Below are 46,918 nucleotides of genomic sequence, written 5' to 3' on the forward strand. Positions count from 1 at the left end.
AAACATAGCTTCGAATTTTTCTTTTCATTTAGGCAACACTTTTTTACACACACGCAAAAACCATATCTAAAACAAGAAGCTTAGATTTGAGGTTAAGTAAAAGTAGCAACAACCCAATAATATTGAGCAGCACTAATCAAAAAATTTAAAAGTGTTGTTTATGCATCGCTGTAAAAAGCTGTGTGTGGCTTTTTTATTAACAACATACATAGAGCCTCTAAAGTCTGATACACCAACAGATAGGGTGAAGACCAAAGGACCGAGATTTAACCGCCACGATGGGGGCTAAATATTGAAAGTAATAGTTCAACTCAAACCTTTATTTACTTAAATAATTAAATAAACTTGTTTGGCAAAACCATACCAAGAATTCGGCAAATGATATTTTGTAATGCTCTAATACTAGAAACATCACTAACACATGATTATAAAGATTAAAAATGACGTTAAGATTAACAAGCCTGTTTTATCTTCAATAAACTTCGTTAGATGACTAATTATTAGAACACGAAGTATAATACACCAAATACCCCTTTAAAATCAAGGTTAAAATTCGAACTAAGTTAATACGAAACACTCATATCCTTTATATTGTTATTAAAATTCAATAAATTAAACAATTAATACACTTCAAAATAAGGTGGCTAAGTTCTCGCTAAATAATTTAAGCCTACTAATCTTTTATAAGCAGCTAAAATTGATTAGTAATATTTCAGTTTCCGGTGTATACCCCTGTATTAATAATTAACAAAAGTTATACTTTCTAAACATATCGTCATAAATAAGGAATTCTTAATCTATGTCAGCAATTTACATAGCCGGTATCGCACTTTGCTCTGTGCTTGCCCAATGGGTCGCGTGGGCTTTTAGAGTACCCGCTATTCTTTTTTTATTGCTTACTGGTCTTTTACTTGGACCATTTAGTGGTGTTTTAGACCCTGATGCATTGTTAGGTGATTTACTGTTTCCAGTAGTATCACTAAGCGTTGCCATCATTTTATTTGAAGGTTCCTTAACTCTGCATTTCAGAGAATTAAAAGGGATAGGAAAAGTTGTAAGGAATCTCTGCTCAATCGGTATGCTTACTACCTGCATTATTATTAGCTTAAGCGCCTACTGGTTGCTTGAGCTCAATTGGCGTGTTGCTGCGGTACTAGGCGCAGTACTCGTTGTTACTGGCCCTACCGTTATAGCACCGCTATTAAACTCAATGCGTCCAACACAAGACATAGACCGCATACTTCGCTGGGAAGGTATTGTAATAGACCCAATTGGCGCATTATTTGCTGTATTGGTATTTGAAGCTGTAATGCTTGTAGGCCAAGGCGAAGTATTTAGTCATACTATTATTGCTTTAGTTAAAACCCTGGGTGTTGGTTTAAGTATTGGTGTTGCTGCAGGTTGGCTAACAACCCTATTAATGCGTCGCGAGTGGCTGCCATTTGAATTACATAAGTTTGGAATTTTAGCACTAGTCCTTATTAGTTTTTCTGTATCAAACTATTTAAGCCATGAATCAGGCTTATTAGCAGTAACTGTATTTGGTATTTGGCTTGCTAACCAAGACGATTTAGAAATAGATTCTGTACTTGAGTTTAAAGAAGACTTGTCGATGATATTAATATCAACGCTGTTTATTTTACTTGCAGCACGTTTACAGCTTTCTGATTTGATGATGCTCGACAGCGATGTATTTATATTTTTAGCTATTGTGCTTTTTGTTGCACGCCCACTGTGTATTGCTATTTCGACCTTTGGTACTGACTTACCAATGAAGTCTCGCTTGGTACTTGCCTGGATTGCTCCACGCGGTATAGTTGCCGCAGCCGTTGGGTCGGTATTTGCACTAAGTATGATGGAAGCTGGCGTTGCTGATGCTGAAAAAATGGTGCCACTTATATTTACGGTGATCATCATTACGGTTGTGCTGCAAAGCTTAACAGCCATCCCTGTTGCCAAGCTATTAGGTGTACGCCAACCATCGCCAAACACAATATTAATTATTGGTGCAAACCATGTATCGCGTGCAATTGGACGTGGCTTACAAGAGCAGAATATTCCGGTTCACCTTTCAGATCCTGCATGGGAAAACTGCAGAATGGCACGTATGGATGGCTTAGCTTGTTATTATGGTAACCCGCAATCAGAGCATGCTGAACGCTACTTACCTCTAACAACTATTCGCAGTGTCTTAGCGCTATCGCCAAACCGTCATCATAATGCGCTAGGCGTTCAATACTTTTCGCATTTACTTAATGAAAAAAATGTATTTTCGCTTCGCTCATCAACGTCGCATGCTAAAGCAAATAAAGACAGTGCAACGTTTTTATCTAGACAAATACTGTTTGGCGACGAAGGCTCATACGCACGTTTGAGCAGTATTATAGCTAAAGGCGGTAAGGTTAGTTCAACACGTATCTCGGATGAGTTTAGCTGGGAGCAATACCTAGAAATGAACCCTGAGGCTATCCCTTTGTTTATTCTTAAAGGTGATAAAGACAGCGACGACGATACGCCAATTAAGCTAAGACCATTTACAATTAACATGGAAAAACCGCCGCAAGAAGGCGAGCGTGTTGTTGCATTACAGCCGCCTAAAATGTCGGTCTTAAAAGACCCGCAAACAAAGGCTAAAGAAGAAAGTTAAACACTTTTACAGGTAGTAAAAACTCAAAAACCCTAACTTAAAAAGTTAGGGTTTTGTTTTTTAAGAGCCATTAAATAGGAAGACGAGCTCGCGCAACCACACTATCTGGCATTTTTTGCGCTAACTTAGTCAACGCTCGCTCAATTTTTTTATGAGTCGCTTTATCTGCCACCATAGAATTAAATAGCCAGCGGTATGCATCTTCAAAATCACGCGGGCTGCCATAGCCATCATTAAATAATTTAACCAAACGTAGTTGTGCTTTTAAATTGCCTTGCGACGACGCTTCACGCAAATACGTAATTGCCATTGCTTTATCTTGCTGAACTAAACGCCCGGTGTCGTAGTAACGCCCTAACTGCTCTAGCGCTGCCGCTAAGCCTTGCTCAGCCGCTTTTCGCATGTAATACACACCTAACTCTACATTACGATCCACGCACACGTTATAAGCCAGCATATCGCCGTATAAAAATTGATAAGACGGCAATGCCATTTTATTGGCTCGTGCTTCTATATCTTGCACTAACTGGCAATCATCTGCCTTCACCCGCGCTAAATGCGTATTTTTATTTATTAACGCAATTAGCTCAGATTCTGTATACAGCGGTACAGCAGCAGGGCTTTCTGTAGCTAAGCTGTTGGTTGCTATAAATAAAGACAGCGGAATTAATGAAAGCCTTAATACGCAATTACGGTAAAATAAACGCATGCTCACCACTTATAAAAATAAACTTATTAAAATATATACAAAGATCGTTCCAAGGTGAATTTTAGATACAAAAAAAGCTGCACTAGGCAGCTTTTTTTAATCTAATGGTAATTACGCAAACGGGTTGCGAAGTACCATAGTTTCCACGCGGTCTGGACCTGTAGAAATAATATCAATTGGAACACCCGTAATTTCTTCAATACGCTTGATGTAGTCAATCGCAGCTTTTGGTAAACCGTCAAGACTCGTTACACCAACAGTGTTTTCTGACCAACCTGGCATTTCTTCGTATACTGGCGTTACTTTATCGTAACCTTCAGCTGCTAATGGTGTTACGTTAGTAACTGTGCCATCTTCAAGCTTGTAACCAATACAGATTTTAAGCGTTTCTAAGCCATCTAAAACATCAAGCTTAGTTAAACAAAAACCTGAAATACTGTTGATTTGAACCGCACGGCGCATAGCCACTGCATCTAACCAACCAGTACGACGAAGTCGACCTGTTGTAGCGCCAAACTCATGGCCTTTATCACCTAAGTGCTTACCAACTGGATCTTGTTTCTCAAGACCGTCGTAAAGCTCTGTAGGGAAAGGACCTGAACCAACACGTGTAGTGTACGCTTTAATAATACCTAAAACGTAATCAAGGTTTAATGGACCAAAACCTGCACCAGTAGCAACGCCACCAGCTGTAGTATTTGAAGATGTTACATAAGGGTAAGTACCGTGATCGATATCAAGTAACGTACCTTGTGCACCTTCAAATAAAATGTTTTCGCCTGCTAAACGCGTTTGATCTAAAAGCTCAGTTACATCTACAACCATTGCTTTTAAGATATCTGCAACAGCCATTGCATCATCAAACGTTTTTTGAAAATCTACAGCATCTACTTTGTAGTAGTTAACTAAAGTGAAGTTATGGTACTCAAGAACTTCTTTTAATTTAGCTGCAAAAACTTCAGGATTAAATAAATCACCTACGCGTAAACCACGGCGCGCCACTTTATCTTCGTACGCAGGACCGATACCACGGCCAGTTGTACCAATTGGCTTATCGCCACGAGCAGTTTCGCGGGCTACATCTAATGCAACATGGAAAGGCAAGATTAGTGGACATGCTTCACTTATTAAAAGACGCTCGCGTACTGGTACGCCACGTTCTTCTAGCATGCCAATTTCTCTCATTAGCGCTTCTGGTGATAAAACTACACCATTACCAATCACACATTTAACATTGTCACGTAATACACCCGATGGAATAAGGTGTAGAACCGTCTTTTCACCTTCGATAACTAAAGTATGACCCGCATTGTGGCCACCTTGATAACGAACTACTAAAGATGCTTTGTCTGTAAGGAGATCAACTACCTTACCCTTTCCTTCGTCACCCCATTGGGTGCCTAATACAACAACGTTTTTACCCATCGTAAATTCACTTAGAGAAAATTAGGACGAGATTTTACCAGAAAACTAAAGTAAAGATCACCCCTGTTCAGCTTATTTTTTCTGCGCGTAACTGTTCTACCGAAATATCAGCTAATAACCACATAAATAACAGTGATTTATGATTACAAATAGCATTTAACAAAAAGCCCCGCAAATGCGAGGCTTTTTAACTTTTAAATAATTAACGTAAAGTCTATTGAGCTTTAGCGCCTTTCATATATTGGAAGAAGTCGCTATCTGGTGAAAGCACCATAACATCTTGCTTATCTTTAAAAGTCTTTTTGTAAGCTTCCAGCGAACGTACAAAACTAAAGAACTCAGGGTCTTTGTTGTACGCATTAGCATAAATGCCTGCAGCATCAGCATCGCCTTGACCACGTACAGAACGCGCATTACGCTCCGCGTCAGCAAGCATTACTGTTACACGACGGTCAACACCCGCACGAATGGTCTCAGCTTTTTCCTGACCTTCAGAACGGTGCTCTTTTGCAACAGCAGTACGCTCAGCGCGCATACGTTGGTAAATAGAGCTACTTACTTCTTGTGGTAGGTTAATTTGCTTAACACGTACGTCTAGTACTTCAATACCAAGCTCACGCGCACTTTCAGAAGCTTGTACTAACGCTTCTTCCATCAATTCGCTACGCTCACCCGATACAATTTCGCGAATTGTACGTGTACCAAAGTTTGTACGAAGACCATTATTTACTTTTTGTTTAAGTAGCGTTTCAGCATATTGCTTATCGCCACGGGCACGTAAGTAAAAAGCGCTAAAGTCATTAACACGCCATTTTACAAACGAATCAACAATTAAGTCTTTTTTCTCACTAGTAACAAAGCGGTCCGGCGCACCATCTAGCGTTTGAATACGTGCATCAATACGACGTACTTGGCTAAAAAATGGAACTTTAAATTGTAGGCCTGGGCCATATACAATCGCTTGATCGTCGCTGTCTTTTTGTACTTTACTGAATAACATTACAATTGCTTTTTGCCCTTCAGGTACAACAAATACCGATGAGAAAGACATAACAATGGCAGCTAATAGTATTACTAAACTAAAGTTTTTCATTATGATTATCTCCCATCATTGAAGCGGTCGTTGTTAAAGCGGTCATTGCCACTATTAACAGAGCTATTGCGCGACGTATTAACTTTATTACGTAAGTCTTGAATATCACTTGAACTTGGAAGTGCAACACGTGTTGCTGTCCCTTGCTTGTCCATGATTTTATCAAGAGGTAAATACATCATGTTATTGCCGCCTTTAACATCAACCAATATTTTAGAACTACTCCCTAACACTTCTTCCATTGCATCAATGTATAAGCGCTCACGAGTAACTTCTTTAGCTGCTTGATATTCAGGTAAAAGCTTTTCAAAGCGAGCTACCTCACCTTGTGCTTCTAATGTAATACGCTCTTGATAACCTTCCGCTTCTTGAGTCATACGCGTTACTTGACCACGAGCACGCGGTTCAATTTCACGAGCATATGCTTCTGCTTCACGGATGAAACGTTCTTCATCTTCTTGTGCAGCAATTGCATCATCAAATGCATCTTTAACTTCAGTTGGTGGACGAGAGTCTTTAAAGTTCACGTCAGTAACAATTAAACCTAAGTTATATGGTTCGATAATCTTATTAAGCTCATCCCATGTATTTTGACGAACAACCTCACGGCCATTAGTTAATACTTGGTCCATTTTTGCATGGCCCACAACATAACGCAGTGCACTGTCTAGCGCTTCTTCTAAGCTACTATCAGCGTTAGTTACGCTAAATTCATAAAGGTATGGGTCAATAACACGGTATTGCACCTGAAACTCAACGCTCACTACGTTTTCGTCTTCAGTAAGCATAAAACCAGAAGCCGATAATGAACGAACTGCTTCAATATCTACTGGGATTACCGTTTCGATGAAAGTCATTTTCCAACGCAAACCAGGATCAGCAATTCGGTCATATTTACCAAATTGTAGAACCACACCACGCTCGGCTTCTTTAACCGTATAAATACCACTTAACGCCCATACAATAACGGCGATAATAAGTATGAATGAAATACCGGCTCCGCCAAGTCCACCGCCGCTACCATTGCCGGATTTTTTCCCGCCAAATAAGCCGCTGAACTTGTTACTAAACTTGCGGAACACCTCGTCTAAATCAGGTGGGCCTTGATCACGTCCGCCTTTATTATTCCACGGATCTTTGTCATTGCCATTATTACCCGGTTCATTCCAGGCCATAGCTATACTCCATTGTTATCTAAATAAATTAGGAAATTGGGTTAAATCTAACAAATCTACCGCGTTTCTCATACAAAAACCGACATTAAAACGTCAATTTTTAATTACGGTTGATAAAACCAGCAATTTCAGGACCAAATTCTTTAATTAAACGATTCCACTCAACCATTGGCATTCTAACATCTAACAGCCAATTACCTTGCTCATCAAATTGCTCTTCATGCACTGCATTTAAGCTGAACAATGCAGCTCTTAAGCGACCATACAATGGCGTAAGAAATAATGTTTCGTTAAACATCTTCTTAGCTAGTAACTCACTGATAGCCTCGCTAAGTAATTCACACCCTTCACCAGTCTGAGCGCTAAGCCATACTCTTATAGGTTGGCCTTCGTCGTCTCGATCAATACGTGGGCTTACGTTATCCAGCGCATCAATTTTATTATAAATTAATAGCTGTGGTACTTCGTCGGCCTCAATTTCTTTAAGCACCGATTGTACTTGTTCAATATTTTCTTGCAGACGTGAGTCTGCTGCATCAATTACATGTAACTGCAAATCAGCTTCGCGAGTTTCAGTAAGCGTTGCTTTAAAAGCAGCAACTAAGTCATGTGGTAGGTGACGAATAAAGCCCACTGTATCAGCTAAGATAACAGGGCCAACATCACCTAACTCAAGCTTACGTAGAGTCGGGTCAAGCGTGGCAAACAACTGATCGGCCGCGTATACATCTGAATTTGTAATTCGATTAAATAATGTAGATTTACCCGCATTGGTATAACCAACTAATGAAACTGTAGGTATTTCGTTGCGAGTACGAGCTCGCCTACCTTGTTCACGTTGCACTGCAACTTTAGCTAAACGTGCACGAATATTTTGAATACGGGCACGAAGTAATCTTCTGTCAGTTTCAAGTTGAGTTTCACCAGGACCACGTAAACCAATCCCGCCTTTTTGACGTTCAAGGTGAGTCCAGCCTCGAATTAATCGAGTCGACATATGGCGAAGTTGAGCCAATTCAACTTGCAGCTTACCCTCGTGGGTACGTGCGCGTTGGGCAAAAATATCAAGAATTAGCGTCGTTCTATCAAGCACACGACATTGACAAACGCGCTCTAAATTACGCTCTTGTGATGGCCTGAGTTGATGATTAAAAATTACGACATCTGCTTTGTGGATTTTGACAATCTCAGCTATTTCTTCTGCTTTACCGGTACCGACGAATAGTTTCGGATGTGGTGCTTGACGGCTGCCTTGCACAACCGCCAAACTACTAACACCAGCAGAAGATACCAACATTTCTAATTCGTGAAGATCTTCACGATCTCCTTCTTTAGGCAAGTCGATATGAACTAAAATTGCCTGTTCGCCGGATTCATAGCGGTCAAACAAACATTATGCTCCTAATTAAAAGTTTCCAGCTTCTGCCTCTTCAGTGTCTTCACTCCCTTGAACTGCTTGGAAGTTAACTGCGCGAGCAGGGACAACTGTAGAAATTGCATGCTTATAAACCATTTGATTTACGGTGTTCTCTAGTAAAATAACAAATTGGTCAAATGACTGAATTTTGCCTTGTAATTTTATGCCATTTACCAAAAAGATTGATACTGGAATGCGCTCACGTCGTAGTGCATTCAAAAATGGGTCTTGTAACGATTGGCCTTTTGCCATGTTATTGTTCCTTCGTTCTAGGTGTTATTATAATTAAGTGGCTGAACTTATTTGATAAAAAACAATATTCAACTACTACTAGCTTAGCGAACTTACTACACGATGCAAGTTTTCTTCGTCGCCTGTTGTTAACCAAGTAACATCAGGCCAACTACGAAGCCACGTTAACTGCCGTTTTGCCAGCTGACGTGTTGCTGCGATGCCACGAAAAACCATTTCATCATGGTTTGTTTCACCCGCAAGGTAATCCCACATTTGTCTATAACCAACACAACGAATAGAAGGCATATTGGGGTGTAAATCCTTACGTAGATATAGGGTCGAAACTTCATTTTCAAACCCCTGATCAATCATTATTTTAAACCTTTCTTCAATTCGGCGGTGTAATTCACTGCGTTCTTGCGGTGCAATTGCAAATTGATGAAAAGTATAAGGTAAAGACGGCTGTTTTTGCATTTGCAACTCAGTCATGGTCTTACCAGTTAACCTGTAAACCTCTAAAGCTCGATTAATTCTTTGTGAATCATTTTCACTTATTTTTTCGGCTGCTTTTGGGTCAACTTTAACTAATTCTTTATATAAATGAGGCCAGCCAAATTCTTTAGCTTGCGCTTCTAGCTCTGCTCTTATCTCTGTATCTGCTTCAGGTAAAGGCGATAAACCATCAATTAAAGATTTGAAGTACAGCATTGTACCTCCAACCAATACAGGTACTTTACCTTGTCTGTGAAATTCGTCAATTTTTTGCACTGCATCGCGCCTAAAATCTGCAACTGAATACGTTTCACTCGGGTCAAGTAGATCAATTAAATGATGCGGAGCTTTGGCTAATTCTTCGGCATCAGGTTTTGCTGTACCAATGTCCATACCTTTATACACTAGCGCTGAATCTACGCTGATTATTTCTGTATTTAAATGCTCGCACAGCGAGATTGCCAATGCTGTTTTACCTGCTGCAGTTGGACCCATTAAAAATATAACTGGTAAATTACTCAACACTGATACCTTAATCTAATTGCGTTAAATAGTGATTTAGCTCTATTTTAACTGCTTTTTTACGCAAGCGTTCAATAGTTTGTGGATTATTTTGTAAGCGCATTTGTTGCGCTAAAAATACATTGCTTAAATAAAATCGGGTCGGCACGCATTTCATTTGCCATTCTAACCAATTCTCTATATTTTCAAGTTTTGCTTTACACGCATCAAGTAGCTCACCTACCGCTGCATTTACGTCAAGTAAATATAAACACGCTGGCAATTTTTTAACCATTACAAATTGTTTTTCTATTACAAGTTCAAAACCAAGTAAGGTAAACCACGATTGCTGGGATTCTATAAGTAAGCAATCTTCTTTTTCTAAGTTTACTCGCACTGGTAACAAAAGGGCTTTCCCTTCTAAACTTCCGAACTCTTTAATTTGATTATGCCAATCATCAACTAATGCATATTTAAAATGTGAGCAATACAATTGCTGCTCTTCACTAAAGACACACACTCCTTCACTAACACTTATAATAGAAACAGCTTTTAAGACATTATCCACAGATACGGACTGGTGTGGTGCAGCAGATATATTGGCTGCATTATCAAAATGCGCGGCGTGTTGCTCACTCACTCCTTGATAAAACGCATTTACGTCATGATGGCTCGTACTTGGTGCAGCACGGTATGCACCGCCAACACTTCTAGTACCTGAGGACGAACTTGAGCTACCAGCACTTCCAGAGGAAGAGGGCTGTAATTGCGATTTAGGGTAATCAAACACTCCTTCGCTTTCTATATTATTAGCACTGCTATGAGACGACTCAATGAACGCTGGCGTGAGTTCTGCTGCTGTGCTCGCTGATTCGTTAGTGAATTCGCCTTGCAATGGCACTACTACCTGCTTAATAGCTTGCAATATAAAATCATGAATTAACCGCCCTTGATGAAAACGCACTTCATGCTTAGCAGGGTGAACATTTACATCAACCTGCCGAGGGTCAATATCAATATAAATGACAAAACCGGGTAATTCTTGTGTTCCACTTACTTCTTCAAATGCCTGGCGTATAGCATGCAGAATAAGTTTATCGCGCATCATACGATTATTAACATAAGTATACTGAGTCGTATTAGCTGAACCTACAGGTAGCACCCAACCATGCAGCTGTAAGCCACCCTCTCCTGATTGAATATGCAAACCTTGCTCAGCAAAAGCCTTACCTGCAACTTGCGCTACACGTGTAATAGCCTGAGAGGGATCTGTCTTCGCACGATACTGCCTTACTACTTTTTCGTTGTGAGTTAGTGTAATAGAGACATCAAAGCGACTAAGCGCAATACGCTTTATCAACTCATCAATATGGCTAAATTCAGTTTTTTCGGTGCGTAAAAATTTACGACGTGCTGGAGTATTAAAAAATAAATCTTTTACTTCAATGGTTGTGCCATCGGGATGCGCTACAGGTTTTACTTGAACGGCCATGTCGCGGCCTTCTGCAAAAGCTTGCCAAGCTGCTTCTTGCTCTTTTGGTTTTGAGCTCAGCGTTAAACGCGACACAGAACTAATTGACGCAAGTGCTTCCCCTCTAAAGCCAAGTGAGCAAATGTTTTCAAGGTCATCAAGTGATTTTAATTTACTTGTCGCGTGGCGAGAAAGTGCGAGCGTTAGCTCATCTTTACTTATCCCTGCGCCATTATCACGAATACGAATAAGTTTGTGGCCGCCGCGCTCAATATCAATTTGAATACGCGTTGCGCCAGCATCTAAGCTATTTTCAACAAGCTCTTTTACTACCGACGCTGGGCGCTCAACCACTTCGCCTGCGGCAATTTGGTTGGCTAAACGCGCGGGTAATATTTCAATATTCATGAGACTTCCTAGCAAACATTGCGCTAATAATAATGACTAACTTTGAGGTATATCGAGCTCTTGCCCAATAAATAAGGTATTAGAACTAAGCTTATTAACTTGTTTTAATTTATTGACTGTAACGCCATAGCGACTCGCTAACATACTTAAAGATTCACCCGGGCGTACTTTATGCTTTGTTGGATATTGCGACTTTAATTTAGCAAATAAAGAATCATCCGGCGGATTTTTCAAATAATAATTTTTAATTGAAGTAAATATCGCTTTAGCTAAACGCTCTTGATGATTAGGGCTTTTAAGTAGCTTTTCTTCTCGCGGGTTAGATATAAACCCCGTTTCTACCAAAATAGATGGAATATCTGGTGATTTTAGTACTGCAAGGCTCGCATGCTGGGGATCTTTTTTATGCAGTTTGGCAACCTTACGAAGCTCTTTAACCACTTCGTCAGCTACATTTAAGCCAGTTTTCATAGAGTGGTCCATCGACATATCAAGCAACGCTTGTGCTAGATATTTTTCATTGGCGGCATCTTTCATTACATCAGCAGCGCCACCTAAAAGCTCGGAGTGTTTTTCTTTATCTTCTATCCATTTACCTATTTCTGAATTAGCACGTCTTAATGATAAAACCCACACAGAGGCACCATTTGGCCCAGGGCTTGTAAATGCATCAGCATGAATAGAAACAAAAAAATCTGCCTTTTTTTCACGGGCTCGATTAGTACGGGTATTTAATTTTACAAAATAGTCACCGCTTCGTACCATGCGCGAAATCATGCCACGTTCGCCATCAATCATGCGCTCTAAACGTTTCGCAATTTGCAGTGTAACTGTTTTTTCGTAGGTGCCTGATGGCCCTATTGAACCAGGATCTTCGCCGCCATGCCCCGCATCAATCGCAATAACAATGTCGCGCTCTTGGCTTAGTTGACGGTTTTTAGCGGCTGTTTGAGCAGGAGAAACAACTGTAGTAGCTTGGCTTTTATTATATAAATCAACAACGAGTCTATTTTTATAAGGGCCTGTAGGTGCGAGGGCAAATACCACTGGCTTTATTGGCGCGCTTAATTCAAATACTAAACGTACGCTTTGTTTATTTTTAGGTTTTGAGTAACGTAATTTGCTTACTATTTGATGTTTCGGGGGCACACCTGGCAATGTTTTTAACTCGCTAGTATTTTCTAAATCAATCACTAGGCGGCTAGGGTTTTTAAGCATGAAATAGCTAAAGTCGGGCTTATCATTTAAATCAAATACCACGCGCGTACTATCTGGAGACGGCCATACACGCACACTATTGATTGTGTTTTTAGCCCATAGCGGCAAGCTTATGGTGATAACCATAAGATAAATAAAAAGTTTAACTACACCTCGGCTCATTGGATAATTACTGCCTTAACTATATTATTATTGATTATTTAGTTTTTCGACAATTGCTATACCGCGCTCACTCGCACTATTTATAACAATTTTACGTTCGTTACCCACATAGCTTAGAGTAATATCTAAATCAGGCACAGGAATAAATTCACCACCCTTTTCAGGCCATTCAACAACACAAATTGCGTCTGCTGAGAAATAATCGCGTATTCCCATGTATTCGAGTTCTTCAGGATCACCTAAGCGGTATAAGTCAAAATGATAAACATTTGCACGCTCAAGCTCATAAGGTTCTACTAGTGTATAGGTCGGGCTTTTAACCTTACCTGTATGGCCAAAGCCTTGCACTACACCTCGTGTAAACGTTGTTTTACCAGCACCTAAATCACCATGTAAATAAATAACCGCACCTTGCTCTATAATATCAGCAACGCGATTACCCATTGCAACCGTGGCAATCTCATCAGTTAAATGAAATTCAAAACTACGCGTCATTATTACCTCAAAAATTCATTCAAAAGCGCATATTTGCTAATCATACCAGAATATTAATTTAAGGCGATAAATTGAGGTTTTAGACATAAAAAAACCAGATAAGCTGATAATGAAAGTTGTGTATGGATGTCTATTTTCGATACTTTGAAGCTGTATCATTGTAATAAAATAAGGTAAGTGAGTTCTCAGACTAAAAGATAGTAAAAGAAAAGTAACACCACGAATTAGATGACCCCATATTGGCATTAAATTAACTGAGATATGTAAGTTTATTATCTAACTTCTTCTGATTCAGCAGATGGTTCTGCTAGCAAAAAAGTAACTGGTAAATGAAACTCTCAACTACTCCCCAAGATAACTTTATATTTTTAGATAAAAGACTAATCCAGGTGACCCGCTCACCCTAGTTTACTGTTTACAGGTGCTTTAAATACAAAAAGCCCCAGCTAATGCCGGGGCTTTTTTACAAAACTAACTTAATTAAAAAATTAAGCTTGTTTTGGACTAGAAATAACGTCTACTAAAGTCCAAGATTTATTCTTAGAAATTGGTGCGCATTCACGGATAGTAACTACATCACCCGCTTTTGCTGTGTTATTTTCGTCATGTACGTGTAACTTAGTCGTACGTTTAATGAATTTCCCATAGATTGGGTGCTTCACATAACGTGCGATAGCGATAGTGAAAGATTTTTCCATCTTGTCGCTGATTACACGGCCTTGAAGAGTACGAATTTTATCGCTCATTATTGACCTGCCTTCTGGTTAATAACTGTTTTTACACGCGCGATATCGCGGCGTACTGTTCTTAGCGTGTGTGTCTGAGCTAACTGACCAGTGCTAGCTTGCATGCGCATATTAAATTGCTCACGAAGTAGTCCTAGAAGTTCAGCATTAAGCTCTTCTACGCTTTTATCTTTTAGTTCGCTAGCTTTCATCACATTACCGTCCGAGTTACGAAAGTTGTTTTGAATGGCAGTTTACGAGCAGCAAGGTCAAACGCTTCACGAGCAAGCTCTTCTGAAACACCTTCCATTTCGTAAAGTACTTTACCAGGCTGAATTTCAGCAACCCAATATTCAACAGAACCTTTACCTTTACCCATACGAACTTCAAGAGGTTTTTCTGTAATCGGTTTGTCAGGGAAGACACGAATCCAGATTTTACCTTGACGTTTCACGTGACGCGTCATAGCACGACGAGCTGCTTCGATTTGACGAGCAGTCATACGGCCACGGCCAGTTGCTTTCAATCCGAAAGTACCGAAGCTTACTTTGTTACCGTTTTGCGCTAAACCGCGGTTGCGGCCTTTGTGCATTTTACGGAATTTTGTACGTTTTGGCTGTAACATTACTCGCTACCTCTACTTAGCACTTTTCTTGGCTTTCTTTGGTGCGCGTTTAGCTGGCTTCTCTTGCTCTTGTACTAGTGGTAAACCACCAATAACTTCGCCTTTGAAGATCCAAACTTTAACACCAATGATACCATAAGTGGTTAAGGCTTCAGAAGTTGCGTAATCGATATCAGCACGAAGAGTATGTAGAGGTACACGACCTTCACGATACCATTCTGAACGTGCGATTTCAGCGCCGCCAAGACGACCGCTAACTTCAACTTTAATCCCTTTAGAACCGATGCGCATTGCATTTTGTACCGAACGCTTCATAGCGCGACGGAACATAACACGACGTTCTAGTTGAGAGGCAATGCCGTCTGCTACTAGTTGTGCATCTAGTTCTGGTTTACGTACTTCAGAGATATTAATCTGAGCAGGTACACCAGCGATTTTAGTTACCGCTTGACGTAATTTTTCTACGTCTTCGCCTTTTTTACCGATAACAACACCCGGACGAGCCGTGTGAATTGTTACTCGGATTGATTTTGCTGGACGCTCAATAACGATTTTAGACACAGAAGCCGTTTTTAATTCCTTAGTAAGGAATGTACGAACTTTGTGATCGCCAAAAAGCTGTGCAGAGAAATCTTTTGAACTCGCGTACCAGGTAGAAACCCAAGGTTTAGATATACCTAGGCGAATACCAGTAGGATGAACTTTTTGTCCCATTACTTATACTCCTAGCTATCTGAAACCATAACAGTGATATGGCTTGTACGCTTAAGGATACGATCTGCGCGTCCTTTAGCACGAGGCATAATACGTTTCATTGTAGGACCATCGTCCACAAAGATCGTTGTTATACGAAGCTCATCAATGTCAGCACCTTCGTTATGCTCTGCGTTAGCAATAGCAGACTCAAGTACTTTCTTAACTAATACAGCCGCTTTCTTCGGGCTGTACGCCAGGATTTCTAGTGCGCGATCTACAGGTAACCCGCGGATCTGATCTGCAACTAGACGTGCTTTTTGCGCCGAACCAGAGGCGAATTTATGTTTAGCTAATGCTTGCATTTATCTTCCCCTCTTATCGTTTCTTCGCTTTCTTATCCGCAGCATGGCCACGGTAAGTGCGAGTTGGTGCAAATTCACCTAGTTTGTGACCGATCATTTCGTCAGAAACGAAAACTGGTACGTGCTGGCGACCATTATGGACAGCAATGGTCAATCCGATCATGTTAGGTATGATCATTGAACGACGGCTCCAAGTTTTAATTGGCTTTTTCTCACCGCTTTCCAAAGCTTTCTCTACCTTCTTCAGCAAGTGTAGGTCTATAAAAGGACCCTTCTTGAGAGAGCGTGGCATGGCTATTCCTCAATATTACTTAGTACGACGACGTACTATAAATTTATCCGTACGCTTGTTCTTACGCGTCTTCGCACCTTTAGTCGGTTTACCCCATGGAGACACAGGATGACGACCACCAGATGTACGACCTTCACCACCACCGTGTGGGTGATCTACCGGGTTCATGGCAACACCACGAACTGTCGGACGAATACCACGCCAGCGATTTGCACCTGCTTTACCAAGTGAACGAAGCATATGCTCAGCATTGCCTACTTCACCTAGAGTCGCACGACAATCAGATTCAACTTTACGAACTTCGCCTGAACGAAGACGTAATGTTACATACTGACCATCACGAGCAAGGATTTGAACGTATGCACCAGCAGAACGTGCGATTTGAGCACCTTTACCTGGTTTTAATTCTACGTTGTGAACAGTCGAACCTACAGGCATATTACGCATTGGTAATGCATTACCAGGCTTGATTGGTGCATCAACACCAGACTGGATTGCATCGCCAGCTTTTAAGCCTTTAGGTGCGATAATGTAACGACGCTCACCGTCTGCATATAATACAAGAGCGATGTTTGCGCTACGATTTGGATCGTATTCTAAACGTTCAACAGTAGCTGGAATGCCATCTTTAGTACGTTTAAAATCGATTAAACGGTAGTGTTGTTTATGACCACCACCGATATGACGAACCGTAATACGACCATTGTTATTACGACCACCTGATTTAGAGTTTTTCTCTAAAAGTGGTGCGTATGGCTTACCCTTATGTAGATCAGAGTTAACCACTTTAACTAGGTGACGACGGCCCGCAGAAGTAGGCTTACACTTTTGAAGTGCCATAATTCTATCCCCTTATTACTCGGCGCCGCCGACAAAGTCTAGCTCGCTGCCTTCTTTAAGAGTAACGTAAGCTTTCTTCCAGTCGCTACGACGACCGAAACGTGCGCCAGTACGTTTTGTTTTACCCTTAACGTTAAGTGTGCGAACACCAGTTACTTCTACTTCAAAAAGCTTCTCAACTGCTACTTTAATTTCAGCTTTAGTTGCGTCATTTACTACTTTAAAAACAATAGTATTGTTTTCTTCAGCAGCAATTGTGCTTTTTTCAGAGATATGTGGAGCAAGGATCACTTTTAAAAGACGTTCTTCGCGAATCATGCTAGCGCCTCCTCAAGTTGCTTAACAGCAGCGGCTGTAATAAGTACCTTATCGAAAGCAATTAAGCTTACAGGATCGATACCAGCTACATCACGTGTGTCAACCTTATAAAGGTTACGTGCCGATAAGAAAAGATTTTCATCTACTTCTTCAGTCACGATAAGAACATCTTTAAGCTCAAGTTCTTTAAGCTTAGCAACTAGTTCTTTAGTTTTTGGTGCTGCTAGAGCAAAACTTTCAACAACGATTAAACGCTCTTGACGAACTAATTCAGATAAGATGCTTTTAATCGCACCACGGTACATTTTACGGTTTACTTTTTGGCTGTGGTCTTGTGGTTTAGCTGCAAAGCTAACGCCACCTGAACGCCAAATTGGGCTACGGATTGTACCGGCACGTGCACGGCCAGTACCTTTTTGAGCCCATGGTTTTTTACCACCACCGCTTACTTCAGAACGTGTCTTCTGAGCACGAGTACCTTGACGAGCACCTGCTGCGTATGCAACAACTACTTGATGTACTAATGCTTCGTTAAACTCACGTCCAAAAGTAGCTTCAGAAACTTCAAGACCGCCAGAAGCGTCTTTAATTGCTAATTCCATCACTAAATCTCCAGGACTTATGCTTTAACAGCTGGTTTAACGATAACGTCACCGCCAATAGCTCCAGGTACTGCACCCTTAACTAAAAGCAAATTACGCTCAGCGTCAACGCGAACTAGTTCTAAGTTTTGAGTCGTTACACGCTCAGCACCCATATGACCGGCCATTTTCTTACCTTTAAACACCTTACCAGGTGATTGGTTTTGACCGATTGAACCAGGAGCACGGTGAGATAGAGAGTTACCATGTGTAGCGTCTTGCATGCTGAAATTCCAGCGCTTAACACCACCTTGGAAACCTTTACCTTTAGAAGTACCGGTTACGTCAACCTTGTTGATTTCGTTGAATAATTCAACAGTAAGCTCAGCGCCTACTTCAAAATCGCCTTCACCACCGTTAAGGCGGAATTCCCACAGACCGCGACCCGCTTCAACACCAGCTTTAGCGAAATGACCCGCTTTAGCTTTGTTTACACGACTTGCTTTTTTAGTGCCTGCGGTTACTTGAAGCGCGTTATAACCGTCTGTTGCGTCAGATTTGATCTGAGCAATGCGGTTAGGTGTCGCTTCAATAACTGTCACAGGGATAGATACACCATCTTCAGTGAAGATTCGTGTCATACCCACTTTACGACCGACTAGACCTAATGCCATTTTCCTAAAACCTCTCTAATCTTTCGATTAACCCAGGCTGATTTGAACATCAACACCAGCAGCAAGATCTAAACGCATAAGCGCGTCTACAGTCTTGTCAGTTGGTTCTACGATGTCTATCAGACGTTTATGGGTGCGGATCTCGTACTGATCACGCGCATCTTTATTAACGTGCGGTGAAGTTAGTACAGTAAAACGTTCAAAGCGTGTAGGTAGTGGGATTGGACCACGTACTTGTGCGCCAGTGCGTTTCGCAGTTTCCACGATTTCTGCCGTTGATTGGTCAATCAAACGGTGGTCAAAAGCTTTTAGGCGAATACGAATGCGTTGATTTGACATTCTTAACCTCAATATAAAGAGCATATAAAAGAGCATAAAAAAACGACCGAAACAATCTTAAAACTTAAGATGTCGGCTGTTTGATTATATCTACGTTGAGTTCCAAATCGGAACTCCTGTTTATTAGCTTGAAATCCAAGCTTAATTTATCCTTTCAAGTTCCCAGAGGAATTTTGAAAGCCTGCGTATTATAGAGGTATTGGTGATAAATGCAACAACTATTTAGAAACAATACAATGCCTATAAATTTGATTAAATAAGCACCCATACATGCTTACTAGCTATACTTGAACTAATACCTCTACTGTTAGTCAATAAACAAGTTAACACCTTAATTACGCAAACTAAGGGATTTTTAGATATTATGGTATCCTACTGCGCTAATTTTGCCCTTAATACTCTCAATATGGTGAGTCGATGCGTATTTTTAATTATTGTTTAAATGTTATGTCTGCTGGATTTAGCCGCTTATTTGTAAAAAGCAAAGTGCTGCCAGAAAATCCGATTAAACAGTATGATCTAAACCCTGAGTACCCTACATTTTATATAGTGCGTTTAAATTCACGATTTGATTTAGCGGCTCTCGCACATGCGTGTAAAAAAAATGGTCTACCTAGCCCAACTGAAGAGCAAGTATTAGGTAACCAAGATTTAGACCGTTTTATTGGTATTAAAAATCCACCACCACTTTTTGGTGATGAAGCTAAGCCAACCAATGCTTTAGCTCAAGGTAAACAAATTATTGAATACCTAATACAAAGTGGGCAGCAAAACGTACAAGTGGTTCCGGTTACTATTTTATGGGGTCGCGACCCGGGTAAAGAAAAGCCGGGGCTACGAACTTTAATTACGCACTCTCTAACACCTAGCTGGTTTAGAAAGTTTTTTGTGGTGTTGTTTTCAGGACGCGACAACTTTATTCGCTTTAGCCAACCACTCGACTTATCGCTTTTAGTCAATGAAAAAGCCGATGTAAGCGAGTTACCACATAAATTATTACGTGTAGCACGTGTTCACTTTAAGCGCCAAAAGCTAGCTGCTACAGGCCCTAAAATGCCCTCTCGTGAACAATTATTTAATTCATTATTAGCGTCACCTACAATAAAAAAAGCAATTCAAGATGAAGCTAAAGCTAAAAACATTAGCCAAACAGAAGCCCGCCAAAATGCACTTAAGCTACTTGATGAGATAGCCGCTAATTACTCTGAAGCAATGATACGTGTGGCCGAGCGATTTTTAACTTGGTTGTGGAATAAGCTCTATAACGGTATTGATATTAAACACCCAGAACAAATTCATGAACTAACAGATAAAGGCCATGAAATAATCTATATGCCTTGTCATCGCAGTCATATGGATTACTTACTGCTTACTTACTCTATTTATCATTTAGGCTTAGTTCCACCACATATAGCTGCAGGTATAAATCTTAACTTTTTCCCTGCCGGTGGCATATTTAGACGCTCTGGGGCATTCTTTATTCGTCGCTCGTTTGCAGGCAATAAACTTTATTCTGCCATATTCAAAGAGTATTTAAGCCAACTGTTTATTAAAGGTTACTCTGTTAAGTTTTACACGGAAGGCGGTCGAAGCCGAACTGGGCGCTTACTTCCGCCTAAAACGGGTATGCTATCTATGACATTACAAGCAATGCTACGCGGAATAGACAGACCAATATCTATCGTTCCTGTGTACATTGGCTACGAGCACGTCATGGAAATTAACACCTACCTTAAAGAGCTGGATGGAAAAGATAAAAAAGGCGAATCTATATTTGGTATTTTTAAGGCAATCAAAAACCTCAAAAACTACGGTCGTGGTAATTTAAACTTTGGTGATCCAATCTCGATTAACCAATACTTAAACGATAACCAACCTGATTGGCGTGATTCAATACACCCTACCGATGTGCAAAAGCCGCAATGGTTAGCGCCACAAGTAACTAAACTTGCCGACCAAGTAATGGTTAAAATTAATAATGCAGCGGCGCTTAATGCGGTTAACTTACTAGCGATGATATTGCTGGTTAACGATAAACAAGCATTGAGTAAACCAAAGCTATTAGCACAACTTGATTTTTATCTGCGTTTACAGCGCGATGCCAGCTATAGCGATAAAGTAACCGCGCCAGACGAAACACCAGAGCAATTACTAAAGCATGCATTAAAGCTGAATAAGTTTGAAGTTATCAGTGATGAATTTGGCGAAATTATTACTATTAGCGATAAAGAAAAAGTATTGTTTAATTACTACCGCAACAATATTTTGCACTTGTTTGCAGTACCAAGCTTAATTGCACTACATCTATTTAAACAACACAGCACAACTATTGAGCAATGCCAGCAACTTGTAAAAACGTTTTATCCATTATTTGCTAAAGAATGGTATTTACAGCCTCTTGATGAAAACTATATAACGCGTATTTTAGCTAATTTTGCCGATCAAAATTTAATTGAGTTTGATGGCAATAACATTCATATAATAAACGGTAATGACTGCTTAGCTAAGCTAGAGATGCTTGGACGAGCACTTAGTTTTACTCTACAACGTTACGCTATTGTGATTGGTTTTATTCAAACAAGTGATGGCATTGAAAAAGCCGAGCTTGAAAGAGAGAGCCAAGTGCTTGCACAGCGTTTAGGTACACTGCATGGTATTAAAACACCTGAATTTTTTGATAAAAAAGTACTTGTTAGTTTTATCGAAAACTTACGTGGTGAGTCGTTAATAACAGAAGGTGATGAGGGCTTAGTAGGCAGTACACAACTTTGCGAAACCTATGCACACCTTAAAACATTACTGCCAGCACGCGTCTGGCAGTCAATCAGCGATATAGTACAAGATCAGTGTAACTAGTACTATATCTATAAAAGGGGATTAGCGCTGACGCATAACCCCTTCTTGCATTGTTGAGGCAACCAAGTTGCCTTGGCGATCAAAAAACTGCCCGCGTACCAAACCACACCCATTACTCGCACTTGGACTATCAATTGAATACAAAATCCAATCATCCATTCTAAACGGGCGATGAAACCACATTGCGTGGTCTATGGTCGCTACTTGCATATTTGGCTGCATAAACGATACACCATGAGGTTGTAATGCAGTTGGTAAAAACTCAAAATCAGACGCATACGCTAATAAGTAATTGTGGATACGCTGATCGTCTGGCATTTCACCATTAGCTTTAAACCAAATATGCTTTACCGGCTCCATAACTTCTGGTTTAAACGGGTTATGAAAAGTAACCGGTCGCATTTCAATTGGCATTTCACGAGTAAACTTATTACGGATGACTTCAGGGATATGTGAAGCGTTATCTTGGTAAAACTCAAGCGATGAACGTAGTTCTTCAGGTGCGGGAACATCAGGCATTGTCGCTTGATGCGACAAACCATTTTCTTCACCTTGGAATGACGCTGTCATATAAAAGATTGGCTTACCGTACTGAATCGCTTTTACTCGGCGAGTACTAAAGCTCTTTCCATCGCGAATAGTTTCTACATCATAAACAATCGGTTTAGCTGGATCGCCTGGGCGTAAAAAGTAAGAATGTAATGAATGAACTATACGCCCCTCAGGTAGAGTTTCTTTAGCGGCAGAAAGCGCCTGCCCCATAACTTGACCGCCAAACACAGCACCAAAGCCTAAATCTTGGCTTTGTCCTCGATATAAACCTTGCTCAATTTCTTCAAGTGTTAACAACGACAATAAATCATCTAATACTTGGCTCATTACTTCTTCCTCATTACCCTAGTATGCAAATGATACTATACAATAGTGGGAAGTAAATATTTGTTAGGAATACTGTTATGGCTTACTGGCTATTTAAAACTGAACCCGATGCGTTTTCATTAGATGATTTAAAAAACGCACCAAAACAAACGACTCTTTGGGAAGGCGTGCGTAATTATCAAGCACGAAATTTTATGCGTGATGGCGTTAAGGTCGGGGATTCAGTAATGATTTACCATTCAAGCTGTAAACACGTGGGCGTAGCGGGCATTGCCGAGGTTACAAAAGATGCCTACCCAGACCCCACTCAATTTGATTTAAGTAGCGACTATTACGATGCAAAAGCCACCAGCGACAAACCACGCTGGGTTGTTGTTGAAGTTACTTACCAAAGCCATTTAAAAAAATTAATTAGCCTTAAAGATATTAAAGCCAATAACAATATTACTGAAATTGCACTTAAAAAAGGCGGACGACTATCAATTATGCCCGTCACTAAAAATGATTGGGATGAAATAATTAAAATGGCGCAGTAACGCCTCCTCGGTTTGACCTAATTTCACTGAGTTTGATATGATCCGCGCCGACTTATAGCTGGAGGATTAATGAAATTACTGTATTGGTTAGATGAATGGTTAACTCTCCCGCGCAATGAGCAACAAACTCGATTACCCATGACGGGTAATGATTTACTCGGCGATGTATTTGTTAAGTATGATTTTGTTGACGTTAATAAACCCCTGCTTTTTACCTTCTCCCCTGCTGGCACTAACGTGCAAGAGCAAGATCTTCACCCTGATTTTGCACCATGGGGTTATCACTTAGCTCAAAAACAAAACGTAAACGTAATCGCTTTTCAGCATTTAGGTAAAAGTAATTGGTTTCGTAATCGTAATTTAATCTTTTTTCTCAAGCAATTATCAACATTACTTACGCCGTTTAATTGTCGACTTGGCTATGGTTTAAGTCGTGGCGGATTTGCTGTTGGCGCTTTTGCTAAACTATTAAAGCTAAATCAAGTGTTGTTCTTCCATCCGGTAAGTACTAAAAATAAAGAATTAGTACCGTGGGATGACCGCTCTAGTACCGATATAGCTCAGCAGTTTGATTGGCAGCAAGATTATCACGATCTAGATTTAGGAGATGCCCAAGGCTATATTATTTACGATCCTACTAATCGTATAGACCGAATGCACGCTAAGCGCTATAAGCAGTTAACTCACTTACGAGTATTTGGTATGGGACATGGCACACATGCCACATATTTGAATAAGTTTGGATTTTATAAGCAAGTAGCCGTCGATTTTATCCAGCATCAGCAAATTGATATTGCGCAGTTTCGTCTGCAAACTAAAACCTTACGTTTTAAAGAGGATTATTACAAAAGCCTTAATAAAGCGAATGTAAACTCAGCTCACCGTCAAACACTATTAAGCAAAGCTCATAATATTTTGATTGATGAAAAAGAAGTTCACGTACAGGAACATCAGGCAAAAATTGATATTCAGCCATTAATAGATGTTGCCCTCAAGCATCAAGATGAGCATCCTAATGATGCCATTCAGTTATTAGAAGTTGCTCAACAACTTGTACCTGACGATCCTTTAATTGAGCATAAAATTAAGCAACTAGAAGAGTAGTTACGCCAGTAAAAGCGGCTGTAAAGGCCAACTACTCTATTTGGCCTTTTTCTTTTTGTGCCCATACTTGGGCACAATGGCAAAGTACATCATTAACCCTAACCAAGAAAATATAATTATTCCCATTAGCCAGCCATTCTTTTCATGACCCTGTGTACGCCTACTGTTGAGTACAATAACGACAGGTAATATATAAGCACTTAAAACAACAATTAAAAATACAACTTCATTCATTATTTTTCTAGACTCGACCAGTCTACTTCACTACTTAATACTCGATCTACCGATATATAGTGCAGAATATCGCCTTCACTTACTTTGTAATCTAATGGTGGATTTAAATCCATATTTTGCGCACTTAAATTATGAGCAACACCCAACAGTATTGCATCATGCTCAAGCTTAAAATGATGAAACAAAGTACCAAACTCCATATCTTTGCAGCCGCTTGGTATTTTCAAACTAAATTGTGTATCACCATGCAAAGTAGATAGCAGCTCCTCTTGCACACGGCTCGAACCTGGATCTTGCATTGAGCGTACGAGTATCTCAGCTGATTTTGCACTACTACACTCTACATTTTGGCAATGCTCTAACATCATCTCAACTTTGGTTTCATCCAAAAAGTGAGCACTTATATGACAATCATCTTTTACTAAGCGACTAATGCGCAGGGCTGTTGTAAATGTCTGATCGTCATCTTGACCATCAATAATCACCTTATCAGCACTACGAATAGCTACCCGCTCTAGCTCAGCTAAATTAGTAAAGCTCGTTAAACGTGCAAAATCAACGCTTTCGTTAGCTAAAAAAGGATGATCCATTTGCTCTGTTACCGCGAGTAAAATACGACGGTCAGTACGTTTCGTATCTGCCAAAATGTAATCAATCATCTTTTTTGTACGAGTGTCGTGCCAACCAAAAATAATAATATGGTGGTTACTGTGGGCAAAGTTTTTATCACCAGTCATAGCGCGCCTAATTAAGTAAGTAACAGTTTGTCCTGCTTTTCCTAGCAAAACACCAAATAAAGCTAAACCAAATGGAATTTGTATTAATGCAACCACCCAACGACCAAGATCAGTAGTTGGACTAAAGTCACCATACCCCACTGTTGATGTTGTTACTGTGTAATAGTAAAAAAAGGTAGTAAGCGAGGTTAACGCTTTCTCATTCGCTATAAATAATAAGCTCCATGTTAATAGCATATGAGTCAAAATAGCTAATGCCACTGCTTGCCAACTCAACTGATCTATATGAGCGCGAACAAGTAACGCTAGCCTTTTAAATATCACCGGCATAATACAAAGTCTTCGTTAGTAAATTATCTATAAACAGTACGTTACTGTAAGCGATGCTTTTAAGCAATGTTTAAGCTTTTAACCGCAAATATTAGACTAAATGCTGTTTGCCAATGGTGATTTTTCATGATTAATTAGCGTTAAAATAATAACCAAAACAGTTGTGCTTATGCTTAATAAAATAGCCCGCCCTTTTACTAAAATTGTAGAGCGCTATCTTCCCGACCCTTTTATATTTGTAATTTTACTTACAATAATTACTCTTGTCAGTGCGATCTTATTTACAACCGCAACTAACATTGAAGTATTACAAGCGTGGGGAGGTGGGTTTTGGAACTTATTAAGTTTTGCTATGCAAATGCTACTAGTGTTAATTACAGGCTATATGTTGGCAAGTACGCCACCTATAAGTAAGTTATTAGAAAAGCTAGCAACATTTGCAAGCACCGCACCTAAAGCAATTATATTAGTCACGCTTATTTCGCTTTTAGCGAGCTGGATAAATTGGGGATTTGGCTTAGTTATTGGTGCCCTTTTTGCCAAAGCAATTGCTAAACATACTCGTGTTGATTATCGATTATTAGTAGCCAGCGCTTACTCAGGTTTTGTTGTATGGCATGGCGGATTAGCGGGTTCGATTCCTTTAACTATCGCAACCGATGGTCACTTTTCAGAGGCCAGCATTGGTATTATTAGTACAGAGCACACTTTATTTGCGGGCTTTAATATAGCCATATTAGTTGGTTTATTCATTATTATGCCGCTCGTTAATCGCTATATGCTGCCAAGCGAGCAAGAAAGCGTATATATCGACCCAGCTCTTTTACAAGAGACAACACCTAAGCCCACAACAATAACCAGACCTGCCCAACATTTGGAACAAAGCAAACTACTCGGTATGACAATTGGCTTATTAGGTTTGGCATATTTAGGTTATTACTTTTTTATTGCTCGCGGAAACTTAAACCTTAATAGCGTTATTGCCGTATTTTTGTTTTTAGCTATTACGCTACATCAAACTCCTCACAATGTGCTTAATAGCTTACAACAAGCAATTCCAAGTGGTGCGGGTATTGTTATTCAGTTTCCGTTTTATGCTGGCATTATGGCGGTGATGGTCGATACAGGGTTAGCACAACAAATATCACAAGGCTTTATTGCCATTGCAGATGCCGATAGCTTGCCATTTTACAGCTTTATAAGTGCAGGACTCGTTAATATGTTTGTGCCCTCTGGCGGCGGCCAATGGGCAGTACAAGCGCCTATTGTTATACCCGCAGCGCAAGAGCTAGGCGCCGATATATCGCGCGTTGCAATGGCTGTAGCATGGGGCGATGCGTGGACTAATTTAATTCAACCTTTTTGGGCACTACCCGTCCTTGCTATCGCAGGCTTAAAAGCAAAAGATATTATGGGATTTTGTGTTGTGCAGTTATTTGTAACTGGGGTTTTTATATCGCTGGTATTGAGCTTTTATTAATTTTTAACGGGCTGTAACAAATATTACAGCCCACTTTTACCTAGAACGATAAATACTAGCTCGATAAAATAGTCATCGGCAGGCTCAATATTGGATTTTCTGAATCGGCAAAATGCATCATTACAGCTACATGCCCAGCGACTACAACTGCATACATTACCGCTGAAAAGCCTTGGCCATATTTATCTAGCGGCATTAAGTGTGAGTAGTGACGGCCTCGCCACTCAAATACAATTTCCAGCGCACCTACAAACAAAAAGAATACCAGTAACATTAAGCCAAAGGTGTAGCTCAGCCATAAGCCAAATAGTACGCCTAATAAGCATACGCTTAAACCAATCCATGAACGCATTGAAAAGCTAATACTTTTTAATACATGCCCGCCATCAAGCGGTAAAATTGGTAACAAGTTAAATAAATTTAATAACGCACTAAGCACCGCAACACCTGCAAATATCTCCATCTCGGTGGCGTAATATAAAACGACACCCAGTACCGAGGTAATTAAACCAAATGCAGGTCCCATTAGCGATATAACGACATCTTGCCAACGAGTCGTTATTTTATCGTCACTTACAGCAAGCCCTCCAACAAACGGGATTAAATAAATACCTTTGGTTTTTATACCAAAATATTTCATTGCTCGCACATGGCCGTACTCATGTACAACTAAACACCCAATCAGCATTAGTGCAAATTCAATACTAAATAACCACGCATAGCCTGCAACAGAAGCCCCGGCAAGCACTACTTTAATTATCTTAGCACTTTTAAAAAGCTTAAAACCTAATGCAGCCAAACCTAAAAAGCCTTTTTTAGGTGTCGCGTTTAACGGCGCTGGTAGCGCCAGTTGTGTCGCAAATTGCTCATCGACAAATAGCGAAATACTTTGCTCTTCCGCCGCTCCAGTATCAATACCGATTACTTTGTTGTTGTAAGTAAACTGATAGTAATTTTCACGAGGATTATCAAAGGTAATGGCTTGTTGCGCATGAAATACCTGCACAATTTTTTGCCCAGACACCATAAGCGAAAATGGCTGCTCGGCTAAAGTAAGATCTATTCTTATCATAATTAAGACCGTTTAAAACAATGGCGCTAGTATACCTAATCAACTTAAAAACACGAGTAAAGGTGCTCGGTAACTATTTTCAAAATAAAAGCGTTTGATACTGACAAAGTAAAAAAACACTACTACTTTTATAGTAATCATAAACTATACATTGAAAGGGATAACAGTGAACAAAATAGTGCCTAACATTTTAGTTGTTGACGACTCAAAAGCAATTTTGATCGTTATGGAAGCCATACTCAACGAATTGGGTATGTCTAACACTATAACTACGTGCTTGAGTGCAAAAGAAGCTCTTGAAAAAGTAAGAGAGGATATTAACTATTTTGATGCTATTTTTACTGATCTCAATATGCCCGAAATGGACGGCATGGAATTAATCCGTCATTTAGGAGAGTTACATTATCAAGGCGGGATAATTATTGTCTCTGAAATGGATCATAAAGTTATTAGTTTAGCTGCCAATCTCGCGAAACAACATAACGCTCACCTCATTGGTAATATTTCAAAGCCAGTGCAACTGTCTCAGGTAAGTAGGTTACTTACTAAAGTGGCGCAATTAAACAGTCACACTTTATTAAAAGAGTCAGCCATTTCAAAAGATGAGCTTATTAATGCATTAAAAAACGATGAAATAACGCCTTTTTATCAACCAAAAATAAACGCCGATAACAATAAAATTGAAAGTGTTGAAGTCTTAGCGCGTATTTTATCAAGTAAAGACGGCAATATTATTTTACCTAACCGTTTTATAAACACAGCCGAAAAACACAACTTAATTAATCAAATTACATTTTCTCTTTTTGAAAAGGCCACCAGCGAATTCAAAAATATGAAATCACAATTAGGTCATGATTTTAAGATGGCATTTAACTTATCGCCAACTCAGCTCGACGATCTAAACTGTCCTAATAAATTACTACTCATTTTAGAACTAAACCAACTCACGCCTAGTAATATAATTATAGAAATAACAGAACAACATGCACTCTCAAGTCTCATGCAATTAGAAACACTAAACAGATTAAGAATGCATGGCTTTGGTATATCGCTAGACGACTTTGGTGTTGGTTTTACTAATATGAATCAGCTTCGAAACCTTCCTTTTACTGAAATTAAAATAGACCGTTCACTCATTAGCCATATAGAAACAGATTTATTTTCTCAAGTAGTTGTAAGCTCGTTATTTAATATTACAAGTAAAGATAATTTAGATTTAGTGGCAGAAGGTGTTGAACGACCAGAAGAGCTCGTTTATTTGAGGCATTATAGAAGAAACTTAGCCATACAAGGTTTTTTATTTAGTCGTCCTAAACCACAAGGCGAATTTATATCTTGGGCTAAAGATTGGCTGAAAACTGATGGCAGCCCCGCTTAAAGCGGTATTAATATTTAATCGGGGCTGGTTAACTAATTATCACCCCGAGTGTGTTTATCTTCTTCACTGACTATATGCGCACTGCTTGCTAAACGTTTGTGCCAACGCTGCCTTGCTACTGCGCGCATATTAGTAGATTGGTCACGCTCATCTACAATCTCTAGCCCCATTAAAGCTTCAATCATATCCTCTAGCGTTACAATACCTTGCACGTCACCGTACTCATCTACAACTAGGCATATATGCGTGCGCTTTGTTAAAAGAGTTTGCAGTAACGACGATACATTTTGAGAACTCGGCACCGTATAAATAGGCTTAATCAATTTGCTAATTTTGTAATCGGTACCTAAACGGTGAAATGCCAGCATAATATCGTTTTTATGCACAAACCCAACAATATCGTCGCTGTCTTTATCAAATACCAATATACGAGAAAATGACGACGAGCCGTGATCGTTTAAATACTGATTTACTGTTAAGTCTTTGTGGATTTTAAAAATTACAGTTCGAGGCGTCATTAAGTCGCATAATTTTGCATGTCTAAAATGCAATAAATTACGAATTATTTCGGACTCATCCTGATGTAATGCACCCGACTCCGTACCTATATCAGCCATTGCCTCTATCTCTTGACGAATATAGTAAGCCTCATCGTGCTTTGGACCCATTAAATTTGTTAGCTTTTGTGCAAACCATACAAAAGGCTTTAGCAATATAACTAAAAACCTCAAAGCGTAAGTAACACTTGGCGTTAGAGCTCGCCAGTAATTAGCCCCCAAGGTTTTAGGAATAATTTCAGAAAGAATTAATACGAGGAATGTCATAATGGCTGATGCAATACCTACAGCCGCATCGGAAAACACGACAGCTGCCTGTGCGCCTACCCCAGCAGCACCCGCAGTATGGGCAACCGTATTTAAAGTTAAAATAGCAGCTAAAGGCTGATCTATATTGTTTTTAAGTTTTTCGAGCTGTTTAGCAAGCTCAGGATGATCTTTCCTAAGTGATGCAACATAGCTGGGCGAAATACTTAATAACACAGCCTCCATCACAGAACATAAAAACGAAATAACAATCGCCACTACCATATAAACTATCAGTAAAGTCACTTTCTCTCCTCTATATTGGATATGTGAGCATGGTATCAATACATGCTATATTTGGCCAAACTTCCAATAATAATAGGCATAATAATGAAATTTAGCGCACCATGGTGTCATCAAAATAAGCTATTTAAGTACGCAGCAGCTCTTTTAACGCTTAGCAGCTTAAGCTTTGCTGCAATAGCTGCACCATTGGATAAATCAAAAATTCAGTTTATCGGCCCACTTGCCGAAGACATGCAGTTAAAGCCTTTTCAAACACCTCATGGCAATGCCATTATTAATAACCTATTGCCGCAGCTACAAGCAGACTCAGATAGTTTTTCTGTATTTGGGAAAAAACAAAGCTGGCAGCCGTTTAATAAAATCAATGCGCTCACTTTAGGTGGGTTACAGGCACTAAAATTTAATATTGAAACAACCCGCTTTACACAAGGTACGCTTACCTTAAAAGGGATTGAGCAAGGTCAGTTATTTATTAATGGCGAACTACAAACAGGTGATAAAAATAGCTATAAGTTAGCTTTAAATAACAGTACTCACTCTATTTTAATAGTAGCCCAACAAGTAGCTAATTGGCACGACGTAATGCTTGATTTTGCACCTAAAAACGACGTTGATAAAATTACGCTTAGCGCCTCAAAAACAAAACGCTTATCTGCAAAACAATTGTTTGATGCCCCTACAATCAGCCAATTATCACTCGCACCTAATGCTAAGCAGTACGTTACTACTACTCGCACTTATAGCGATAAAACACAAAACCAAGCAAATACAGTTACTGTACTTAAAGATTCAGATAATCAAACGCTTTATCGCTTCGAAGCAGGCCAACCAAGTAACATTATTTGGAGTCCAGATAACCAATATTTAGTGTATTTGTTAAATGGTGAACTTAAACAACTTAGCCGTAAAAACTTCTCAATAAAAACATTAGCAAACGATTTAGAAGGAGCCAATGGCTTTACCTTTTATAACGACACCAGTCTTTTGTTTAGCTGGTCTAAATCACCTGAGAGCACTAACAGCTTAACCAAGCACTATAAAGGTCTACAAGATCGTTGGTCATATGCACGTACCACCAGCCAAATTTACATGCTTGATACTAAAAGTGGTTTAACAAAAGCACTTAGCCAAGGTCCTCTTTCTTACAGCCTTGAAGATTCAAATAGTAACCGTGGCAAAATATTAATGAGCCGCCCAGTAATGGCAATGCAAGCATCAACCCACCCTGAAACAGAGTTAGCCGAACTCGATTTAAAATCAAACAAGCTTTCATCGCTTGGTAAATTCAAAACGTTTAATTTAGCCAAATATACAAATAAAGATATTTATGTAGTTGCAGGCCCTGACTTTAAAAATGGCGCAGGCAGAGCACTACCAAAAGCAATGCTTGCTAATAACTACGACGGGCAACTTTACCTACTTACTGAAGGCGGTAAAAACGTAAAAGCACTCAGTAAACAATTCGACCCCGCTATTGGCCAACTGCACGTTTTAGAAAACGGCGATGCGCTCATTAAAGTAACAGAGCAAGACACTCAGCCACTTTACCTATTCGATTTAAGTAAACAGCGCTTTAAAAAGTTAAATACGGGATTGGATATTGTTGAACAATTTAGTTACTCACACGACCGTAATAACGAAATTTTATTAAGTGGTACTAACGCTTTAGCGCCACAACAACTAAAGAGCCTGAACGTAAGTAAAAATAAAACAGATTTAATATGGGATTCAAAACCAAGTAGCTATGCAAATACACGACTCCCTACATTAGAAGAGTTTAATTTTAAAAATAAACATGGGGTTGAAATAACGGGCCGTGTTTACATTCCAAGCAATTTAGATAAAACTAAAAAGCACCCAGCGCTCGTGTATTACTACGGCGGTACTTCACCAGTTACGCGTGGTTTTACAAGTCGTTACCCGTTTAACTTATGGGCAGAAAATGGCTACGTTGTTTATGTAGTACAGCCTACTGGCGCAACAGGGTTTGGACAAAAGTTTTCAGCGCAGCATGTTAATGCCTGGGGCGACTACACTGCAGACGATATTATCGAAGGCACGCAAGCCTTTTTAAAGAAATACAACTATGTTGATAGTGAAAAGGTAGGAAATTTAGGGGCATCATACGGTGGCTTCATGACCATGTTATTGGCAACTAAAACCGATATATTTAGTGCTTCAATAGCTCATGCGGGTATTTCTAATATTACCTCGTATTGGGGTGAAGGTTGGTGGGGCTACTTATATTCTGGCGAAGCATCAAAAAATAGCTTCCCATGGAATAACCCTGAACTTTACAGCCAACATAGCCCTGTATTTCATGCCGACAAAGTAACAACACCTATGCTACTTCTTCATGGTGATAGTGATACCAATGTACCTGTTGGCGAAAGCTTAACAATGTACACTGCGCTTAAACTGCTTAATAAGGACGTAGAGTTAATCGAATACAAAGGCGCCGACCACCAAATTTTTGCACGCGATAAACGATTTGATTGGTGGAACACCATGCTTGCATACTTTGATAAAAAGCTAAAAGATGAACCTCAATGGTGGGACTCAATGTATAAAAATGACTGAGTCTAAACCTTTAAAATAACGACTTAATACAGATTTATTAATAGTAGTATTAATTATTTAGCACCTTTTAATTAGTTTAAAGGTGCTAACCTCATCCTCTAATAACGTCTTATACACCTTTGAAATATTAAGTTACTTAAAACTAATAAACCCCCTTATCAGCATTTACCTAATGGTGCTACCATACAGAGCTATAAGCATTCAAAATAAAGTACTATGGCTATTAATGTTTTATTGGTTGAAGACGATGAACTACTCGTTAAACGCATCCAAAATCACTTTGCAGATACCGAATTTACAATAGAGGTAGACCCAACTGGCGCTGATGCACTTAACATTGTAAGGCAGCGGGTAAACCTGCGCGGTGCTATATCATTAGCCATAATTGACATTGTTTTGCCAAAGCGTGATGGGCTTCAGCTGGCAAAAGAATTAAACACACTTACCGATATTGGCGTTATTGTATTATCGAGTCGTGACTCCCAAGCCGATCGTATTGCAGGCCTTGCACAAGGTGCTGATGACTATATTTGTAAGCCTGTCGATTTACTTGAGTTAGAACTTCGCATGCGCGCGCTCTATAAGCGTGTTGCAGTTAAGCTAGAAGACGACGAAAGCGAAGAGTTTATAGAATATGCTGACTTTAAGCTTCACCCCGATAACCGCACACTAATTACTGCTGCAGGCGTTGAATCACGCTTAACTGAAGCCGAACATAAAGTGCTTATTTGCTTAATTAGTAATGCAGGTAAAGCCACATCCCGTGAAAAAATATCAGAAGAAATAGGCCAGCCCGATTGGAGTCCAAACGATCGTACTGTTGATGTGCTGATTGGTCGTTTACGTAAAAAATTAAATGACGAAAAAGATCAAAAACGTATTGTTACCGTTCGTGGTAAAGGCTATATGCTCTCTATTTAATATTTAGTTAATTGCGCAATAAGGCGCTCAAATGCACGGTAATTAAGAGCTTCCTTAAGCTCATTTAAACTAATATTTTCAGCCCCCTTTAAATCACTAATAGTTCGCGCCACCTTAATTACTCTATGATAAGAGCGTGGCGATAAAGACAACTTTTCGCTTGCTCTGGCTAAAAACTGCAACTCTGCTGGCGCCAGTACACAGTGCACACTCATTTCTTTATTATTAAGCCTCGCATTAACCTTACCTTGACGTTTTAGTTGTAGGTAATAAGCCGTTTCAACTCTTGCTCTAACCTCAGCACTACTTTCCTCCGGCTGAGTACTTTGTAGTTCAACGCTCGTTAAACGAGGTAGTTCTATTTGCAAATCAATACGGTCAATAAAAGGCCCCGACACACGCGATAAATAACGCATAACTTGATCGGGAGTTGCCCGCTTATCTGTATGACTCCCTGTTGGGCTTGGATTTAATGCTGTAATAAGCTGAAACTGCGCCGGAAACTCCATTTGCCTAGCTGCACGTGAAATAGTAACTGTACCGGTTTCCATTGGCTCACGCAGTGAATCAAGTACCTTACGCTCGAATTCCGGTAACTCATCTAAGAAGAGCACACCATTATGTGCCAGAGAAATTTCACCAGGTTTGGGATTCGAAGAGCCCCCCACCAAGGCAACAGCTGAACAAGTATGATGTGGATTACGAAATGGCCGCTGTCGCCAATTAGTTAAATCTATGGATTGCCCAATAATAGAGTAAAGCGCAGCTGTCGAAATAGCTTCATCGTCCGACATAGTAGGCATTATAGTTGCCATTCGCTGGGCCAGCATCGATTTACCAGTACCTGGAGGACCTAAAAATAATAAATTATGCCCGCCAGCTGCAGCAATTTCGAGTACACGCTTTGCACCGGGCTGACCTTTCACATCGCTTAAATCAAGTAAAAAGTCAGGGGCTTGTGTGCAGTCGGGATACTCTATATTTAATGGTAAGGGTTGTTGATTAAGTAAATCCCCCCACACTTCTTGAATAGAGCTTACGGCTTTGCGTTTAACGCCATTAACTAGGCTTGCTAGGCTGTCGTTTGCAAGAGGTAAAAAGCAGCAACGATCTTGCTCTTTTGCAGCAAGTACCGAAGGTAAAATAGCGTTTACACCACGCACCTCACCATTAAGAGCAAGCTCACCATAAAACTCGTACTTGTGAATATCAGGACACACTATTTGCCCAGAGGCGACTAAAATACCCACCGCAATAGCAAGATCAAACCGTCCGCCATCTTTTGGCAAATCGGCAGGGGCTAAATTTACAGTTATTCGTTGATCGGGAAAACCAAATTGTGAGTTTTCGAGTGCGCTACGTACTCTATCTTTTGATTCTTTAACGGACGCTTCGGGCAGGCCTACTATATGAAAAGCGGGTAAACCATTTCCTAGGTGAACTTCTACAATAACTTCAGGGGCATTTATACCCACTTGAGCACGAGAAAATATACGAGCTAACGACATTCCTTATCCTAGTAAATGGTGTGATTACACCAGTTTAGTCAGGATATTTAAAAACGTGTAATGTGATTTGCCATTTTATAGCAGCTAAACGAAGTAATAAGGTCATTAACATACCTAATACCATCGCCATTTCGGTTACTAACGAAAAACTAATGCCAAGCGTATAAACAGTGCCACCCGCTATACAGGTAATAGCGTAAAGCTCACCTTTTAATAGCATAGGGATCTCGCGTGCAAGCACATCTCGAATTAATCCACCAAAGCAGCCTGTAATTACAGCCATAATTACCGCTGTCATATCGGGCATACCAACAAGCTGCGCTTTTTGCGCCCCCATTACTGCAAAAAAAGCTAAACCAAACGCATCCGCTGTTTGTAAAATATAATGAGGTATCGGCTTTTGTTTATTTATAAGGCGTGTTGTAACAAATACTGAAGCTAGTATGGCAAAAAAGTAACTTTGATCGTGTAACCAAAACACAGGAACATCTAAAATTAGATCTCGCACTGTACCACCACCAATAGCAGTTACCGTCGCTAAAACTACGACTCCAAAGCCATCCATTTTTTTTTCGTACGCTAGCAAAGTGCCCGACACAGCAAACACCGCAATGCCTATTAAATCAAACCAGTGATAAAGTTCTGTCATGTGATGTGTATTGTTACTTAAAATCTTTTAACCGTTTTAACATAAAATACTCTTTTTTAAAAAATAAGTTATTTGTTAAACGTCACAGATATTAGAGTAAAGTCATTAAATAAAGCAGAATATAAGGTATTTTATCAAACTGCTGACACAAAAATCACTCGATAAAGAGTGCGATTTTGTTTTAAATTTTTAGATATTTAATTTCAGTGGTTGCGGGAGCTTGGGTTTGTAAAAAGCGAACCGACGACCTTCGCTTACTTATGCAGAGTATTTTGCGTAGTAACGGTGAGTTTTATAATTATAGGAATTCATTAAACTGCAGACGCAAAAAATCACTCGATAAAGAGTGCGATTTTGTTTTAACTTTTTAGGTATTTAATTTCAGTGGTTGCGGGAGCTTGAGTTTGTAAAAAGCGAACCGACGACCTTCACTTACTTGTGCAAAGTATTTTGCGCAGTAACGGTGAATTTTATAATTATAGGAATTCATTGAACTGCAGACGCAAAAAATCACTCGATAAAGAGTGCGATTTTGTTTTAGCTTTTTAGGTATTTAATTTCAGTGGTTGCGGGAGCTTGAGTTTGTAAAAAGCGAACCGACGACCTTCGCTTACTTATGCAGAGTATTTTGCGTAGTAACGGTGAGTTTTATAATTATAGGAATTAATTAAACTGCAGACGCAAAAAATCACTCGATAAAGAGTGCTATTTTGTTTTGAATTTTTAGATATTTAATTTCAGTGGTTGCGGGAGCTTGAGTTTGTAAAAAGCGAACCGACGACCTTCGCTTACTTGTGCAAAGTGTTTTGCGCAGTAACGGTGAGTTTTATAATTATAAGAATTTATTAAACTGCAGACGCAAAAAATCACTCGATAAAGAGTGCTATTTTGTTTTAACTTTTTAGGTATTTAATTTCAGTGGTTGCGGGAGCCGGATTTGAACCGACGACCTTCGGGTTATGAGCCCGACGAGCTACCAGACTGCTCCATCCCGCGCCTGAAATTTGTAGACTTGTTTAAAGTTGCTTACATTACAACTTGGCTTCCAATTAAAGAATTGGTTGCGGGAGCCGGATTTGAACCGACGACCTTCGGGTTATGAGCCCGACGAGCTACCAGACTGCTCCATCCCGCGCCTGTATATTTTAAGTCTATCGACTACTTTATTTTATCTCTTAAGCTAGAGTTTACAGTAACCAAATCTTATAAAAAATTGGTTGCGGGAGCCGGATTTGAACCGACGACCTTCGGGTTATGAGCCCGACGAGCTACCAGACTGCTCCATCCCGCGCCTGTAATTTCTTTAAAACATTTTCGTAATATTTACGAGCCTGCCTTGAAGAGAGCGCTACTATATAGGAATAAATATTTAATGCAAGGCCTAAACTAATTAAAGTTGTTCAACCGGACAAAAAGCAATCAAATTGCTATTCTGCGCTCAACCTTTGATGCGGATTAATCATTTTTTGCCATTCCCAGTCTGGATGTCCCATCACTATAAAGTCAGGGTTCTCAGTACTCTCGCGTTGGTTGTACGTTAGCGGGTTAAATTCTGCATCGGTAATACAACCACCGGCTTCTTCAACAATAACTTGTGAAGCACCTGTATCCCACTCTCCCGTTGGACCAATTCTTAAAAAACAATCTGCTTTGCCTTCTGCAACAGTACAAGCTTTTAATGAGCACGAACCAATAGCAATAGTTGTAAACTGACTATTTAAATACTGACTCACCGCTTCTATTTTCTGGCGGCGGCTCACAGCAAGCGTCAAGTTCTCTGGCGGCGCTACAGATATTTGCGTATCAATTGAGTTTTCACGTTTAAAGGCACCATTTTTAGCTGTAGCAAAATAAGTCACACCTTTTGCAGGCCAATGAATAACGCCAAGCACAGGATGATTATTTTCAATCAATGCAATATTTACTGCAAAATCGCCACTTTCTAAAATAAACTCGCCTGTGCCATCCATCGGATCGAGTAACCAATAACGCTGCCAGTCCTGTCTGTCGACGAGTGCAGGTATAGGTGTTTCTTCCGACATAATTGGGATATCGGGCGCAAGTGCTTTTAATCCAGCAACCAGTACGTCATTTGCTGCTAAATCAGCTTTGGTAACAGGCGTATTATCTGATTTCTCTTGTTGGCCAATATCGCCTTTTTTATAAATGGCCATAATTGCATCGCCAGCACGCTCAGCTAATTCAATGCACGGTTCGATTAATTTATTCATCGGCAGCCCCAGACGCTAAATACTTATCTAATAATAGCAAAGCTGCAACACTGCGTGCTTCGGTAAAATCTTCTTGGTCTAATAATGACTGCCACTGAGTTAATGGCCACTTAACAACAACAAGCGGCTCTGGTTCGTCGCCAATAAGGGTTTGTGGGTATAATTGCTTAGCAAATAAAATATGCATAGTGGCATTAAAGTAACTCGGCGCCATTGTTACTGTTCTTAATGGTTTAAAATACTCAGCACCAAAGCCAATTTCTTCTTTAAGCTCTCTGTTAGCAGCTTGCTCTGGCGTTTCGCCCGGATCGATTAAGCCTTTAGGAAAACCTAACTGGTAATCGTTTGTGCCCGCACAGTATTCACGTACAAGTAGTAATTCGTTGTCTGCACTTAACGGAACAATCATCACTGCTCCCCGGCCACCGCCGCGAATTCGCTCATACTGGCGCTCTTCGTTATTAGAAAACTTTAACTCTAAAGACTCCACAGTAAACAGGCGGCTTTTAGCGACAACATTGTTACTGAGGATTTGTGGTGGTGTTGGGTGCTTTTTCTGTGTCATTGGCGTTAATTTGCTATCATGGCAGTTAGTTCAATAATAAACCTTATAAGTTGAAATTCCTATGTTAAATTGGTCAAAAATCGATACCGTTTTGCTCGACATGGATGGAACATTACTCGATTTACATTACGACAGTCATTTTTGGCTTAACGTTATTCCTGCGCAACACGCATTAGCAAGGGGCATTAGCCTAGATGCAGCTAAAGCAGATATTTTAAAACGCTATCAAGCTGTGAGCGGTCAAATACAGTGGTATTGTTTAGATTATTGGGAGCAGCAATTAAGCTTGCCTATAATGGAGTTTAAACGAGAGTCTCAGCATTTAATTAAAATGCGCGAAGACGTACCTCATTTTTTAACTGAGCTTAAAAAAGCAGGCAAAGAGTTAATTTTACTTACCAACGCCCACCCTGAGAGTGTCATGCTTAAATTTGAGCATACAGCGATTGATAACTACCTAGATGGCGTAGTGTCTACTCATGAATATGGAGTAAGTAAAGAGCAACAAAGTTTGTGGCACCAAGTACAAAAAGACTTAGGGTTTAATAAGCAGCGCACTTTGTTTGTAGATGACAGTGTGCAGGTATTAAATGCCGCGCGAGAATACGGCATTGAGCACTTACTTGCAGTTGCTAACCCTGATAGCCAACAACCACATAACGAAATAGCCGATTACCTGAGTGTTACCGACTATCGTAAGATTATTTAACGTAGTTTACTTGGGCTAGATTTTTGGGTAACGCGCTTCAAGGCCTTGATATACTAACTTTGCAAAATCTGCATGTTCCGTATCAAGGCTTTTAACTACTTCAACTAAATGCTCGTTATCTTCTTGCCCGTTCCACTCTTTGATATAGCTACCATCTTTATAACCGTGATCTTGGCGGAAAAAGTTTAACGTATTTTTCCCTACGTAGCCGCGATATAAATCATCAATATCCATACCCATTTGCGCCATACAGCCAGCAAATGCAGCTGCATTAAACGTTTTATCTGCAACAGCAGAAGCCGCTAATATTTCTAGCGTTTGTTTAAAGTCATCCGCTTGTTGAGCATTACTAAGCTCAGCTTCAAGTTGCTTTGCTAAGTCTTCGTAGCTAGTTTTGCCGTCAATTCTAAGCGATAAACCAAAATGAAAAATATCAACCAACTCTAAAATAACTTGTTCGGTATCTGGTGTTTGTTTTTTCCACCATTTCCAACCATGATGATCCAGCATTTCAGCACACTCAACCCAAATAGCGCGGTACCATTCGAATCCTTGAGTAAACCATTGCTCATGTACTTTAGTGTTCATGGCGTTTTGCATTTCTAGCATAACTACTAGCTTGTTTAAATTGGCAGACATATTCATTCCTGTCGTTTTTGATTAGTGTAATAGTACAGATAAAGGAAGCTTAACGCATCAGCACTATCTTAATATGTAGTTTACTTTGAGCCGCTAAATTCAGCCCATGAATCAATTAAATCAATGAAATCTTCAAAGCCACAACCACTACTTAAACCATTTTCTTCAAGCGCTAAATCGTCATCTTGATACGCTATTAGGTCTTCACTGTCTTGATGAAGCGCATGGGCTTCAAATAGTGCTTCGTCTTTGGTTAATATTAAATCTATTTCTTGGCCTTTTAGCGTTAGCGGCTCATAGCTTGAACTCACCGATGCAATAAGCGCTTGCACCATAGCTACTTTGTCTTTGCCTATTTCTTCGTTTAGCCAGCGACCAATAATAGCGTGTTCACTGCTTATTTTAATACGTAGCCCACTAATAGGGTCGCGAATAAATTGATATTCCATAGGGTTTGCCTGTAAATCTTTAATTGCGTAATTATATACGTAAACGCCCGCAAACCACAGGACATATAAAGTAAAATAGCGCCACAAGGGCGCTATTTTATTCAACTTTAAAGCCGTTAACTTCGCGATCTATAACGCGCTGCGTCAATAATCGACCATAAGTAAATAATAGGCACAAGTACAAAACCTACAAGCACATAAATTAGTGCGTAACTTATTATAATAGCGAGTGCAAAAAATATAGCCGCTAAAATACGCCCTTGCACTAACTGCCCTAAACCAGGAAAAAATATATTACATAATGCTGCGATTACGTTACCGCCAGAACCTTGATCTGCCATACTAACCTCTGTATTTATTTGATTTTATAATTATTTACTTACACACTCTATGCCAATTTATTAAAGCTTACAAATCAAATAGTTAAATTACCCTAGATTTAGAGAGTTAGTAAAAATTGCTAACTTTAGGTCAAATTAGCAATTTTTATTGTGCGTTTACACTTTTTTGTTTGTTTAAAAAATTAGCAAGTTACTCGTTTTTAAGGCTATTTTATAAATAGCTGTTTATAAAAACAGTATTTTATTTAGCCTAACAAAAACACCTGTTATACTGCCCACAATATTGATTAAAAAGGCGTAACGATGGACGTTTCACAATTACTCGATGGCTTAAATGACAAACAACGCGATGCCGTTGCAGCCCCACTACAAAACATGCTGGTATTAGCAGGTGCTGGGTCTGGTAAAACACGAGTGTTAGTTCATCGTATTGCGTGGCTTATGCAAGTTGAGCAAGCATCTGCTTACAGTATTTTTGCCGTAACCTTTACTAATAAAGCGGCTAAAGAAATGCGCAGCCGCGTTGAAGAAACACTAAAAGCCCCTGTAGGTGGTATGTGGATTGGTACGTTCCATGGTTTGTCGCATCGTATTTTACGTGCTCATCACCGTGAAGCTAACTTACCAGAAGCCTTTCAAATTTTAGACTCTGACGATCAACTTCGGATGATCAAGCGCTTATTAAAATCAATGAATATTGATGATAAAAAATGGCCTGCTAAACAATTTGGCTGGTACATTAGCGCCAAAAAAGATGAAGCACTTCGCCCTAAAGATATTCAAGCATACGATATTAACGAGCAAATGATGCTGCGTGTTTACGCCGCCTATCAAGAAGCCTGTGACAGAGCTGGCCTAGTAGATTTTGCCGAAATATTACTACGCAGCTACGAAGTGTTAAAAAATAACCCTACGTTACTACGTCATTACCAGCAACGCTTTGCACATATGCTCGTAGACGAGTTCCAAGATACAAATACCATTCAATATGCATGGTTAAAGTTACTTGCAGGCGATACAAGCAGTATCATGATTGTAGGCGACGATGACCAAAGTATTTACGGTTGGCGCGGTGCTAAAATCGAAAATATTAAACGATTTTTAACTGACTTCAGCGCAGAAACCATTCGTCTTGAACAAAACTACCGCTCAACAGCGACTATTTTGAAAGCGTCTAATGCATTAATTCAAAATAACTCAGAACGTATGGGTAAAAGCTTGTGGACCGACGGTAACGATGGCGAACCAATCTCTATTTATGCAGCATTTAATGAGTTAGACGAAGCGCGCTTTGTAAGTAGCAAACTACGAAGCTGGTTAAATGCAGGTAATGCCCTGCAAGATGCCGCAATTTTATACCGTAGTAACGCGCAATCTCGTGTACTCGAGGAAGCCATGCTACAAGAAGGCTTAAAATACCGTATTTATGGTGGTATGCGATTCTTCGAACGACAAGAAATTAAAGATGCATTGTCGTACTTACGTCTAGTGGGTAATCGTCAAGACGATGCCGCATTTGAGCGTGTAATTAATACGCCAGCACGCGGTATTGGCGACAAAACATTGAGCCATATACGAGATTGTGCACGAGCAGAATCGTTACCGCTTTGGTATGCCGCAAAAGCAATTGTAGAACAACAGCATTTATCTGGTCGTGCTTCTGGTGCCGTAAGTAAGTTTGTAGAACTAGTCGAACAAATAGAAGATAAAATTAGCGATCTAACTTTGCATGAGCAAGCCAAGTACACAATTCAAACCTCAGGCTTGATGGCAATGTACCAAGCTGAAAAAGGTGAAAAAGGCCGTGCTCGCGTAGAAAACTTAGAAGAGCTAATTAGCGCATGTGACCAGTACGAACTTCCTGAAGACGAAGAATACAGCTCGCCTTTACAAGGCTTTTTAGCACATACATCACTTGAGTCAGGTGAAGGACAAGCAGAAGAGCACGAAGACGCCGTTCAAATGATGACACTTCACTCAGCTAAAGGCTTAGAGTTTCCGTTAGTGTTTATGGTGGGCGTAGAAGAAGGCATGTTCCCTTCTCAGCAAAGTAACGAAGAGTCTGGTCGTTTGGAAGAAGAGCGCCGCCTTTGTTATGTAGGCATGACACGAGCAATGGATAAGTTATACATTAGCCATGCTGAGAGTCGCCGTTTATACGGGCAAGAAAAATACCATAGCCCATCACGCTTTTTACGCGAAATACCTGAGGACTGCGTTGAAGAAATTCGTATTAAAACACAGGTTTCTCGCCCGCCTGCCGCCGGGCGTTTTAGCGCATCAGTTAGCCATGCCGCATTTGAAGACAGTGGCTTTAACTTAGGGCAACGAGTTTTGCATGCTAAGTTTGGTGTTGGTACCGTACTTAATTACGAAGGCAGTGGCGCGCAATCTCGCGTACAAGTTAACTTTGACGACCTTGGCAGTAAATGGTTAGTAACGGCCTATGCACGATTACAAGCTGTATAAAGCTCACCTAAATGAGTTAGAACAACAACTAGCTGGCGCGTATCATCGTCAGCTAGTGTTGATTACGGGCAGCCCTGCTTGGTGTTATGAATTACTTAACTCATTAATAGATGAAAACAATACACTTGCTGTATCAAAGCAGTGCGCGATTAAAAATTCGTACTGGCCTACTCGCACTCACCAAATTTTAGGGCAAGAATTTGCTCATGCTGTTTACGATGGTTTTAGTGGTTTACACCCTGATAAACTTGCAGCACTTACCGGCACCGTTAAAGCAGGCGGTATACTGTTTTTATTACTGCCCGAATTAAATGATTTAGCCTCTTGGCAAGACCCCTCATTAAGTACAGTGCAATCACACGGTCAGAGTATTGACTACAGTTTATTTAATCAACGTTTCGCGGCTATTATTAAGCAATTACCCGCTTTTCATTTTAGTGAAAAAAATGGCTGTATTAGTAATAACGCTAGCTATGTAATGCATAATAAAATTGATTATGTACCACAGCAAAACTGCGTTGAACAAATAGTAAAAGTAGCTAATGGTCGTGCCAACAGGCCTTTACTCATTAATGCTGATAGAGGTAGAGGCAAGTCGGCAGCACTTGGCTTAGCAGCCGCAAAATTAGCTGATAAAAAAGTAATTATTTGCAGCACTCAGTTTAAAGCGACCCATAGTAGCTTTAAACATTTAGCCAACGAGTTAGACCTGCAATACAACGCTGAACATAAACAGCTCGCCAACTTGCACTACGTTGCACCTGACGCGTTATTAAATGCATTACCTGAGTGCGATTTATTACTCATTGATGAAGCTGCCGCGATCCCTGTACCATTATTGCTAAAAATGCTAGCTCATTACCCTCGTATAGTCTTTGCAAGTACACTGGTTGGGTATGAGGGCAATGGTAGGGGTTATACCATTCGCTTTAGTAACTATATAAAAGCGCACTATAAAGCCTCTAAAGTTGTAACGCTTGATGAGCCACTGCGTTTTGCTAAACACGATCCCCTCGAGAAGCACATTCGCACCTTGCTTGCACTCGGTGCACAATATAAAGAGTTAAGTAGTGAGCAATTAGAGCAGCCAGTTCATAGCGAAATAACTCAGCAATCCCTTGTAAACAATGAGCCTTTACTGCAACAAGTTATTGCCCTGCTTGCATTGGCTCACTATCAAAGTAGTGTAAACGATTTACGCCAACTACTAGACGCACCATCGCAACGAATATTCATCAGCAAAATTAACAATCAATTAGTTGGTGTATGTTTAATCGCAATAGAAGGTGGTTTAAGTGAAGAACTTGCCCTACAGGTTATAAGCGGAGAGCGCCGCCCACAGGGTCATTTAATGGCTCAAACCCTCTCACAACTTAGTTTTAGTAATGACTACTTAACACAGTTGAGCGCTCGCGTTGTACGAATAGCGATTGATCCGAGTTCTCACAATATGGGTTTTGGTAAAAAGCTACTTAGCTATTGCGAGTCGCAAGTAAAAAGCCAATGTAGTTGGTTTGGTGCAAGCTTTGGCGCAACAGCGCAGCTACTTAACTTTTGGCAAAAACAAGGGTTTGATACCGTAAAACTGGGTTATCAACGCGATAAAAGCACAGCTGAACATTCAGTGCTTGTGGTTAAATGCTTAAGCAACAAAGATGCAATTATCCAACCTCTAAAAAAGCAGTTTAAAAACGATTTTTTTTATGCTCTTTTAACACATTTTAAAACACTAGATTGGCAACTTGTAAGTATTTTAATTGAAGGATTTAGCGATGAGTTAGTAAGCCCCGAGACTCGCGAACGATTAGCCTTGCTCGTAAACAGTAACTTCACTCAATTTAATATCTCTGCGACTCTCTGGCAGGTAGTGAATCAGTCTCCTTCTTGTATGTCTCAATTAACAGAGTCTGATAAACAACTTTTAATAAAGTTAGTGCTGCAAAATGAATGTAATGAAAAAGTGATTCAACACTTAGGTTTATTAGGAAAAAAGCAGCTTGAGAATCAATTTAAACGTGCCATAAAAAACCTCACTAGTGCCATCTAATAACTCCTAGTTACCTATCTCTATTAAATCTTATCCATCTTTAAGCTATTTATTTAATTTGTTCTATCCTTAAAGCATTAACAGGTAAATTAAGATAAAGGCATGGAATTAATAAACTTTAAAGTGGGCTGCAAAACAATTTCACTTAAAATACTCGATATTTTATTAACAGAGCGCTTTGACAATAATCTAACAACTTTACCCAACAATAATAAAAGCTTTATTGGTGTTAAAGATTATATAGATATACCAACGCCTGTGTTTGATTTAGGTATTATTTTAAATAATATCTCAACCGAACAAAGTAATGCGCATGTACTAAAGCAACTAAGAATATGGCAAGAAAAACTATTAAACTGGTTCAATACCCTTCAAAGTAACTTGCTAAATAGCTCGGCTTCTATTTCAAGCAATGATGCAGAACTACAAGATTTTGTTCTGTTTTACAAAGAGTTCAACACCGATAATGAAGACTTAAAACTAACAATGTCTCGACTTAACGAACCTTTCCAATCATTGCTAGAAACGGTAAAAGAAGCTATATCAGCTCATAATCAAAGCGATTATAAACAAGTATCAGCTCTGCTCGAAAAAATTAAGCGTAGTAACCTAATTCAGCTAGAGCGTTTATTTGAATCAGCTAAAGAGCAAATAACCTTAGACTATAAACCTATTATTGTTTTCACCACCAAAGACGGATTAAATCCACATGTTGGTTTATTAGTAGATAAAGTTGAAGATAATATTGACTATAAAAAAGAAGACATAAAGCCACTGGATAAGCTCACTGAGGTTGGTTTTGATCTAGACCCACAAACTAAAAATATGATGCGAGGATTAATCAAGCTTTCACAAAAGCACAGTGTATTAATTGATCCAAGCGTAATATTTAAACCAACACAACTAGAAGAATCTGAAAGTGAAGAAACTCAAGCTTACGGACTATTTTAAATAGTCTTTAGATTTGGTTATAAACTTTAGTACTGAAGTAATGAACTATTCAGTTCGACTTGTACATTTAGATAAATTGGAGAGAAATCGAGTGCGTAATGTTAGTTACTCATATTTCACTTTTTTGCAGACGTAAAAAAGCCCGAATCGTTAGATTCGGGCTTTCTACAATTTGAAGCCTGGTAATGTCCTACTTTCACATAGCAAATGCTACACTATCATCGGCGCTGTTTCGTTTCACTACT

General features: G+C 39.7%; 45 protein-coding genes and 3 tRNA genes. 12 read left to right on the forward strand and 36 right to left on the reverse strand.

Going from position 1 to position 46,918, the window contains the following annotated elements; genetic code table 11:
• Nucleotides 1-799 precede the first annotated feature (799 nt).
• Nucleotides 800-2,647: a sodium:proton antiporter gene (locus H4J63_RS03030; protein ID WP_007586413.1), complete on the forward strand. Its 1,848-nt coding sequence runs from the start codon at nt 800-802 to the stop codon at nt 2,645-2,647.
• A gap of 70 nt (nt 2,648-2,717) precedes the next feature.
• On the opposite strand, the gene H4J63_RS03035 is transcribed toward H4J63_RS03030, so the two are convergent.
• From H4J63_RS03035 to rpsJ, 21 genes are all read right to left on the reverse strand, one after another.
• Nucleotides 2,718-3,356: a tetratricopeptide repeat protein gene (locus tag H4J63_RS03035; RefSeq protein WP_007586412.1), complete on the reverse strand. Its 639-nt coding sequence runs from the start codon at nt 3,354-3,356 to the stop codon at nt 2,718-2,720.
• A 111-nt stretch (nt 3,357-3,467) separates the two neighbouring features.
• Nucleotides 3,468-4,781, reverse strand: a complete 1,314-nt coding sequence (locus H4J63_RS03040) for an adenylosuccinate synthase (RefSeq protein WP_007586409.1) — start codon at nt 4,779-4,781, stop codon at nt 3,468-3,470.
• Nucleotides 4,782-4,995: 214 nt separating this feature from the next.
• Nucleotides 4,996-5,874, reverse strand: a complete 879-nt coding sequence (gene hflC, locus H4J63_RS03045; protein WP_182194459.1) for a protease modulator HflC — start codon at nt 5,872-5,874, stop codon at nt 4,996-4,998.
• A 5-nt stretch (nt 5,875-5,879) separates the two neighbouring features.
• Nucleotides 5,880-7,049, reverse strand: a complete 1,170-nt coding sequence (gene hflK, locus H4J63_RS03050; RefSeq protein WP_002957881.1) for an FtsH protease activity modulator HflK — start codon at nt 7,047-7,049, stop codon at nt 5,880-5,882.
• Between the two features lie 100 nt (nt 7,050-7,149).
• Entirely contained in the window at nt 7,150-8,439 is a 1,290-nt protein-coding gene (gene hflX / locus H4J63_RS03055) for a ribosome rescue GTPase HflX (RefSeq protein ID WP_024597267.1), read from the reverse strand.
• Nucleotides 8,440-8,454: 15 nt separating this feature from the next.
• Nucleotides 8,455-8,718, reverse strand: a complete 264-nt coding sequence (gene hfq / locus H4J63_RS03060) for an RNA chaperone Hfq (RefSeq protein WP_024597268.1) — start codon at nt 8,716-8,718, stop codon at nt 8,455-8,457.
• Between the two features lie 78 nt (nt 8,719-8,796).
• Entirely contained in the window at nt 8,797-9,714 is a 918-nt protein-coding gene (gene miaA, locus H4J63_RS03065) for a tRNA (adenosine(37)-N6)-dimethylallyltransferase MiaA (protein WP_182194461.1), read from the reverse strand.
• A gap of 10 nt (nt 9,715-9,724) precedes the next feature.
• Nucleotides 9,725-11,572 carry a DNA mismatch repair endonuclease MutL gene (gene mutL, locus H4J63_RS03070; RefSeq protein ID WP_182194464.1) on the reverse strand — a complete coding sequence of 616 codons (1,848 nt, stop codon included), beginning with the start codon at nt 11,570-11,572 and terminating at the stop codon, nt 9,725-9,727.
• A gap of 36 nt (nt 11,573-11,608) precedes the next feature.
• Nucleotides 11,609-12,952 carry an N-acetylmuramoyl-L-alanine amidase gene (locus H4J63_RS03075; protein WP_138489744.1) on the reverse strand — a complete coding sequence of 448 codons (1,344 nt, stop codon included), beginning with the start codon at nt 12,950-12,952 and terminating at the stop codon, nt 11,609-11,611.
• A gap of 27 nt (nt 12,953-12,979) precedes the next feature.
• Entirely contained in the window at nt 12,980-13,447 is a 468-nt protein-coding gene (tsaE, locus tag H4J63_RS03080) for a tRNA (adenosine(37)-N6)-threonylcarbamoyltransferase complex ATPase subunit type 1 TsaE (protein ID WP_002957887.1), read from the reverse strand.
• A gap of 488 nt (nt 13,448-13,935) precedes the next feature.
• On the reverse strand, nt 13,936-14,193 hold the full coding sequence (rpsQ, locus tag H4J63_RS03085; protein ID WP_002957888.1) for a 30S ribosomal protein S17: 258 nt from the start codon (nt 14,191-14,193) through the stop codon (nt 13,936-13,938).
• Complete coding sequence (gene rpmC / locus H4J63_RS03090) at nt 14,193-14,384, reverse strand: 50S ribosomal protein L29 (RefSeq protein WP_002957889.1); 192 nt, start codon at nt 14,382-14,384, stop codon at nt 14,193-14,195. Before rpmC ends, rpsQ begins: the two co-directional genes overlap by 1 nt.
• On the reverse strand, nt 14,384-14,797 hold the full coding sequence (gene rplP, locus H4J63_RS03095) for a 50S ribosomal protein L16 (RefSeq protein ID WP_002957890.1): 414 nt from the start codon (nt 14,795-14,797) through the stop codon (nt 14,384-14,386). Before rplP ends, rpmC begins: the two co-directional genes overlap by 1 nt.
• A 12-nt stretch (nt 14,798-14,809) precedes the next feature.
• The gene (gene rpsC / locus H4J63_RS03100; protein WP_002957891.1) at nt 14,810-15,511 is read right to left on the reverse strand and encodes a 30S ribosomal protein S3; all 702 of its coding nucleotides are present in this window, start codon (nt 15,509-15,511) and stop codon (nt 14,810-14,812) included.
• An 11-nt stretch (nt 15,512-15,522) separates the two neighbouring features.
• Complete coding sequence (rplV, locus tag H4J63_RS03105; RefSeq protein ID WP_002957892.1) at nt 15,523-15,855, reverse strand: 50S ribosomal protein L22; 333 nt, start codon at nt 15,853-15,855, stop codon at nt 15,523-15,525.
• Between the two features lie 13 nt (nt 15,856-15,868).
• Nucleotides 15,869-16,147, reverse strand: coding sequence for a 30S ribosomal protein S19 (gene rpsS, locus H4J63_RS03110; RefSeq protein ID WP_004588689.1), 279 nt, complete (start codon nt 16,145-16,147; stop codon nt 15,869-15,871).
• Nucleotides 16,148-16,162: 15 nt separating this feature from the next.
• Complete coding sequence (gene rplB, locus H4J63_RS03115; protein WP_002957895.1) at nt 16,163-16,987, reverse strand: 50S ribosomal protein L2; 825 nt, start codon at nt 16,985-16,987, stop codon at nt 16,163-16,165.
• A 15-nt stretch (nt 16,988-17,002) separates the two neighbouring features.
• Nucleotides 17,003-17,305 (reverse strand): 50S ribosomal protein L23, encoded by a 303-nt coding sequence (rplW, locus tag H4J63_RS03120; protein WP_002957896.1) that lies wholly within the window; start codon nt 17,303-17,305, stop codon nt 17,003-17,005.
• Nucleotides 17,302-17,907 (reverse strand): 50S ribosomal protein L4, encoded by a 606-nt coding sequence (gene rplD, locus H4J63_RS03125; RefSeq protein ID WP_002957897.1) that lies wholly within the window; start codon nt 17,905-17,907, stop codon nt 17,302-17,304. The genes rplW and rplD overlap by 4 nt, the downstream gene beginning before the upstream one ends.
• A 17-nt stretch (nt 17,908-17,924) precedes the next feature.
• On the reverse strand, nt 17,925-18,560 hold the full coding sequence (gene rplC / locus H4J63_RS03130; protein ID WP_002957898.1) for a 50S ribosomal protein L3: 636 nt from the start codon (nt 18,558-18,560) through the stop codon (nt 17,925-17,927).
• A gap of 27 nt (nt 18,561-18,587) precedes the next feature.
• Nucleotides 18,588-18,899 carry a 30S ribosomal protein S10 gene (rpsJ, locus tag H4J63_RS03135; RefSeq protein ID WP_002957900.1) on the reverse strand — a complete coding sequence of 104 codons (312 nt, stop codon included), beginning with the start codon at nt 18,897-18,899 and terminating at the stop codon, nt 18,588-18,590.
• Between the two features lie 417 nt (nt 18,900-19,316).
• Between rpsJ and plsB the strand changes: the two genes are divergently transcribed.
• Nucleotides 19,317-21,755 (forward strand): glycerol-3-phosphate 1-O-acyltransferase PlsB, encoded by a 2,439-nt coding sequence (gene plsB, locus H4J63_RS03140; RefSeq protein ID WP_182194467.1) that lies wholly within the window; start codon nt 19,317-19,319, stop codon nt 21,753-21,755.
• Nucleotides 21,756-21,776: 21 nt separating this feature from the next.
• On the opposite strand, the gene tesB is transcribed toward plsB, so the two are convergent.
• On the reverse strand, nt 21,777-22,634 hold the full coding sequence (gene tesB, locus H4J63_RS03145) for an acyl-CoA thioesterase II (protein ID WP_002957902.1): 858 nt from the start codon (nt 22,632-22,634) through the stop codon (nt 21,777-21,779).
• A gap of 77 nt (nt 22,635-22,711) precedes the next feature.
• Here tesB and H4J63_RS03150 point away from each other — a divergent pair, with 77 nt between their 5' ends.
• Both H4J63_RS03150 and H4J63_RS03155 read left to right on the forward strand, forming a co-directional pair.
• Nucleotides 22,712-23,170, forward strand: a complete 459-nt coding sequence (locus H4J63_RS03150; RefSeq protein WP_182194469.1) for an EVE domain-containing protein — start codon at nt 22,712-22,714, stop codon at nt 23,168-23,170.
• Nucleotides 23,171-23,239: 69 nt separating this feature from the next.
• Complete coding sequence (locus tag H4J63_RS03155) at nt 23,240-24,274, forward strand: cytosolic protein (RefSeq protein ID WP_182194472.1); 1,035 nt, start codon at nt 23,240-23,242, stop codon at nt 24,272-24,274.
• Nucleotides 24,275-24,310: 36 nt separating this feature from the next.
• Here H4J63_RS03155 and H4J63_RS03160 read toward each other — a convergent pair whose 3' ends face one another.
• Both H4J63_RS03160 and H4J63_RS03165 read right to left on the reverse strand, forming a co-directional pair.
• A complete protein-coding gene (locus H4J63_RS03160; protein WP_149603303.1) occupies nt 24,311-24,508 on the reverse strand; it encodes a PLDc N-terminal domain-containing protein in 198 nt (65 codons plus the stop codon).
• Nucleotides 24,508-25,575: a potassium channel family protein gene (locus H4J63_RS03165; RefSeq protein WP_024597278.1), complete on the reverse strand. Its 1,068-nt coding sequence runs from the start codon at nt 25,573-25,575 to the stop codon at nt 24,508-24,510. Before H4J63_RS03165 ends, H4J63_RS03160 begins: the two co-directional genes overlap by 1 nt.
• A 169-nt stretch (nt 25,576-25,744) precedes the next feature.
• Here H4J63_RS03165 and H4J63_RS03170 point away from each other — a divergent pair, with 169 nt between their 5' ends.
• Nucleotides 25,745-27,055, forward strand: a complete 1,311-nt coding sequence (locus H4J63_RS03170) for a short-chain fatty acid transporter (RefSeq protein ID WP_182194474.1) — start codon at nt 25,745-25,747, stop codon at nt 27,053-27,055.
• Nucleotides 27,056-27,110: 55 nt separating this feature from the next.
• On the opposite strand, the gene H4J63_RS03175 is transcribed toward H4J63_RS03170, so the two are convergent.
• Nucleotides 27,111-28,127: a metalloprotease gene (locus H4J63_RS03175; protein WP_182194477.1), complete on the reverse strand. Its 1,017-nt coding sequence runs from the start codon at nt 28,125-28,127 to the stop codon at nt 27,111-27,113.
• A gap of 166 nt (nt 28,128-28,293) precedes the next feature.
• Here H4J63_RS03175 and H4J63_RS03180 point away from each other — a divergent pair, with 166 nt between their 5' ends.
• Nucleotides 28,294-29,505, forward strand: coding sequence for an EAL domain-containing protein (locus H4J63_RS03180; RefSeq protein ID WP_182194480.1), 1,212 nt, complete (start codon nt 28,294-28,296; stop codon nt 29,503-29,505).
• A gap of 32 nt (nt 29,506-29,537) precedes the next feature.
• Here the strand turns inward: H4J63_RS03180 and H4J63_RS03185 are convergent, their stop codons facing one another.
• Nucleotides 29,538-30,614: a hemolysin family protein gene (locus H4J63_RS03185; protein ID WP_007587021.1), complete on the reverse strand. Its 1,077-nt coding sequence runs from the start codon at nt 30,612-30,614 to the stop codon at nt 29,538-29,540.
• An 84-nt stretch (nt 30,615-30,698) separates the two neighbouring features.
• Between H4J63_RS03185 and H4J63_RS03190 the strand changes: the two genes are divergently transcribed.
• Complete coding sequence (locus H4J63_RS03190; RefSeq protein WP_182194483.1) at nt 30,699-33,194, forward strand: S9 family peptidase; 2,496 nt, start codon at nt 30,699-30,701, stop codon at nt 33,192-33,194.
• Between the two features lie 216 nt (nt 33,195-33,410).
• Entirely contained in the window at nt 33,411-34,115 is a 705-nt protein-coding gene (locus H4J63_RS03195) for a response regulator transcription factor (RefSeq protein ID WP_182194485.1), read from the forward strand.
• On the opposite strand, the gene H4J63_RS03200 is transcribed toward H4J63_RS03195, so the two are convergent.
• From H4J63_RS03200 to nudE, 7 genes are all read right to left on the reverse strand, one after another.
• Nucleotides 34,112-35,623, reverse strand: a complete 1,512-nt coding sequence (locus H4J63_RS03200; protein ID WP_007587019.1) for a YifB family Mg chelatase-like AAA ATPase — start codon at nt 35,621-35,623, stop codon at nt 34,112-34,114. The genes H4J63_RS03195 and H4J63_RS03200 overlap by 4 nt on opposite strands.
• 34 nt (nt 35,624-35,657) lie before the next feature.
• Complete coding sequence (locus H4J63_RS03205; RefSeq protein ID WP_007587018.1) at nt 35,658-36,272, reverse strand: trimeric intracellular cation channel family protein; 615 nt, start codon at nt 36,270-36,272, stop codon at nt 35,658-35,660.
• A gap of 919 nt (nt 36,273-37,191) precedes the next feature.
• Nucleotides 37,192-37,268, reverse strand: a tRNA-Met gene (locus H4J63_RS03210).
• 62 nt (nt 37,269-37,330) lie between these two features.
• A tRNA-Met gene (locus tag H4J63_RS03215) sits at nt 37,331-37,407 on the reverse strand.
• Nucleotides 37,408-37,486: 79 nt separating this feature from the next.
• Nucleotides 37,487-37,563: transfer RNA gene (locus H4J63_RS03220), tRNA-Met, on the reverse strand.
• A gap of 136 nt (nt 37,564-37,699) precedes the next feature.
• Nucleotides 37,700-38,503, reverse strand: a complete 804-nt coding sequence (gene cysQ, locus H4J63_RS03225) for a 3'(2'),5'-bisphosphate nucleotidase CysQ (RefSeq protein ID WP_182194488.1) — start codon at nt 38,501-38,503, stop codon at nt 37,700-37,702.
• Nucleotides 38,496-39,068 carry an ADP compounds hydrolase NudE gene (gene nudE, locus H4J63_RS03230; protein WP_007586548.1) on the reverse strand — a complete coding sequence of 191 codons (573 nt, stop codon included), beginning with the start codon at nt 39,066-39,068 and terminating at the stop codon, nt 38,496-38,498. The genes cysQ and nudE overlap by 8 nt, the downstream gene beginning before the upstream one ends.
• 61 nt (nt 39,069-39,129) lie before the next feature.
• Here nudE and yrfG point away from each other — a divergent pair, with 61 nt between their 5' ends.
• A complete protein-coding gene (gene yrfG, locus H4J63_RS03235; RefSeq protein WP_182194490.1) occupies nt 39,130-39,777 on the forward strand; it encodes a GMP/IMP nucleotidase in 648 nt (215 codons plus the stop codon).
• A gap of 15 nt (nt 39,778-39,792) precedes the next feature.
• Here the strand turns inward: yrfG and H4J63_RS03240 are convergent, their stop codons facing one another.
• The 3 genes from H4J63_RS03240 to H4J63_RS03250 form a co-directional block, all read right to left on the reverse strand.
• Nucleotides 39,793-40,416, reverse strand: a complete 624-nt coding sequence (locus H4J63_RS03240) for a dUTP diphosphatase (RefSeq protein WP_002963012.1) — start codon at nt 40,414-40,416, stop codon at nt 39,793-39,795.
• Between the two features lie 80 nt (nt 40,417-40,496).
• On the reverse strand, nt 40,497-40,865 hold the full coding sequence (locus tag H4J63_RS03245) for a YacL family protein (RefSeq protein ID WP_002963010.1): 369 nt from the start codon (nt 40,863-40,865) through the stop codon (nt 40,497-40,499).
• Nucleotides 40,866-40,981: 116 nt separating this feature from the next.
• Entirely contained in the window at nt 40,982-41,206 is a 225-nt protein-coding gene (locus H4J63_RS03250) for a hypothetical protein (RefSeq protein WP_002963009.1), read from the reverse strand.
• A 303-nt stretch (nt 41,207-41,509) separates the two neighbouring features.
• Here H4J63_RS03250 and uvrD point away from each other — a divergent pair, with 303 nt between their 5' ends.
• The 3 genes from uvrD (at nt 41,510) to H4J63_RS03265 (ending at nt 46,673) form a co-directional block, all read left to right on the forward strand.
• Nucleotides 41,510-43,675: a DNA helicase II gene (uvrD, locus tag H4J63_RS03255; protein WP_024596422.1), complete on the forward strand. Its 2,166-nt coding sequence runs from the start codon at nt 41,510-41,512 to the stop codon at nt 43,673-43,675.
• Nucleotides 43,653-45,722, forward strand: coding sequence for a GNAT family N-acetyltransferase (locus H4J63_RS03260; protein ID WP_182194493.1), 2,070 nt, complete (start codon nt 43,653-43,655; stop codon nt 45,720-45,722). Before uvrD ends, H4J63_RS03260 begins: the two co-directional genes overlap by 23 nt.
• A gap of 102 nt (nt 45,723-45,824) precedes the next feature.
• On the forward strand, nt 45,825-46,673 hold the full coding sequence (locus H4J63_RS03265; RefSeq protein ID WP_182194496.1) for a chemotaxis protein: 849 nt from the start codon (nt 45,825-45,827) through the stop codon (nt 46,671-46,673).
• Nucleotides 46,674-46,918 lie beyond the last annotated feature (245 nt).

Origin of the sequence: Pseudoalteromonas sp. 5Ae-yellow, assembly GCF_014077565.1 — a bacterium.
GTDB lineage: Bacteria > Pseudomonadota > Gammaproteobacteria > Enterobacterales > Alteromonadaceae > Pseudoalteromonas.

Excerpts from the sequence above, each read along its gene's own strand:
- H4J63_RS03030 (WP_007586413.1), top strand. The coding sequence starts at position 800 with ATGTCAGCAATTTACATAGCCGGTATCGCACTTTGCTCTGTGCTTGCC.
- H4J63_RS03035 (WP_007586412.1), bottom strand. The coding sequence starts at position 3,356 with ATGCGTTTATTTTACCGTAATTGCGTATTAAGGCTTTCATTAATTCCG.
- H4J63_RS03040 (WP_007586409.1), bottom strand. The coding sequence starts at position 4,781 with ATGGGTAAAAACGTTGTTGTATTAGGCACCCAATGGGGTGACGAAGGA.
- hflC (WP_182194459.1), bottom strand. The coding sequence starts at position 5,874 with ATGAAAAACTTTAGTTTAGTAATACTATTAGCTGCCATTGTTATGTCT.
- hflK (WP_002957881.1), bottom strand. The coding sequence starts at position 7,049 with ATGGCCTGGAATGAACCGGGTAATAATGGCAATGACAAAGATCCGTGG.
- hfq (WP_024597268.1), bottom strand. The coding sequence starts at position 8,718 with ATGGCAAAAGGCCAATCGTTACAAGACCCATTTTTGAATGCACTACGA.
- mutL (WP_182194464.1), bottom strand. The coding sequence starts at position 11,572 with ATGAATATTGAAATATTACCCGCGCGTTTAGCCAACCAAATTGCCGCA.
- H4J63_RS03075 (WP_138489744.1), bottom strand. The coding sequence starts at position 12,952 with ATGAGCCGAGGTGTAGTTAAACTTTTTATTTATCTTATGGTTATCACC.
- tsaE (WP_002957887.1), bottom strand. The coding sequence starts at position 13,447 with ATGACGCGTAGTTTTGAATTTCATTTAACTGATGAGATTGCCACGGTT.
- rpsQ (WP_002957888.1), bottom strand. The coding sequence starts at position 14,193 with ATGAGCGATAAAATTCGTACTCTTCAAGGCCGTGTAATCAGCGACAAG.
- rpmC (WP_002957889.1), bottom strand. The coding sequence starts at position 14,384 with ATGAAAGCTAGCGAACTAAAAGATAAAAGCGTAGAAGAGCTTAATGCT.
- rplP (WP_002957890.1), bottom strand. The coding sequence starts at position 14,797 with ATGTTACAGCCAAAACGTACAAAATTCCGTAAAATGCACAAAGGCCGC.
- rpsC (WP_002957891.1), bottom strand. The coding sequence starts at position 15,511 with ATGGGACAAAAAGTTCATCCTACTGGTATTCGCCTAGGTATATCTAAA.
- rplV (WP_002957892.1), bottom strand. The coding sequence starts at position 15,855 with ATGCAAGCATTAGCTAAACATAAATTCGCCTCTGGTTCGGCGCAAAAA.
- rpsS (WP_004588689.1), bottom strand. The coding sequence starts at position 16,147 with ATGCCACGCTCTCTCAAGAAGGGTCCTTTTATAGACCTACACTTGCTG.
- rplB (WP_002957895.1), bottom strand. The coding sequence starts at position 16,987 with ATGGCACTTCAAAAGTGTAAGCCTACTTCTGCGGGCCGTCGTCACCTA.
- rplW (WP_002957896.1), bottom strand. The coding sequence starts at position 17,305 with ATGATTCGCGAAGAACGTCTTTTAAAAGTGATCCTTGCTCCACATATC.
- rplD (WP_002957897.1), bottom strand. The coding sequence starts at position 17,907 with ATGGAATTAGCAATTAAAGACGCTTCTGGCGGTCTTGAAGTTTCTGAA.
- rplC (WP_002957898.1), bottom strand. The coding sequence starts at position 18,560 with ATGGCATTAGGTCTAGTCGGTCGTAAAGTGGGTATGACACGAATCTTC.
- rpsJ (WP_002957900.1), bottom strand. The coding sequence starts at position 18,899 with ATGTCAAATCAACGCATTCGTATTCGCCTAAAAGCTTTTGACCACCGT.
- plsB (WP_182194467.1), top strand. The coding sequence starts at position 19,317 with ATGCGTATTTTTAATTATTGTTTAAATGTTATGTCTGCTGGATTTAGC.
- tesB (WP_002957902.1), bottom strand. The coding sequence starts at position 22,634 with ATGAGCCAAGTATTAGATGATTTATTGTCGTTGTTAACACTTGAAGAA.
- H4J63_RS03150 (WP_182194469.1), top strand. The coding sequence starts at position 22,712 with ATGGCTTACTGGCTATTTAAAACTGAACCCGATGCGTTTTCATTAGAT.
- H4J63_RS03155 (WP_182194472.1), top strand. The coding sequence starts at position 23,240 with ATGAAATTACTGTATTGGTTAGATGAATGGTTAACTCTCCCGCGCAAT.
- H4J63_RS03160 (WP_149603303.1), bottom strand. The coding sequence starts at position 24,508 with ATGAATGAAGTTGTATTTTTAATTGTTGTTTTAAGTGCTTATATATTA.
- H4J63_RS03165 (WP_024597278.1), bottom strand. The coding sequence starts at position 25,575 with ATGCCGGTGATATTTAAAAGGCTAGCGTTACTTGTTCGCGCTCATATA.
- H4J63_RS03170 (WP_182194474.1), top strand. The coding sequence starts at position 25,745 with ATGCTTAATAAAATAGCCCGCCCTTTTACTAAAATTGTAGAGCGCTAT.
- H4J63_RS03175 (WP_182194477.1), bottom strand. The coding sequence starts at position 28,127 with ATGATAAGAATAGATCTTACTTTAGCCGAGCAGCCATTTTCGCTTATG.
- H4J63_RS03190 (WP_182194483.1), top strand. The coding sequence starts at position 30,699 with ATGAAATTTAGCGCACCATGGTGTCATCAAAATAAGCTATTTAAGTAC.
- H4J63_RS03195 (WP_182194485.1), top strand. The coding sequence starts at position 33,411 with ATGGCTATTAATGTTTTATTGGTTGAAGACGATGAACTACTCGTTAAA.
- H4J63_RS03200 (WP_007587019.1), bottom strand. The coding sequence starts at position 35,623 with ATGTCGTTAGCTCGTATATTTTCTCGTGCTCAAGTGGGTATAAATGCC.
- H4J63_RS03205 (WP_007587018.1), bottom strand. The coding sequence starts at position 36,272 with ATGACAGAACTTTATCACTGGTTTGATTTAATAGGCATTGCGGTGTTT.
- cysQ (WP_182194488.1), bottom strand. The coding sequence starts at position 38,503 with ATGAATAAATTAATCGAACCGTGCATTGAATTAGCTGAGCGTGCTGGC.
- nudE (WP_007586548.1), bottom strand. The coding sequence starts at position 39,068 with ATGACACAGAAAAAGCACCCAACACCACCACAAATCCTCAGTAACAAT.
- yrfG (WP_182194490.1), top strand. The coding sequence starts at position 39,130 with ATGTTAAATTGGTCAAAAATCGATACCGTTTTGCTCGACATGGATGGA.
- H4J63_RS03240 (WP_002963012.1), bottom strand. The coding sequence starts at position 40,416 with ATGTCTGCCAATTTAAACAAGCTAGTAGTTATGCTAGAAATGCAAAAC.
- H4J63_RS03245 (WP_002963010.1), bottom strand. The coding sequence starts at position 40,865 with ATGGAATATCAATTTATTCGCGACCCTATTAGTGGGCTACGTATTAAA.
- H4J63_RS03250 (WP_002963009.1), bottom strand. The coding sequence starts at position 41,206 with ATGGCAGATCAAGGTTCTGGCGGTAACGTAATCGCAGCATTATGTAAT.
- uvrD (WP_024596422.1), top strand. The coding sequence starts at position 41,510 with ATGGACGTTTCACAATTACTCGATGGCTTAAATGACAAACAACGCGAT.
- H4J63_RS03260 (WP_182194493.1), top strand. The coding sequence starts at position 43,653 with ATGCACGATTACAAGCTGTATAAAGCTCACCTAAATGAGTTAGAACAA.
- H4J63_RS03265 (WP_182194496.1), top strand. The coding sequence starts at position 45,825 with ATGGAATTAATAAACTTTAAAGTGGGCTGCAAAACAATTTCACTTAAA.